We start from the raw sequence: 56754 nt of genomic DNA on the forward strand, positions 1-56754 counted from the left end.
CGAGACGGTCACGGTCGCCGCGATCGAAGCCGGAGTGCCCAACCTGGCCAAGGCGAGAGAGTTGATCGACCGGTTTCATGCCATGATCCGCAGTCGAGAAGTCGGGGATCTTTCGTCCTGGATTCACGATGCCGAGGGAAGTTTGTTGGCGTCCTTCGCTCGCGGCATCAGTAAGGATGCATCCGCAGTGCAGGGTGCGATTACCGAACCGTGGTCGAACGGCCAGACGGAAGGCCAGGTGAACAAGCTCAAGCTCGTGAAGCGGCAAATGTACGGGCGCGCCAAGCTTGATCTTCTTGAGGCCCGCTTGCTCGGCGCCGCCTGATCGTCATCGAAAGTGCGTCAGACCCAAAATTGCACGCCGAATGACATTTTACTCTACAGCCAAAATCGACATCGCATTTCGAAGCGATTTTTATATAATCTATTCACTATATTCGATTTGAACGAAGCCCCGGTGTGTAGGGCGGTGAGAAAGTAGGCCACGGAGCGGCGGCGCTGATGCTGCGGCGGCCGGAGTAAAATCCGGCCAGTGGTTAGGCTGATTTCCTTTTGGGGAACGGCCGGGAATGTTCGCTGTGGAAGTTTACGCCGCCGTTCGGCATTTCGTGCTTATCGAGCGCAACAGCCAGCGAGAAGCGGCCCGGGTGTTTGGGCTGAGCCGCGAGACGGTCTCGAAGATGTGCCGGTTCTCGTTACCGCCGGGCTACACGCGGGTGAAGCCGGTTGCCAGGCCGAAGCTGGGAGCGTTGCTGCCGGTGATCGATTGGATCCTGGAAGCGGACGGCACGGCGCCGGTCAAGCAGCAGCACACGGCCAAGCGGATTTTCGAGCGTCTGCGCGACGAACACGGCTATGGCGGCGGCCTGACGGTGGTGAAGGACTATGTCCGGATTGCCCGGGGGCGCCTGCGCGAGACCTTCGTTCCGCTGGCGCATTCACCAGGTCATGCCCAGGTGGACTTCGGCGAGGCGATCGGCGTGATCGGCGGGGTCCGGCAGAAGATCCACTTCTTCTGCATGGACGTGCCGCAGTCGGACGCGCCGTTCGTGAAGGCCTATCCGCGGGAGACGACGGAAGCCTTCCTGGACGGTCACGTGTCGGCGTTCGACTTCTTCGGCAAGGTGCCGCTGTCGATCTTGTACGACAACACCACGATCGCGGTGGCCAGGATCTGCGGCGACGGCCGCCGTGAGCGCACCCGGGCCTTCACGGAACTCCAGAGCCACTACCTTTTTGCCGATCGTTTCGGCCGCCCTGGAAAGGGGAATGACAAAGGGAAAGTCGAGGGGCTGGTGAAGTATGCCCGGTCGAACTTCATGACGCCGATCCCGCAGGCGGCGAGCTTCGACGATCTCAACGCCATGCTGGCGGAGCGCTGCCGGCAGCGGCAGGGCGAAGTCGCCGGACGCCATAGCGAGACGATCGGCGAGCGGCTCGTCGCCGATCTGGAGGCCTTCAAGGACTTGCCGGCGACACCGCTCGAGCCGTGCGAGAAGCGAGCGGCCCGGGTCTCGTCCACCGCCCTGGTCCGCTACCGCTGCAACGACTACTCGGTGCCGACATCGTTCGGCTTCCGGGATGTTCTGGTGAAGGGCTTTGTCGACGAGGTGGTGATCCTGTGTGCCGGCGAAGAGATCGCCCGACACCGCCGCTCCTATGCCACCGGCACCTTTGTCTTCGACCCGCTGCATTATCTGATGCTGCTCGAGATGAAGCCGAACGCCCTCGACCAGGCGGCGCCGTTGCAGGGCTGGGATCTGCCCGAGACGTTCCAGCATCTGCGCCATCTTCTGGAGGCCCGTATGGGCAATCGCGGCAAGCGGGAGTTCATCCAGGTGCTGCGGCTGATGGAGGCGATGCCGATGGGGATCGTGGCGGCCGCGGTCACCGAGGCGATCCGGCTCGGCGCGATCGGGTTCGACGCGGTCAAGCTGATCGCTCTGTCGCGGATCGAACGACGGCCCCTGCGGCTTGACCTCTCTCGATATCCGCATCTGCCGAAGATGGATGTGAGGACAACGGCGGCGGCTGACTATGCCGTTCTGGTCCCCGGGAAGGCAGCATGAGCGGCAAGTCAGGGACCGATACGATGCCGACGGGAACCACGAGCGGCACGCCGCAGGTCCTGCTCGCGCACCATCTCAAGCAGTTGAAGCTGCCGACGGTTCTGCGGGAGTATGACAAGGTCGCCCGCGAATGCGCCCGCGAGGGTGTCGACCATCCCCGCTACCTGCTTCGCCTGATCGAATTGGAGCTGATCGATCGGGAGCGCCGCACGATCGAGCGACGGATCAAGGCGGCCCGGTTCCCGGCGGTCAAAAGCCTCGACACGTTCGACTTCACCGCGATTGCGAGCCTCAACAAGATGCTGGTGCTCGAGCTGGCGCGGTGCGAGTTCATCCTGCGCCGGGAGAACGTCATCGCCCTCGGCAACTCCGGCACCGGCAAGAGCCATGTGGCCCTGGCTCTTGGACTGGCCGCCTGCCAGAAGGGGCTCACCGTCACGTTCACCACCGCGGCGGCCCTCGTTCACCAGCTCATGGAAGCCCGCGACGAGCGCCGTCTTCTGAAGCAGCAACGCGATCTTCAGGCGGTGCAACTCCTCATCGTCGACGAGCTTGGCTACGTGCCGCTCTCACCGACGGGCGCCGAGCTTCTGTTCGAGGTGTTCTCGCAGCGCTACGAGCGCGGCTCCACCATCGTCACCTCGAACCTGCCGTTCGAGGACTGGACGAGCGTCCTGGGGTCGGAGCGGCTCACCGGCGCGTTGCTCGATCGCCTGACGCACCATGTCCATATCCTGACGATGAATGGCGACAGCTACCGCCTCAAGCAGTCCGCCGGGCAACGACGGGCTGCCGCGGCAAGGGCGGAGCAAAACCAGGCCACCGCCGAGACCGTGGATCCCGATACCGGCGAGATCACTGACCCCTGATCCTTAGGATAGACCGCGCGACATAGGAAAAGGCCCGATCGGGCCCTTTCCTATGTCGCGCCCCTGTCGGCCAGGTGGCCTGCTTTTACTCCGTCCCGCTGGCCTGGTTTTGCTCCGACGTTGACACCCCGGTCAGATCAAATGCGATCGTAAACTCCGCTCCAGGACGAGCGAGTTTCACCCGGCAGATCGTGGCCCCATGCCTGATCCGCCGTGGAGAAGCCTCGAATACAGCGGTCAGGAACCATCGGCAAAAGCCGCAAACAATGAGAGCGTTTGTTCGAGGCCCCTGCCCCGCGACCAATCCACAGCGTCGAAAACCAGCCGGCACCCTCGCCGTTCGCGTTCGCCTAGGAGGAGCACTTCCTAAGAGCGACGTCTTTTCGCGAGGTAGGGTTTACCCCGCCCGACCCGTCAACGTCGTTCTCAGTGGCCTTTACGTGGCTCGTATGGAGAGCGATGGCCACTTCTTGGGCCTCCGGCCACTCTACGAGGTCAACCAGAGTCTGGTGGAGCCATGGGAGATACGGCATCAGCCGAGCGACCGGATGACGGCGTCGCGCTGGTCGACGGCGCGGCGGAGGCGGGCGATCTCGGCGCGGAGTTCGGCGGCTTCGTCTTGCGCGTCGAGGGCCATCGTGACCGCAGCCTTGGCGAGCGTGGACATCTGACCGGCATCATGGCGCGCCGACGACAGGGCGTGGTCCCACGCGCCATGGGCAGCCTCTTCTTCACGGGCGATGCGGCCGGCGCGGATCGCGTCGATCAAGCCGAAGATTGTCTGATGCATTACGACTGCAGCGATGGCTCCGGTGGCGAGAGCGCCGCCCTGGACTGCGTGAGGATTCGTGAATGCCATGGGGATCGCCTCCGGTTTGAGAACGGCAACTTGGAGGGCTCGGGAATCGACGTCAACGACTGCATTCCGGCATGACCGGCGAAGGGCTCACCGGATTCGAATAAGTCGAGACAACGGGAATTAGCTGCCGAAAGGAACCGGTCGGACATTTGCTATAGTGGCAGTTCACTCGTATGCGCATCGCCGCGAGCCTCGTCGTCCATTTCGCTGACTGCCCGCGCCGCCCTCGCGTCGTCGAGCACCGCCTGCTGCCGCTCCAGCGTCGGGCGGATCTCGTTGAGCGTCACTGGCGTGTAATTCCAAACATCGACGCCGACGTCGACCGAACGCCCGATGCCCGGCAGGCTGCCGTGCGAATGTCCGTAGAGATGAATGGCACCGTGATGGAGGCTGGGCCAGGTGCGAAGGGCGTAGTGGTCGAGCACCACGGGCATCTTCTCCTCCGGGTGCCGGAGCATCAGGCGGTCACGCGGCGGAGACGCCCAAGGGAGCGTGCGCACCTTCTCCCGGTCATGGTTGCCGATGATGAGGTGCTTGCGGCCGTTCAGACGGTCGAAGATCTCGCGGCCGCGTCCCGCCGTTGCGCCCATGGTGAAGTCACCGAGGTGGTAGACGATGTCGGATTTCCGCACGCGGTCATTCCAGCGGCGGATGAGACCCTCGTCCATGTCCTCGACATCGTAGAACGGGCGATCGCACATCGCGATGATGCCGCGATGGCCGAAGTGGGTGTCGGCGGTGAAGAAGATCTCAGCCATGGCTCGCATCCTCCATCGCTTGATGGGTCGCTTCGAGGAGCATTCGCAGATGCGGAGTTGCGTCGCCGATCACCGAGGAGGTGACCTCCGCGTCGCGAGCCCGGACTCGCAAAAGGTTCAGGTCTCGGAATGCAACCTTGAACGCCTCCGCGTCGGCAAACGCCCTGGGCCAATACGGGGTGATGAGCGCTTGGCTGGCGCAGACTAGAGCGCTCGCTAGAGCATGTCGCGCCCGGTAGCCCTCATAACTGTCGCGGGCGAGGTCGACCATCGCCCGGCTCTCCCGGTCGAGCAGCCGCAGCGCCATCGAGAGGTGTCGGGCGGCGGACCGCAATTGCGTCTTGAACGGGTTGGGCGGGATGTCTCTCGTCATGGCGGTCGCTCTATCTGTCGGGGCGTGCGTCGGCGCGGCCCGGAAGGGACCGTTAGGCAGTACGGCGACGTATGAGCTGCGAGCGAGAGATCATGAGAGCCTTGTGCGGCGTCGGGAGGGTTGGCGTCAAGCCGGCCGGCGGGCAAACAAACCGGCGCGGTGGCCGGGGCTGGTGTCGTCGACGGGGTGGGGTGGATCAGGCGGCCTGCGCCGACAGCCGCAGGACCTCGGCCCGGTCGCCCGCCGCGACCTCGGTGTCGAGGTACGCCATGGCGGCAGCCGCGCCACGCTCGGCAAGCCGGATCCTGTAGATGACCGACTGGAAGGACTTCCTGTCTTCGAAGTCGAGCGCGGCGATGGTTTCGGCGGCGGAACGGTACGTCATGGTCTCTCCCTCGCTTCTCAAGCTGCGCGCCGGATTCTGCGGACGTCGTAGCGGAGCTCGCCCACTTTCTCCTCGAGCGTCTCGAGGTGCGCCTCCAATGCGAGCATGTATGCGGCGACGGCCGGGGTGCAGCCGAGGCCGTTTGCCCTTCGGACGGCGATGTCATGCGTATGGTCGGTCATTGTCTCTCTCCCTCGTTGCGGACCCGGTCCCCCGCGTGCCCCAAGAGAAGCGTTGGGCGCCGGCGGGATGGCGTCAGATTCGAGGGGGATCGGCGGCAGAGATCAGGCTGCCTCTCCCGGCGACGCGTACCCACGGCCATAGCGATCGAGGAAGACGTTCGGCTGCTGCATCGCGCGGCACCAGCAACGCCACAGGAAGCCCCCTGCGTCCTCGCCGTGCTGGCCGAAGCGGAGTTCCTCCCGGAAGCGGCGTCGATGGGCGGCCGAAAGGCGACGTCGAGAGCACGGTTGATGGCGGCCTCCGCCGCCGGGCCGTCGTCCGGTCGCGGCCATTCGTGGATCGGGCCAAAGCCGATCTCAAGCAGGGCGTAGAGGTGGTCGGAGTTGGGGTCGTCGATGGTGTCCTCCTGGTGTTGGTGGACCAGCACGGGGCGCCGAGGCGCGGGCGCGAAACCGCCGGCGGAGGGCGGGATGGCGACCTCGAATCTTGCGGGATGGGCCGTCACGGTGAACGCGGCCGCCGAGGTCTACCAGTTCGGCCCCCTCTGCGAGGGGAATCGTGGGCCCCACCCCACCGGGCGCCGACCGGCAGGGGCGCTAACCCGTAGGCCTTCACTCCCCGGGTGGCGACACTTCGGCGGAGCGAAATCACGGCGGGCACCGCGACGCGCGGGGTGCCTGATCGCAACAGGCGTGACCTGACCGGTCACGCGCCTCGACCCACAAAAGGGGAAGCAGATGAACAAGACCTTCGCGAGGGCGCTGGGCATTGGACGACTGTCCGTGGTCCGCTTGAAGATCGTGGCAGTGAACCCGAAGCGGCAGCAGGCCCCGCAACTTGGAATCAGGCCCAGCGGGGGCTCGTAAACTATTTTGGCTGTGACCTGTACGTGACCTGAGAAGCCATCGCGCTGACCGCAAGGTCACACCTGCGGCCCCCAAGTGCCTGCTATATCAAGAAAATTTGGTGGGTGATGTAGGGTTCGAACCTACGACCCGCTGATTAAGAGTCAGCTGCTCTACCAACTGAGCTAATCACCCACGACGCCGGTGGCGTTCGGTAGCGGCTACATAAGCGGAAGCGCGGTGGCTGTCCACCCGTCGGCGGGCATTTTTTGCAGTGCGATGACGGTTATTTTCGTGGAGCGCGCGGCAAGTGGCCCGGACCGGGCGTCAGGTGCCGCGCAGGATGGGTTTCGACGCCGGTCAGGACCAGGCGAAGAGGCGCGTCAGGGCGGCTGGCAGCGCTTCCGGCGTGATCTTGCGGATGCCGCCGGCCGGGGCCGGGGCCGGCTGCGATTCGGGCTGCCTGGCCGTCGTCTGCGGCGGCAGCGGGCGCTGGTCCCCCGCCTCCGGGCCGGGCTCGATATCGAGGAAGCGGATGCCGGCGAACATGGCGCGGCGATAGACCAGGCGCGCCGGGCGCTCGTCGCGCTCCTCGCCGATCCGGATCTGGAATTCCTTGGGCAGATGCGCCGCGTCGTCGATGGTCAGCAGGGCGCCGGTCGCCGAGATGTTGCGCACGATGCAGTCGAAGGTGGAAAAGCCGCCGTTGAAGATGACCTTGGCGCGCTTGAGCGTGCGCGTGCGGGGCGCGACGCGGCGTTCCGAATCGTCCGGTTCATGTTCGGGAAGCGCAGCCATATCGGCCTCCATGCCAGGACAGTCGGTCCGGTTGTCGCAGGAACTCCTTTGCAATTCCTGAACCAAACCCGGTGAAATTCAAGCGAAATGCAAAGCGCCGGCGGGACAGGTCCCGCCGGCGCTCAAACTGTTGCAGGCTCGGTTGAAGCGAAGCGCCTAGTTGCGGTCCTTGTCGACCAGCGCGTTCGACTTGATCCACGGCATCATGCCGCGCAGCTTCTCGCCGACTTCCTCGATCTGGTGCTTGTCGTTGAGACGGCGGATGCCCTTGAAGCGTGCGCCACCGGCCCGGTACTCCTGCATCCAGTCCGAGGTGAACTTGCCGGTCTGGATGTCGGCCAGAACCCGCTTCATCTCGGCCTTGGTCTCGGCGGTGATGATGCGCGGGCCGGAGACATACTCGCCCCACTCGGCGGTGTTGGAGATCGAGTAGTTCATGTTGGCGATGCCGCCCTCATAGATGAGGTCGACGATCAGCTTCACTTCGTGCAGGCACTCGAAATAGGCCATTTCCGGCGCGTAGCCGGCTTCCACCAGCGTCTCGAAGCCGGCGCGGATCAGCTCGACCAGACCGCCGCACAGGACGACCTGCTCGCCGAACAGGTCGGTCTCGCACTCTTCCTTGAAGTTGGTCTCGATGATGCCCGAGCGACCGCCGCCGACGCCGCAGGCGTAGGACAGCGCCAGGTCGAGGGCGTTGCCCGACGGGTCCTGGTGGACGGCGACGAGGCACGGCACGCCGCCGCCCTTCTGGTATTCGCCGCGCACGGTGTGGCCCGGGCCCTTCGGCGCGATCATGACGACGTCGACGGTCGCCTTCGGCTCGATCAGGCCGAAATGCACGTTGAGTCCGTGGGCGAAGGCGATCGCCGCGCCGTCGCGGATGTTCGGGGCGATCTCGTCGCGGTAGATGTCGGCCTGGAGCTCGTCCGGGGTGGCCATCATCATCAGGTCGGCCCAGCCGGCCGCCTCGGAGACGGTCATGACCTTGAAGCCGTCGGCCTCGGCCTTCTTGGCGGTCGCCGAACCGGCGCGCAGGGCAACGGCGACGTCGTTGGCGCCGGAATCCTTCAGGTTCAGCGCATGGGCGCGGCCCTGGCTGCCATAGCCGATGATCGCGACCTTGCGGGACTTGATGAGGTTGAGATCGGCATCCCGATCGTAATAGACGCGCATGCTGTATCCTCCTTTGGATGCTTTGCTTGTTGTCGTGAATTCAGGCCGTGACCGGCCTCTCCTCGTCCACTCCGTAAAGAGCGAAGAACTGTGTGGTGGCGCGCTCCGCGTCGCGGGCGACGGCCGCCTTGTCGAGCGTCAGCCGGTCGCCGAGCAGCAGCCGGATCTGCACGTCGCGCACGACGAGACCGAAGAAGCTGCGGAAGGCGTCGTCAGCATCCTCGAAGCGCACCAGCCCGGCATTGCGACCGGCCTCCAGCGCCGGCTTCAGCCGCCGGGCCATGGCGAACGGCCCGTTATGCAGGACGATGGCGCCGAGATCGGCCGTCTTCGAGCCGGCCTCGGCAATAGCCAGCCGGTTGAGCGCCACCGAGGTCGGACCGCTGAGGACGGTCAGCCAGTCGCGGGCGAACTGGGTCAGATGCGCCGCGAGGCGCTCGCGCGATGCCGCCTCCGCTCCCACCGGCACGCCGCGGACCTTCGCGGCCTGCCACTGCACCGTCGCGGTCAACAGCCCGTCGCGGTCGCCGAACCATTTGTACAGGGTTTCCTTGGAGCAGCTCGCGGCACGCGCCACGGCAGTCATGGTCAGCGGCCGGCGCGCCTCGACGAGCAGGCGCAGCGCCGCGTCCAGCACATCGCACTGGCGCTCCGTCATGCTCTCCACGGCGATGGTTTCGGTTGCCGACACACTGCCTCCAGGGGCGGCTCGCGAGAGCCGTACCGTACGTTACGGTACGGCTTCTAGGAGGTGTCGGTGGCGGACGCAAGCGGAAATCCGCAGAGCCCGCCCTTTCCCATTCGAGTGCCCGGTATTCGCTGGGGATTCAGCCCTGGCCGCAGGCGGCCCGGAACCGCCGCACCGAGGTCTCCATGCCGTATTCCAGCGCATCGGCGGTCAGGCCGTGGCCGATCGAGACCTCGGCCAGCTCCGGAATGCGCGCGACCAGCGCCGGCAGATTCGCCACGGTCAGGTCGTGCCCGGCATTGACGCCCAGCCCCGCGGCGAGCGCCGCATCGGCCGTCGCGCCGAGCCGCTCGATCTCGGCCTTCGCCGCGTCCGGGTCGGCATGTGTGCCGCCATAGGGGCCGGTATAGAGCTCGATCCGGTCGCAGCCCGTGGCCGCCGCAGCCGCCATCGCCGCCGGATCGGCATCGGCAAACAGCGAGACCCGCGCGCCGCCGGCCTGCAGCCGCGCGACGATGGGCGTCAGGAACGCCCCCTCGCCGGCAAAATCCCAGCCATGGTCCGAGGTCGGCTGCGAGGGATCGTCGGGCACCAAGGTCACCTGCTCGGGGCTGACGGTCTCGGCCAAAGCGAGGAAGTCCTCGGTCGGATAGCCCTCGATGTTGAATTCGGCCGCCGGAAACTCGTTGTCGATCAGGGCGCGCAGCTCCGGCAGGTCGGAGAACCGGATGTGCCGCTGGTCCGGCCGCGGATGCACGGTCAGGCCATGGGCCCCGGCCCGCAGCGCGATCCGGCCGAAATCGACCACGTTCGGCCATGGCAGGTCGCGGCGATTGCGCAGCATGGCGACGGCATTGAGATTGACGGAGAGAGCGGTCGACATGCGGGCCTCGCGGAAACGTTTCGGCGCCCCGTAAGTGTGCGATCCCCGGCGACCGGTCAACGGCCGGGCGAGAAAACCTCCCGATCCGGGCGCACGCGCCGAATGCGTGTTGAAAGCCCCTGCCCGACCGCTAGTCTGTTGAACACGTTACCAATGCCCGGGGGCTCCCCCCGGGACGCGTTGCGAGGGAGAGACAGCATGCGTGGTTCGAACTTCATACCCATCGTCGTCGCCGGGGTCGTCGGCATTGCGATCGGCTGGGCCGTCGGCCCCGACTATGACGACCTGCAGGAGGATCTGGGCAACCAGATGCAGGGCGTCGCCGGCCGGATGCAGGCCGAGATCCAGAAACTGCAGACCAGCGTTTCGGAGCTGAGCCAGCAGGCGGCGGCCCCCGCCGACGACGCGGTGGCGCAGACGCAGCAGGCCATCGCCGATCTGGGCGCCCGTCTCGACCAGATGGGCGGCGACTTCCAGAGCCGCACCGAGGCGCTCGGCCAGTCGCTGCAGAGCGGCGCCGGCGAGGCCCGCGATGCGGCCGCCGCCAAGCTCGACGAGCTCGCCGCTGCGATCGAGGGGCTGAAGGGCGACATCGCCGCCGCACCGGCTGCCGCGCCGCAGGGCGAAGCGGATGCCGCAGGCGGCGACCCGGCGGCACTGGCGAGCCAGGTCGGCAACACCGGCGCGATCCTGCTGCCGGGCCAGTCGGCGATCTTCGGCGGCAATCCGGTGCAGCTGGTGTCGATCTCCGCCGACAGCGGCAGCGCGACGCTGGCGGTCGCCGGCGGCGATCCGCAGGACGTGATGTCGGGCAGCGCGATCGACGCTGGCAATGGCTGCCAGGTGACGCTGGCCGGCGTGGCCGCCGGCGCGGCCTATCTCGGATCGCAGGAATGCGCCGGGGCGGCAGCGCCGGCTGGCGGTGACCAGAGTGCCGCCGCCGCACCGGCCGCGCCCGAGCCGCAGCAGGCGGAAGCGGCGCCCGCACAGGAGGCGCAGCCGGCAACGGCCGAAGCCGCGCCTGACGCGGCAACGCAGGAGGCCCAGCCGGCCGCAGCAGAGACGGCGCCCGATGCGGCAGCGCAGGACGCCCCTGCCGAGACCGCGGCTGCGGCGGAACAGCCCGAGGCCACCGAAACGGCGCAACCCGCTGCTGCTGCCGCGCCCGCCGAACAGCCGGCCGCGGCACGTGCCACCAGCCAGACCGTGCCGGTCGGCGGGACGGCGAGCTTCGGCGAGACCAGGATCTTCGTCTCCGCCATCGCCGAGGACAGCGCGACGCTCTTCGCCGTCGGCGGTGGCGGCCGCGAGACGGTCGCCGTCGGCTCGGCTCTCGATGCCGGCAATGGCTGCAGCGTGACGGTCGAGGCGATCGAGAGCGGTCAGGTGACCCTCGCCAGCGACGGCTGCACCGGCGACGCTGCCGCGACCAGCGAAGACAGCGCCGCACCGGCGGCCGATGACGCCGCCGCGGCACCCCAGGAGACGCCGGCAGAACAGCCGGATGCGGCGGCAAGCGCCGCGCCGGCCGAGGGCGACGCGGCAGCCGCGCCGGCCGAACCGGCCAGCGAAAGCGATGCGGCCGCCGGTGGCGGCGGGATCACGGTCGGCCAGACGGCGACCTTCGGCGAGACGAAGGTTTTCGTCTCCGGCCTCGGCGACAATGGCGCGACGCTCTACGTCGTCGGCGTCGGGCGCCAGCAGGTCGAGGCCGGCGGCTCCGCCGATCTCGGCGACGGCTGCGCGGTCACGGTCGACCGGATCGAGGATCGCACCGTATATCTGACGGCGAATGGCTGCTGACAGCCGAGCAAAGCGTCGATGATCGGAAAGGGCGGGACCGCGAGGCTCCCGCCCTTTTTCATGCCCCGGACTGACCCAACGGAATACCGCGCATCACCGGATTGAAAATCCTGTCGATATTACGCGGCAACGCGGCTAGACTGCCCCGGCGACGGCGCATGTCTGCCCGGTCGCTTACGGCACGGCATCGGATCACAGCTGTTTCGGCAGGATCGGGAGTTTCGCCATGGTCAGGATCGACAGACTTTACGTCATCATCGGCATCGTGTGGCTGCTTGCAGGCGCGGCCTTCGGCACATGGCTCGGCGCGACCGGCCACCACAATTTCTCCAATTCCCACGCCCATATCGGGCTTCTGGGCTTCGTCGCCTCGGTCCTCTTCGGCCTGGTGCACAAGGTCTGGCCCGAACTGCGCACCCGCCGCCTCGCCTTGCCGCAACTGGCGGTCTACGAGATCGGCACAGCGTTCCTGATCCTCGGCAAGATCATGGTCGACGCGACCGGCGAGGAAAACCTGTTCCTGTTCGTCGGCTCGATCACCGTCATCCTCGGGGCGTTGATGTTCCTCTGGCTGTTCGTCAAAGGCTCGGAGGCGAGCGACGCGCCGACCCTCTCGCCGGCCGAATAGGCCGCGCTTCTCGGCCGGCAGGACCCGGCGGGGCTACTTGACGATGGTCAGCCGCTCGGCCGCGCGGGTGATGGCGGTGTAGAGCCAGCGCTCGCGCGTTTCCTTGAAGGCCCAGCTCTCGTCGAACAGCATGACGTTGTTCCACTGCGAGCCCTGCGCCTTGTGCACGGTCAGCGCGTAGCCATAGTCGAAATCGTCGAAACGCTTCTTGGTCGGCCAGGGAATGTCGGCGTCGGGATCCTCGAAGGCGGCTTTCAGCAGCCGGATCTTCGCGGCGCCCTGGTCGATGTCGTCGTCGTCCGGTTTCACGATCAGATTGACGCCCGGCTTGGTGGTTTCCCGCGAGGCCGTCATCACCTGCCAGAGCGAGCCGTTAAGCAGCCCCTTGGCCGGGTCGTTGCGCAGGCAGACCAGCTTGTCGCCCGACATCGGCAGCGGGCCCTCGAAGCCCTTCAGTTCGCGCAGCCGCGCATTGTAGCGCCGGCGGGTGCGGTTGGTGCCAACCAGCACCTGGTCGGCGGCCAGCACCTCGTCGGTTTCCACCTCGCGCTTGCCGATGATGCGGGCCGCGCCCCAGTCGCCATGCATCAGCTCCTTGCCTTCGCGCACATGCAGGGCCAGGTCGATGATCGGGTTGTCGCGCGCCTGGCGGTGGATTTCGGTCAGGAGGAAATCCGGCTCGGCCTCGGTGAAGAAGCCGCCGCCCGACACCGGCGGCAGCTGCCCCGGATCGCCCAGCACCAGGATCGGCGTGCCGAAGGACATCAGGTCGCGGCCCAGCGCCTCGTCCACCATCGAGCACTCGTCGACGATGATCAGCTTAGCCTTGGCGACCGGGCTCTGCCGGTTCAGGGAGAAGGTCGGCGAGACCCGCGACAGGCCGCTGGTCTCGTCGGAGATCGTCTCCTCGCCGCGCGGGCGGTAGATGAGCGAATGCAGCGTGCGGGCGCTCTTGGCGCCCTTCGAGCGCAGCACCTGCGCCGCCTTGCCGGTGAAGGCGGCGAACTGCACCGCCCCGTCGATGCCCTCGGCGAAATGCCGCGCCAGCGTCGTCTTGCCGGTTCCGGCATAGCCGAACAGCCGGAAGATCGGTGTCTCGCCGTCCGCCAGCCAGTCGGCCACGGCCTTCAGCGCATCGTCCTGCTGTGGTGAGAGCTTCAAGCCGATCTCCGGTTGCCAGCCGGGCACGCGGCCCGATTCCCATTGCGGACAGCCTTATAGGTCCCGGCGCGGTTTTTCACCCTCGTCGCCGATGCGCCGTGCGCTTGCCCACCGTCGGTGGCAAACGCACCACGAACGCCGCTGCAGGGCGGCGCGGCGCGGGTCCTCGGTTCAGGAGCCGGCGATGGCCGCACCCGGCGACGCCGCCTTGCCGGCGCCGAGGATCGCGGTGATCGCCTTGGCCAGTTCGTATTCGCCGAAGGGCTTGGACAGCTTGGGCAGGCTGTTGTCGCCGCCGGGCGGCAGCTCCGCATAGCCGGTCGCCAGGATGATCGGCAACCCGGGCCATTCGCCCCGGATCGCCTCGGCAAGCTGGCTGCCTGTCATCCGCGGCATGGCGTGATCGGTGATCACCAGCTCGATATCCGCCTCGCTCCGCAGGATGTCGAGCGCCTCCATGCCCGACGTCGCCTCGAAGACGCGGTGGCCCATGTCCTCCAGCATCGCGACGGTGTTCATCAGCACCAGCCCGTCATCGTCCACGGCGAGGATGGCGAGCGGCCGGTCCTCGGCCGGTGCAGCCGGCGCTTCGGGCGCACGTGCCGGCGCCGGCGCCGGCGCGAGCGCGGCCGTGGCGACCGGCAGCCACAGTTCGACGCGGGTCCCCTCGCCCTTGCGGCTGTGGATCTGCAGGCCGCCCCCCGACTGGCTGACCAGCCCGTGCACCATGGACAGGCCGAGGCCGGTGCCCTTGCCGACGCCCTTGGTGGTGAAGAACGGCTCGGCGGCGCGCTTCGCCGTCTCGGGATCCATGCCTTCGCCCGTATCGATCACCGCAAGCCGGACATAGCGTCCGGCCGCGAGCCCGCCCGGCCTTGCCGTGTCGATAGCCGCCTCGTCGGCCTCGATGACGACGACGCCGCTGCCGTCCATCGCGTCGCGGGCATTGACCATCAGATTGAGAAGCGCCGTCTCGAGCTGGTTGGGATCGATATGGGCGGGTGCGAGCCCGGCGGGAAAGCGCGTCTCGATGCGGACTTCGGGACCGATCGAGCGCTCCAGGAAAGCCGTGATGCCGGCGACGAGTTCGGCGAGATCGACGGTGCGCGGCGCCAGATCCTGCCGACGCGCGAAGGCCAGCATGCGCTGGGTCAGCGACGCGCCGCGGCGGGCCCCTTCCAGCGCATTGTCGATCAGCGACTGGACGGCCGGCGGGTCGATGCCGACCCGCTTGCGGGCCATTTCCAGGCTGCCGATCACCGCGGTCAGCAGATTGTTGAAGTCATGGGCGATGCCGCCGGTGAGCTGGCCGATCGCCTCCATCTTCTGCGACTGGGCCAGCGCCTCATTGGCCTTGGCCAGTGCCTCCTGCGCTTCCTTGCGCTCGGTGACGTCGCGGGTGATCTTGGCAAAGCCGATCACCCTGCCCGCCTCGTCGTCGACCCGGTCGACCACCACGCTGGCCCAGAACCGACTGCCATCCTTGCGGATGCGCCAGCCCTCGGTCTCGAAGCGGCCATCCCTGAGCGCAGTGGCCAGACCGCGCTGCGGCTCGCCCCGCTCGCGGTCTTCGGGCGAGAAGAAGCGGGAGAAATGCTGGCCGACGATCTCGTCGCGGCTGTAGCCCTTGATCCGCTCGGCGCCGAAATTCCAGTTGGTCACCCGGCCCTCGGGATCGAGCATGTAGATGGCGTAGTCGCTGACCCCGTTGACCAGGAGCCGGAACTGCTTTTCGCTGCGCTGCAGATCCTCCTGCGCCTGCTTGCGCTCGGTCAGGTCGCGGGTGATCTTGGCGTAGCCGATGAGGGTGCCGTCGGCGTGCCGGATCGGGTCGAGCACCACATGCGCCCAGAACTGGCCGCCGTCCTTGCGCACGCGCCAGCCTTCGGTCTCGAAGCGCCCTTCCACGGCGGCGATGCGCAGGGCCCGCTGCGGCAGCCCGGCATCGCGATCCGCCGGCACGAAGAAGCGAGAGAAATGCGAGCCGAGAATCTCGTCCGCCGTATAGCCCTTGAAGCGCTGCGCGCCCGCGTTCCAGCTGGTGATGATGCCGTCCGGATCGAGCATGTAGATGGCATAGTCGGTGATCGCGTCGACGAGCAGCCGGTAGCGGCCTTCGTCACTGGCCGACGCGGTCGCCCGCTCCGTTCGCTCCATCCCCGTATCCCTCACGCATCTGTCCATCACAGACATAGCAGCGGAACGCCCCGCGCCAAGATGGCGCAGGGAGCCCGCGGAACCTGCGCGAAGAACCTACATGCCGTCCTTGCCGCGCGACAGGGCGGCGACGCCCGTGCGGCAGACCTCGACAAGGCCCAGCGGCTGCATGATGGCCACGAACTTGTCGAGCTTCGACGGCCGGCCAGTCAGTTCGAAGACGAAATGCTCGATCGAGGAATCGATCACCTTGGCGCGGAAGACGTCGGCAAGGCGCAGGGCCTCGACGCGCTTGTCGCCCTGCCCCGCCACCTTCAGGATCGCCAGCTCGCGCTCGATCGGATCGTTGTCGCCATTGGCGCCGCCGATGCGGGTCAGGTCGACGACCCGGTGCACCGGCACGATGCGGTCGAGCTGGCTCTTCAGCTGCTCGATCACATGGGGCGCGCCGCGGGTGACCACCGTGATCCGCGACAGGTGCTTCTCGTGCTCGGTTTCCGAAACGGTCAGGCTCTCGATATTGTAGCCGCGCCCCGAGAACAGGCCGATGACCCGGGCCAGAACGCCCGGCTCGTTGTCCACCAGGACGGCGAGCGTGCGGGTCTCGTTCGCCTCCTTCTCCGGCGTGATGAAATAGGCCGATGCGGGCGGCTGGACGGGTTGGTTCATGTCGGAAACTCAGCAGGTTCTTGGCGTTGCGGCACCATAGAGCCGCGACGCCGAAAGGCCAAGGCGGCTTTCGCGGCAGCGCGCGGACGGTCCGCTTGTGCGACGCAGGATGGACGTGCGTCATCGGAAGCGCATCTTCACCTGCCATGAAGGCGCCGGACGCGGTGGCAACCAAGAGGGAGAGACGGACATGAAGACGATCATGCTTCTGGGCACCACGGCTGCGCTGGCGCTGCCGGCATTCGGTGCGGCGACCGCGCAGGAGCCGGACCGGGCCCAGTGCGTGCCTGCGCTCACCGATGGCGGCTTCGCCCTGACAATTCGGGTCGAGGGCGAGGACGGCCTCTTCCGCCTGACCTGCCGCGACGGTTCGCTCGTCGCCGTTCCCGCCGATGCGATGGTCGGACAGGCCCTTGCGCCGACAGCGGACGCGGCATCCGAGACAGCGGCCAGGGAGATCGACGCCAGCGGCGAAGCGGCGCAATCCGAACTCGGCGCAAGCGAGGAACTGGCCGAACCGCCCACCGAACTGTCCGCAGCGCCCGATGGCGACGTGGGCGACAAGATGGCGAGCGACGGAACGGCGGTGCCGAAAGCTCCCGACGTGGAGACGGCCACGAAGGACGCAGGGACAATCATCGAGGACAGCGTTGCGGCCGCGCAAGGTTCGTCCGGCGAAACGCCGGCCGCCCCGGAGGCGGACAGCCAGGCGTCCGGGACGGAAGCCGACGATGAGGATACCCGCGCTCCCGGCACCGCATCGGCTGCGATCAACGAGCTGATCGGCGACACCGGCAACGCCGGTGCCCTGGGTGAAACCTCGGCCGATCCGGCGCAGCCGGACGACCAGGCCGACAGCGCCGATGCTCCGGAGGCGGATGCGGCCGAACAGACGGATTCGCACGACAGCGCCGATGCGGACCCGCAGGATGATGCGATGGCCGACGTCCTCGAAGAGGACAGCACGGCCGACGCCAAGGCCGATACCGTTGATGCCATGTCCGAGGACGAGGCGGAGGCCGAAATCGGCGACGATGGCGATATGGCCGACACCGCGTTGGATGGGATCGATGACGATGTCGAAGACGCGGCAGAGGTCGACGCCGACGACGCGGCGATGTCCAGCGACATGGCTTCAGACAGCGCCGAGTATGATGCTGAGGATGTGGCCGACATCATCGCCGACAGTGCCGACGGTGCCGCGGCCGAACTGGAGGCGGATGCCGCCGATCTCTCGGAGGCCGAGTCGGCCGAAGAGATGGATTCGCAGGACAGCGTCGCTGACACAGTCGATGCGGACCCGCAGGATGATGCGATGGCCGACGCCATGTCCCAAGACGATTCGGAGGCCGAGGCAGGCGACGCGGCGATGTCCGGCGACATGGCGGCCGACAGCCTCGCGGATGACGCCGAGGAAGAGGATGCGGTCGACATCATTGCCGACAGCGCCGACGACGCCGCGAGCGAACTGGACATCGACGCCCTCGACTCGCCGCCGGAAGAGCTGACCGACACCGCCCGCAACGCCGCCGGCGTGGCGGGCACGATGCCGCAATCCTCGGTCACCGAGGCGCCGCAGGATGCCGAACCGACCGGACCGGCCACCATGGCCGCGGAGGACGGCATGGCGGAGATGGACAAGCCGGCGGTCGCGCCCGAGGACGCGGCACCTGACGGCGAGGTCGCGAGCCCCGGCGAGGCGAAGCAGGCCGATCGGCTCGCCGCCACCGAAGACCCGGCAATGGACGAGGCGGACGATGCTGCGGCGCCGCAGACATCCGAACCCGACATGATCGCGGTGCCGCTGGCGGTCATCGGCAGCGCCGAACTGGCCCTGCCCGGCGCGCAGTTCCGCTCCGTGGCGATCCGCGACGACGGCGACCAGCAGGTCTACGCCCTGCGGGGCGAGATGCGCAGCGGCCGCGACGTGGCGGTGACCGTCGCCGAGGACGGCGCCGTCGTGAAGATCGACCGCGAAATCCTGCAGGAGGACGTGCCGGAGCGGATCCTGCGGATCGCCGAGGCGCTGATGCCGGACGCAGAGATCCTGCGCGTGACCCTGTCGAACCGCGACAACTACAAGAGCTTCTTTGTCTTCAGCGGGCTCGACGCGCGCGGCGACGGCTTCGAGCTGGAAATCCGCTCGGACGGCCGCAGCGTCGCCTTCGACCGCCCGTCATAAGCCTGAAACGACGAAGGGCGGCGTTGCCGCCGCCCTTCGCCAATCTGCACTGAGACTGCCAGCCCGGTCAGACCAGGGCACGGCCCTTGGCGTCGATGGCGCTGCCGACCGCCTCGTCGCTCGCCTCGTCCGGCAGCAGGATCTCGTTATGGGCCTTGCCCGACGGGATCATCGGGAAGCAATTGGCGAGGTTCGCCACCCGGCAGTCGAACAGGACCGGCTTGTCGACGGCGAGCATCTCCTCGATGGCGGCGTCGAGATCGCCCGGCTTCTGGCAGCGGATGCCATGGCCGCCATAGGCTTCGGCCAGCTTGACGAAGTCCGGCAGCGCCTCGGTGTAGGAGTTCGACAGCCGGTTGCCGTGCAGGAGCTGCTGCCACTGCCGGACCATGCCCATATACTGGTTGTTCAGGATGAAGATCTTGACGTTGGCGCCGTGCTGCACCGCCGTCGACATCTCCTGCATGTTCATCAGCACCGACGCATCGCCGGCGATGCAGACCGACAGCGCGTCCGGATGGGCGATCTGCGCGCCGATCGCCGCCGGCAGGCCATAGCCCATCGTGCCGAGACCGCCCGAGGTCAGCCACCGGTTCGGCGCCTCGAAGCCGTAGAACTGCGCCGCCCACATCTGGTGCTGGCCGACCTCGGTGGAGACGTAGGTCTCGCGATCCTTGGTGTGCGCATAGAGCCGCTGGATGGCGTATTGCGGCATGATGACGTCGTCATTCGGCCGGTACGCCAGGCTGTCGCGGGCCCGCCACGTGCCGATCTCGTCCCACCAACCGGCGAGCGAGGCCGGGTCGATCGCCGTGCCGCGCTCCTTCCAGATGCCGACCATGTCGCGCAGGACATGGGTGACATCGCCGATGATCGGCAGGTCGACGCGCACGTTCTTGTTGATCGACGAGGGGTCGATGTCGATGTGGATCTTCTTGGAGTGCGGCGAGAAGGCGTCGAGCCGACCGGTGATCCGGTCGTCGAAGCGCGCGCCGACGCACAGCATGACGTCGCAGCCATGCATGGCCAGATTGGCCTCGTAGGTGCCGTGCATGCCCAGCATGCCCAGCCAGCTCTCGCCGGAGGCCGGATAGGCGCCAAGCCCCATCAGCGTCGAGGTGATCGGCGCACCGGTCAGCGCGACCAGCTCGCGCAGGAGCTGCGCGGCCTCGGGGCCGGAATTGATGACGCCGCCGCCCGAATAGATGATCGGCCGTTTGGCGCCCGCCAGCATCGCCACCGCCGCCTCGATGCGGTCGCGGTCGCCGACCAGCTTCGGCCGGTAGCTCTCGTGCTGGGTCTGCGGCGCCGGCGGCGTGTAGAGGCCGGTGGCGAACTGCACGTCCTTGGGAATGTCGACGACGACCGGCCCCGGGCGACCGGTGGTCGCCACGTGGAAGGCCTCGTGCAGGACGCGTGCCAGATCGTTGACGTCCTTCACCAGCCAGTTGTGCTTGGTGCAGGGCCGCGTGATGCCGACCGTATCGCATTCCTGGAAGGCGTCGGAGCCGATCAGCGTCGTCGGCACCTGGCCGGTGATGCAGACCAGCGGGATCGAATCCATCAGGGCGTCCTGCAGCGCGGTCACCGCATTGGTCGCGCCGGGGCCCGAGGTCACCAGCATGACGCCCGGCTTGCCGGTTGCGCGGGCATAGCCCTCCGCGGCGTGGCCGGCCCCCTGCTCGTGCCGCACCAGGACATGGCGGACCGCTTCCTGCTGGAAGATCTCGTCATAGATCGGGAGAACCGCGCCGCCCGGATAGCCGAAGATGTCGGCGACGCCATGATCCTTCAGCGCCTGCACGACCATCGCCGCGCCTGTCATTTCCCGTGTGTCCGATGTCGCGTTCATGGCTCGTCTTCCGTCTCGTGCCTGCCGGGTTGGTCTGGCGCCGCTCCCGGTCCGGATGCTGTGTCGGAACTCGGCGCAATAAAAAAGGGCCGCTGGGGCCCTTTGAGTTGCGCACACGTGGCTCTCGCCGGGCGGTCCCTAGACCGCCTCGCGTGTGCGCCGTCCTACTACGAGAATGTTGATCTTTGTCATGGGGCGGAAGCTAAGCCCGTCCAGCGCGTCCGTCAACGACTTATCTTGCGGCCGTGCCCGGCGGCGGTCCTGCCGCCGGGCCACTCGAGGTCAGCCGACCTTCTCGATGTGGATGCGGCGATAGAGTGCCTCGACGCAGGCATAGGCGCCGAAGGCGATCAGCCCGAGCCCGGTCAGCGACAAGAGCACCCAGCCATAGCTCCAGTCCGACATCGCCTGCAGCGCCGCTTCCAGCCCCGGCGTATCGCCCTCGCCATAGGAGACGGCACCGGTAAACAACAGCCCGGCCAGAACGAAGAAGGTGACGCCCCGGGCGATCAGGCCGAAGCGGCAGATCGGCCGCAGCCAGGCGCGCTTGCCGGCGGGAATGGTCATGTATTTCTCGAAGCCAGCGACGACGCCCTTGTAGATGTGAGCGGCACCGGCGACCGCCATGCCCAGCGACACGATATAGGTGATCCAGACGCCGTAGCCGGCATCGTAGGCCGCCGCGACGACACCGCCACCGCCTCCGTCCGACCGCATGCCGGCAAGGACCGTCGCCGCATAGAACGCGGTACCGCCATAGGCGAAGGCGCTGATCAGCAGGCCGAAACGCGCGAACACGCCCCTGGCGTCGAGACCGTGCTCGTCGACGTCAAAGAACATCTGAATCAGCCGCCAGATGGTGAAACAGGTCAGCGCCGCGATGAGCGCGACGAGGGCGACCGTCCCGAAGGCGGAGCCGGCGACCGTGTCGACCGCGTCCTTGGTCCCCATGGCCCGGCCGGTGGCGTAGGCGGCGCGAAACGCGAAGTAGCCGACGATGAGATACACCAGCCCGCGAGCGGCGTAGCCGGCCCGCGCTGCCTTGCGGAGCCAGTCGTGATGCTGGTGGGGAATATCCAGGGTGGTCAATGTCGCTCCTCGCCTTGTGAAGAGCCTATACGCGGCGGCTCAGGCGTTGGTTCCGAGGAGCACCCCGGCGGCCGACCCGGCACTGACCCGGTTCCGTCCCGCCTGCTTGGCCTTGTAGAGATTGACGTCGGCCCGCTTGAAGATCGCCGCGCAGCCGTCGCCCGGCTCCGAAGAGGCCAGTCCCACCGATACCGTGGTGCGCAGCCTGACGTCTCCGACCCGGATGGTGAGCCCCGAAATCGCCTGCCGTATCCGCTCGGCGAAGGAGACAAGGCCGGGCGCCGACATGTTCGTCACGATGATCGCGAACTCCTCGCCGCCGAGGCGGGCGACCACGTCGCGGTGGCGCGCGAAATCCGTCAGGCAGCCGGCGACCGCCTTCAGCACCTCGTCCCCCACATCGTGGCCGTAGGTGTCGTTGACCGCCTTGAACTTGTCGAGGTCGAACAGCAGCAGCCCAACCGGGCGACCGACGCGGTCGAAGGCGACGACATATTCCTCGAACATCCGGTCGAAACAGCGCCGGTTGCGCAGGCCGGTGAGCGGATCGGTTAGCGCCGCCTGCTCCAGATGCTGGGAGCGCTGCTCGAGCGTGCCGGCAAGCGAGCGCAGCTTGCCCTGCTCGCGAAGCTGCGCGCGGATGGTCGGCAGGATCAGGAACAGGCCGGTGCCCAGCGCCACGACGAGGCTGGCGATGGTCGCCGCAAACAGGCTGCTCATGATCGGCGGCTCGCTGTCGCCGACCCGGGCGAGGATTGCCACGGTGACCGCATGTGCTTTGACGGTACAGGCGACCGCAACGACGATCGCAGCCAGATAAAGCCCGACCGAAAGCTCTGCCTTGGTGACCTTCATCGACCGCCCGACTTCCCGATTCTTCCCCATGGGAACTGATACGACGAGAAGCTGTCCGATCGCTTAATGCGATTGCTCAAATCGTCTCGATCGCGGCGATGTCGGGGGACGCAAGCCGCTGCCAGCTCGCATCGAACTGGTTCCGGAACCAGGTCTCCTGGCGCTTGGCATATTGGCGGGTGCGGGTTGCGGCACGGGCGACCGCGGCATCTTGCGCCATCGTTCCGTCGAGCACCGCCGACAGTTCGGCGACGCCGATGGCCTTGGCCGCCGATCCCTCCATCGCGCCGGGGATGGTACGGAACGCCGCGACCTCCTCCAGCGCGCCTGCCGCCATCATCTGCGCGAAGCGCTCCGCGATGGTCTGGCGCAGCACGCTGCGCTCCGGTGCCGTCACGAGCTTCACGCAGGCGGACGGGTCCAGAAGGCCGGGCCGCCGGCCGGTCTGGAGGGCCGACAGCGGCTGCCCAGCCGCTTCGCCCACCTCGAGCGCCCGCACGATCCGCTGCCCGTCGGCCGGGTCGATCCGTTGCGCGGCAATGGGATCGGAGTGGGTCAGCAGGCCGTGAAGGGCCGGAGCGCCTTCCTCCGCCAGCCGGTTGCGCCAGCGTTCGCGGATCTCCGGCGGCACTTCGGGCAGATCGTCGAGAAGACCGAGCAGCGCCTTGAAGTAGAGGCCGGTGCCGCCGCACAGGATCGGCAGCCTGCCGGCCGCGCGGATCTCCTCCAGCACCGGCGCGACGTCGCGAATCCAGGCGCCGACGGAATAGATCCGGTCGGGCGCGACATGCCCGTAGAGCCGGTGCGGCACGCGGGCGAGCGCATCGGCGTCCGGGCGCGCGGTCAGGATGCTGAGGCCATCATAGACCTGCATGGAATCGGCGTTGACCACGACGCCGTCGTGGCGCTCGGCCAGTTCCACCGCGAGGCCCGACTTGCCGCTGGCGGTCGGCCCGGCTATCAGGATCGCCTGTTTTCCCGCCATTTCGGACTGTCGCTTCATGCTCGTCGCCACGCTCATTGCCGCACCGAAGGGTGCCGGTCTGCCCGCTTCCGGCCTCGCCGCGATCGCCGAAGCGATCGGCACGACGCCGGACCGGGCCGCGTGGCTGGCCCCCGGTTATGCCGCCGATCTTCGCTTCGATACGCCGGTGGCCCCGACCTGGCGGCAGGATCTCGCCGCGATCGCGGCCGATGGCGGGTTCGACTGCGTGGTGCAGCAGCACGACCAGCGGCGCAAGCGGATTTTGATCGCCGACATGGATTCCACCATGATCGATCAGGAGTGCATCGACGAACTCGCCGACGCCATCGGCATCAAGGACCGAGTCGCCGGCATCACCGCCCGCGCGATGAATGGCGAGATCGCCTTTGAGCCGGCCCTGAAGGAACGCGTCGCGCTGCTGGAGAAGCTGCCGACCGCCGCGGTTGCCGAGGTCATCGCCGAGCGCATCACGCTGGCCTCCGGCGGTGCTGAACTCGTCGCCACCATGCGCGCCAACGGCGCCTTCACCGCCCTCGTCTCGGGCGGCTTCACCGTCTTCACCGGACCGATCGCGGAGAAGCTGGGCTTCCACGAGAACCGCGCCAACACCCTGCTGCATGAGGGCGACGCCTTCACCGGGCGCGTTGCGGAACCGATCCTCGGCTCCGCCGCCAAGGTCGCCGCGCTGGAGGATTTCGCAGCTCAGCTCGGTGTCGGCGTCGCCGATGCGATTGCCGTGGGTGACGGCGCCAACGATTTGCCGATGATCGAGCGGGCCGGCACCGGCGTCGCGTTGCACGCCAAGCCGACCGTCGCCGCCCGTGCGCCTCACCGGGTCGACCATGGCGATCTGACCGCGCTGCTGTTCATCCAGGGCTACCGGGCCGACGAGATCGTGCGGCCCGGCTGATCGCCCTTCGGACTATTCGATCGGCACGACGACGAAGCGCAGATCGCCATTGCTGGCGGCCAGCAGCAGCAGCGCGTTGCGGCGGCCCTCGTCCTTGAGCTTGGCGATCTTGTCGGCCACCTCGCGCGCGGTCGCGACCTCTTCCTGGGCCACTTCGCGGATCAGCGTTCCGGCCTCGATGCCCTTCTCGGCGGCATTCGAGTTGGGTGCGACGGCGGTGACGACCACGCCCTTGGCGTCCTCGCCCAACGCATATTGCTCGCGCAGCGTCGGATCGATCTCGGTGAGCGTCATGCCCAGCGTTTCTACCGGTCCGGCATCCGTATCGCCGGTCTCGGCCGCGTCCGGGTCGCTCGTCGGCGCTGCGTCCTCGGATTCGGCCATCAGCTTCTCGCCATCCTCCAGCCGGCCCAGTGTCACCTCGACACTGGTCCGCTCGGCGGGCTTGTCGGTGGCGGTCTTGCGCAGAACCTCGACCGCGACGGCCTTGCCGACCGGCGTTTCCGCGACGATGCGCGGCAGGTCGCGCGAACTCTCCACCGCCGTGCCGTCGAAGGAGACGATGACGTCGCCGACCTTCAGGAGGCCGTTGTCGGACGGGCCACCCTCGACGATGCCCATGACCACGGCGCCCCGCGCTTCGCCGATCCCGAGGCCTTCGGCGATGTCGTCGGTCACCGCCTGCAGGCGAATGCCCAGCCAGCCACGCCGCGTCTCGCCGAATTCGCGCAGCTGGTCGATGACGTTGACGGCCAGGTTTGCCGGCACCGAAAAGCCGATGCCGATCGAGCCGCCGGTCGGCGAGATGATCGCCGTGTTGATGCCGACGACGTCGCCATTCAGGTCGAACAGCGGGCCGCCGGAATTGCCGCGATTGATCGCTGCGTCGGTCTGGATGAAATTGTCGTAGGGGCCGGCATTGATGTTGCGGCCGCGGGCCGAGACGATGCCGATCGACACCGAGCCGCCCAGGCCGAACGGGTTGCCGATGGCCATCACCCAGTCGCCGATCCGCAAAGCTTCCGAATCGCCGAATTTCACCGACACCAGCGGCTCTGCCGGCTCCACCTTCAGCACCGCCAGGTCGGTCTTCGGATCGGTGCCGATCAGTTCGGCGTCGAGCTGGGTGCCGTCGGCGAAATTGACGGTGATCGTGTCGGCGTCGGCGATGACGTGATTGTTGGTGACGACGACGCCCGAGGGGTCGACGACGAAGCCCGAGCCCAGCGACTGCACCCGTCGGTTGCCCAGACCGTCCCGGTCCTGCAGGAGGTCGTCGAAGAAATCCTGCAGCGGCGAGCCTTCCGGCGCCTCGAGCGGGGGAACGCCCCGGCCGGCAACATCGACCGACTGGGAGGTCGAGATGTTGACGACGGCGTCGAGCAGCCCCTCGGCGAGATCGGCGACAGAGGCCGGCCCCCGCGCCGCGCCGGCGCCTGGCGCCGTGGTGGCGGGAGCCGGACGGGCTTCCTGCGTCGGGCCATTGTCCACCGGCGGGACCGGCAGCGCCGGAACGGCCGTGTCCGGTGCATCGGCTTGGGTCTCGCCGGTCTCCGGCGCCTCTGTCTGCGCCTGAGCCTCCGTTTGCGCGTGCGCGGCCAGCGGATGCAGGAGTGCCATCGCGGCGACGGCCATTGCCGCCGACGCCTGGCCGGCGGAGCGGCGCATCGTTCCGGTCGTCCGAAGTCTCATGTCAAATCCTCTCGCATCGGCGCGGGACGCGGCTGCCGCGCGACGGCATGGTCCCGTGCGGCACGGCGCACCGCTGATCAAACGCGGCGCCCGTACTCGGGTGAGCGAGACGGGACCGGAAAACCGCGTCCGAATCAAGAAGGTTTCTTGTCGCCGACGCAATGGTGATGAGGAGGGAGCCGGGAGGAGGCCGCCAATCGCGACGCTGCCGGAGGGATGGCAACTCTAGTGTGCGCGGCGGGACACCCGTCCTGCGGGCCGGGCCTAGTGGCGCACCAGCCAGACGATGCCGACACCGGCAATGGCGGCGGCCAGGCCGCCGATCCGCAGCGAGCGGTCCGGCAGCATGGCCGCCGTACGGGCCATGCGCCGGACCCCGTCGGGAAACAGGCAGTAGACGACGCCCTCGATCACCAGAACGAGACCGAGGGCGGCGACGAAATCGCTCACTGGGCGATGGAACCGGTCTGCTCGGCGTTGCCGGACAGATCGCCGGCTGTCGCTGCCGGATTGGTGGCGGTATCGGCGCCAGCATCCGCGGCCGGGGTCGCTTCAGCCGGCGACGCGGTCCCGGCACTGGCGGCCTCTGCCTCCGGAGCCGGGGTGGCCTGCGACGTCGGCGTGCCCGGCGTCATGCCGTCCAGCGGCAGCGCGGTGATCTCGTCACCGCCGTCACCACTGAAATAACGGAAGAATTCCGTATCAGGCGACAGCACCATCGTCGTGCCCGAGTTTTCCAGCGACTCCCGGTAGGCCTGCATCGACCGGTAGAAGTCGAAGAACTCCGGATTGCCGCCATAGGCCTCGGCGAAGATACCGCTTCGTGCGGCCTCGCCCTCGCCTCGCAGGATCTCCGACTCGCGACGCGCCTCGGCCACCGTCTCGACCACGCCGCGATCGGCGGCGGCGCGGATCTCGCGGGCAGCGACCTGACCGCGGGCCCGCAGGCGCTCGGCCTCGGCCAGGCGCTCGGCCTGCATGCGCTCGTAGGTCTGCTGCGAGACCTCCTGCGTCAGGTCCGTGCGCCGGATCCGCACGTCGGTCAACTCGATGCCGAGCGAGGCCGCATCCGGGCGCAACTGGTCACGCACCTGCCGCATCATGTCGGCGCGCTCGGCCGACAGTGCCGCCTCGAAACCGCGCAGACCGTAGACCCGGCGCAGCGCAGCATCGAGACGGGTGCGCAGCCGCTGCTCGGCCGCCGGGATCGAACCCGAGACCGCCTGCAGGAAGCGGGCTGCGTCCGAGATGTTGTACACGAGGAAGGCATCGACCTCGTAGAACTTGCCGCCCGAGACCTGGACGCGGATGTCGTCCAGATCGAAGCGCAGCAGCCGGTCCGGCAGCTTGCGGACCTGATCGGCGCCGACGAAGGACGCCGGCCACTTGAAGTAGAGGCCCGGCTCGTCGACGACGCGCTGGATCTCGCCGAAGCGCAGGACGATCGCCTGCTCCTTCTCGTTGACGATGAAGATCGAGTTCCACACCACAAGGGCGACGATGGCGACCGCAATGGCGATCCCGTAGAAGCGGTTGCTCATCAGTTCGCTCCCTGCTGGACCGTTGCGTTACCGGTGGTCGTATTGCGCTGGGCCTGCGGCTGGGCGCCGGCCGTTCCGGGACGCTGCAGCTCGTTGAGCGGCAGATAGGGAACGACCCCCTGCCCGCCTGCGGCACCCGGCTCGATGATCATCTTGGTCGATCCCTTCAGGACGCCCTCCATGGTCTCGAGGAAGAGACGCTTGCGGGTGATCTCCGGCGCCTTCTCGAACTCGGCGAGGATCGAGCTGAAGCGCTGTGCCTCACCCTCGGCTTCCTGGACGACACGGTTCTTGTAACCGGCGGCATCCTCGCGGATCTGCGCCGCCTCGCCTCGGGCCTGGCCGAGCTGCTGGTTGCGATAGCGGTTCGCCTCCTCGATGAAGCGATCCTCGTCCTGCTCGGCGCGCTGCACCTCGTCGAAGGCGTCGGCGACCTGGCTCGGCGGGGCCGCGTCCTCGATCGAGATGCCGTTGACGCGCAGGCCGGCCTGATACTCGTTCATCGTGTCCTGGGTGATCTGGCGGACCTCCTCGGCGATGCCGGCGCGGTCGTCGCGGAAGACGTCCTGCACCGGACGGCGGCCGACGACTTCGCGCATGGCGCTTTCGGACACCTGCTGCAGCATCGCGATCGGATCGTCGACCTGGAACAGATAGTTCTGCGGATCGTCGACCTGGTAGAGGACGGCGAACTGGACATCGACGATGTTCTGGTCGCCGGACAGCATCAGGCCGGAATTGTCACCGCTCTGGCTGCTGCCGAGGGTGATCTGGTTCTCGACGACCGGCACGGTCTCGACGGTCTCGAACGGCCAGAAGGCGACGTGCAGACCCGGGTCTGACAGTTCCTGGCGCGGCTTGCCGAACAAGAGCTCGACGCCGATCTCGTCCGGCTGGACGGTATAGACGGCCTTGAACAGCCACAGCACCGCGAGACCCGCGACGAACAGGATGCCCCAACCGGCGATCCCGGCCGGAGAGCCCGGACCGCTGCCACCGCCACCACCACCAGGGATGGCGCGCCGCAGCCGGTCCTGGCCGCGCCGCAGGATGTCTTCCAGATCCGGCGAACCGCCGTTCCCACCGGGGCGCGGAGACTGCGGACGCTGGCCCCAGGGGCCGCCGTTGCCGCCGCCGCTGCCGCCGCCTTTCCAGCCGCCATTGCCAGTCTGATTGCTCCAGGGCATCGCTGTCCTTCCAAATTTCAGGGATTTCTGCGGGCGTCGAGCCTCCCGCTTTTCACGCGCAGATCCGTACGACCCTTATAAGAACTGCCAAATCGGCTTTCAACGCGAGTGTGACCAATTTGCCCAGGGGTGTTCGCAAATGGTGAACAATGCGGCAGTTCTGTCCCGCCCAAGGTGGCTCCGGCCGCTATCGGTCGCGCCGGACATAGACGATGAAGCGGCTGTCGGCGCTGTCCTTCGGCCCCCGCTCGCAGGGCTCGTCCGATTCGACCGCCCAGATCGCCGGATCGATCGGCGGAAACACCGTGTCGCCGCTCACATCCACCGCGATCCGGGTCACGTACAGCCTGTCGAGCCGGTCGAGAAACAGACGGTAGATCTCGGCGCCCCCGGCGACGACGATCTCGTCCGCCCCGCGGGCGGCGGCCGCGTCGCGGGCGCGGTCCAGCGCCGCAGCCGGCGTGCCGGCCAGAATTGCGCCCTCATAAGGCACTTGCTCCGCCCGGCTGAGGACGATGCTGTCGCGCCCGTCGAGCACCCGGCCGATCGAATCGAGCGTCTTGCGCCCCATGATCATCGGCTTGCCCATGGTCAGGCGACGGTAGCGCTTGAGGTCGCTCGGCATGCGCCATGGCATTGCGCCGGCATCGCCGATGACGCCGTTCTCGGCCATGGCCACCACCGCGACGAGCGCCGGATTATTCACCGCCATGCCGTCGCCCTCGCCTCTTCGCGCCGTGCCGCGCCCTCGCCGCGCATCAGACTGCCACCTTGGCCTTGATATGCGGGTGCGCCTCGTAGCCTTCCAGCGCGATGTCGTCGAAGCCGAAGGCGAAGAGATCGTCGATCGCCGGATTCAGCGTCAGCGTCGGCAGCGGCAGCGGCGTGCGGGTGAGCTGCAGCTGCGCCTGTTCAACGTGGTTGCTGTATAGATGCGCGTCGCCGAGCGTATGGACGAAGTCGCCCGGCTTCAGGCCGGTCGCCTGCGCGACCATCGCCGTCAAGAGCGCATAGGAGGCGATGTTGAACGGCACGCCCAGGAAGATGTCGGCCGAGCGTTGATAGAGCTGGCACGACAGGCGTCCGTCGGCGACGTAGAACTGGAACAGGCAATGGCAGGGCGGCAGCGCCATCTCGTCGACCAGCGCCGGGTTCCAGGCCGACACCACCAGCCGGCGCGATTGCGGCGTGCGGCGGATCGCCTCCACCACCTTGGCGATCTGGTCGATATGGCCGCCGTCATAGTCGGGCCAGGAGCGCCACTGCGCGCCATAGACCGGACCGAGATCGCCGTTCTCGTCGGCCCATTCGTCCCAGATCCGCACGCCATTGGTCTTCAGATAGGCGATGTTGGTGTCGCCCTTCAGGAACCACAGCAATTCGTGGACGACCGACTTCCAGTGCAGCTTCTTCGTCGTCAGCATCGGGAAGCCGTCGGCGAGGTCGAACCGCATCTGGTGGCCGAAGACCGAGCGGGTGCCGGTCCCCGTGCGGTCGGGCCGATCGGAACCGGTCTCCATGACTCTCGTCAGAAGATCCAGATACTGGCGCATGTCACATACCCTTCCGGGGCCGCAGCCAGCCGGTCGTTCGCTTGTTGGATGAGCCGCGCGGAGCGCCCGCGCCGGCTGGACTAGAGGTCGGCGAGCTTTCCGAGCCGGTCCGCGGCGAGATAATAGACCACCAGGCGGCTCTTCATGCGGTCGCCCTTCATCTGCTCGAGGACGCCGTCGATGGCCTCCCGCGCAGCTTCGGCCGAGACCGAACAGGCCTTCTGCACCCAGGCCGCCGCGCGCTCAACTTCCTTGGGGTCGCCGGCTGATACGGCCGCCGTATCGCGCTTGCTGAGCACGAGCCGAAGGCGCTGCTCGAGCCGCTTGACGCGCTCCTCGTCGGCGTCCGGCTGATATTCCTTGACCTTGGCGAGATAGTCCATGCGGGGCTCCTCGATGGCATGGCGGAATGCCTGCCCGCAGACTTTGTCCGATTCCCTGCGGTTTCGGAAGCGTCATGGGCTTTTCATGGCGGAATCCCCTGCCTATATTGCGCGTGCCGGCTTCGTGCCGGCTATGGCGATAAACGGCCGATGAAATAAACCTTTCGGACCCGGGGGCGGTACCCGGCGCCTCCACCTGAACCCATCCTCTCGCGGCGATCCCGCGGCGATGGGTTCAGGCGGGGGCGAAATAGGATCGACGAGGGTGTAAAGATCGGACTTTTGCTCGGCATGGTTCCGCCGTTATCGGGCCTATTTGTAGTTGCAAACGACAACTATGCGGAAGCACGTCTCGCAGCGTAAGCTGCGCGATCGCTTCAATTCAAGCCCTGGAGGTTCGCACTTCTAGGCGGGGTCCGGAGGCACCTGGCAACAGAAGCCTCCACTTTTACGAGATGGTCCGGGCGGCGCCCGCCACCATCATCAGGCATGCAGGATCGGGACACCGCAATGGGCCAGGATCATATCCGTTACGATGTTCTCGCACAGGACGCCCTGCGTGGCGTCATTCGCAAGGTGATAGGCGAGGTCGTGAAGACCGGCCTTCCCGGCGACCATCATTTCTTCATCACATTCCTGACGACGGCCCCCGGCGTGCGGATTTCCTCGCGGCTGCGCGAGAAATATCCCGAGCTGATGACCATCGTCATCCAGCACCAGTACTGGGACCTGCAGGTCACCGACACCTCCTTCGAGGTCGGCCTGTCCTTCTCCGACATTCCCGAGCGCCTGCTGATCCCCTTCGCGGCGATCCGCGGCTTCTACGATCCGGCGGTGAATTTCGAGCTGGAATTCGACGTACGCGGCATGGATGCGGCCAACGAGCAGTCCGAGGGCGCCGATGACGGCGACGCGGACGAGATGGGGACGGCCTCCCCGCCGGCACAGATCCTGACGCCGACAAAGCTGCAGGCCAAGGAAAAGGTCGCGGCCGCCCCGGCCTCGGACGACGCATCCGAGCCCGAGGAAAAGAAGGACGCCGAAGTCGTGTCCCTCGACGCGTTCCGCAAGAAACCCTGACATCTGCCGGCGCCGCCGGAACCCGCCCATGGCCGACATCGTCAATCTCCGCACCGCCCGCAAGCGCAAGGCGCGCGCAGCGGATGCGCGGGTGGCCGACGACAATCGGCTGCGCCACGGCACGCCGAAGGCCGTCCGGCAGGCGGCCGAGGCCGAACGGACCGACGCGGCCCGCAAGCTGGATGGGCTGAAACGCGAGCGCCGGGATGACCCGGACGCCGGCATGGACGATCCCTCCGGCGATCCTGCATGATCGTCAAACGCTCGGTCGCCATCAGCGGCCACGCCACCTCGATCAGCGTCGAGGACCGCTTCTGGGACGAGTTGCGGCGCATTGCCGGCCGCCGCGACCTGCCGATCGCCGCGATGATCGCCGAGATCGATGCTGCCCGCGATCCGGCCACCAATCTGTCATCCGCCATCCGTCTCTTCGTGCTGGACGACGCCCTCGCCCATCGCGCAAGCGACTGAGCCACGCGTCGATCGAAGCAACCTCCGGCTACTCGTGATACTGCGCGCCCGACGCCCGTCGCGGGGGCCGCTCTGGCTGCGATGAAACCTAGAATTCCAGGGGATTGGCAACGCCGGGCAGCGACGGGAACCGGCTGCTGTCTCCCGGTGGCGCTTCCGGGATCGGGCGGCTGAAATTGACGCCGGGCGGCAGCGTGGAGTCCGGTTCCGTGGGCTCCTCGGGTGCGGCCTGCGGTACCGCTCGCTGCTGGCGGGCCTGCGCGGCAGCGCGTCCGCGCTGTTCCTCCGCCGCCTGCTGCTGTCGTTGCGCATCCTGGCGGCGCTGTTCCGCGGCCGCCGCCGCGTCGCGCCGACGCGCCTCGGCAGCTTCCGCTTCCGCCGCCGCTGCTTGCGCGGCTTCCGCCTCCTCGGCGGCCTTCGCCGCGGCCTCGGCATCCCGGCGGGCCCTTTCGGCCTCTTCTTCGGCAGCCCGGCGCTCTGCCGCGATGCGGGCGGCTTCCGCCTCGCGCCAGCGATAGAACCGCGTCTCGCGCCGCAGCCGCAGCGTTTCCTGCAGGTTTTCCTGCATCGCCTCGACCCGCGCCTGCTCGCGCTCCAGCGCCCGCACCGAGAGGTAATTGGCCAGCGGCGTGACATTGGCGGTCAGGCGTGGCGCGGCCAGCGAACCGGCCACGTCGTAGCTGACGCTCGGGTCCGCCCCCTCCACCCAGTCGTCGCCGGACGCTGCCTCCAGCCGCAATTCCCCGTCCACGGTCGCCTCGCCGAGATCGACGCTGCCATTCATGGTCAGCGTCGCGCCGTCGTCCCGCGCCGTCACCGGCGAGAACCGCACCCGGCCCGCGGTCACGGCGAAATCCGAGGCTGCTTCGGCGATCGCGAAACCGGCCCCGCCGCTGACCATCGCAAGGGCCGCCTGCGTATCGGTGTCGGGGCTGAACCCCTCCTGATCGGCGACGGCGAGCAGTGGCGACAGGAAGGCCTGGGGAACGCCCGGCATGACCAGATCGCGCGCCTCCACGCGGCCCGCGCCGGTGAGGCCCGAGACAAGGGCGGCATAGGACTGGCCGGTGCCTTCCAGCCGGATCGCGGCATCCATGCGCGGATCGGCCTCGAAGGCCGCAAGCGCCGGCCAGACGCTGTCGAGCGCGAAGCCTTCGGTGGCGACATCGAGGGTGACGCGGCCGAGCCCGTCGGCATTGCGCAGGGCGAGCGTTCCCGCCAGCGTGCCACCCGGCAGGGTCAGGCTCGCATCTAAGAACGCCGCCTCCCCGGCCCCGCCCGACATCGTCGCGGAGAAATCCGTGAAATTGTGGTCGCCGGCAAGGACATTGTCGGCCGTCATCCGCAGCGAGAACGGCAGCGAGGGCATCAGGCTGTCGCGGAAGGCCTCGGTCGGCCACTCGTCGCCGCCGAGCCCCTCGGTCATCGGCCGGCCAAAGACGAGATGGGCGATCCAGGGCAGCGACAGGCGGTCGAGATCGACATGGCCCGTCACCGCCTCGTCGACGGCCTTGTCGAGACTGGCCGCGATGCGGGTGCCGGCGACCTCGCCGGAGAGATCGTTGAGGCTCCAGTGGCCGCCGTCATAGACGAGGGCGCCATTGAGCTGCAGCGGCACCGCGTCCAGCGACTGGCCGAGATCGATCGCCCCGGTCAACAGCCACGGCGCCGCGTCCTCGCTGCGCAGATAGGCCGAGATCTCGGCCCCGGAAATGCCCTCTGGCGTGACCTCCAGCAGACCGTCGAGGCTGACCTCGCTGCCCGGCGCCCGCAGCGTCGCGGTGGTCACGACCGGCCCGGTTTCGGCCGCCGATAAGGAGAGTTCCGCCTCCAGCGGCGCCGGCGCGCCGATGTCGATGGCCGGAATGCCGAGCTGCGACAGGAGCACCGTCGGGGCGTCGTTCTCGAGCCGCAGATCGAGGCCGAACCGGCCGCTTTCCGTGCGCGCATAGAGGCCGTTCTCGATGGACGAGGACAGGTCGATCTTGCTGCCGGCAGCGGTGCCGTCGAGCCGCACGAACAGCGTCGGCTTCTTGCCGGTCTCGCCCTCCAGCGTCTCGACCTCGCCCGACAGGGCCAGCGGCGCCAGATGCGCGGCCTGGCTGTCCAGCGTCTTCAGCAGCGGCACGTCGGGGAAGCGTTTCAGGAGGAAATCGAAGAACCGCTTCGGCGCATCCGACTGCAGCGACACCGCCAGACGGCCCTGCGCCTCGCCGGCAAGGTCCGACAATTCGCCCGAGGCGTTGATCGTCGCGCCCGACAGCCCCTCGACCGCGAAGGTGGCGATGGCCAGCGTATCGCCGTCGAAGCTGACATCGGCATCGATCCGGTCGGCCGATGCGTCGCGCAGATTCACCGGCCCGGCGGTCAGCGCCACGTCGAAACGGTCGGCATTGGCCAGCGAATCGGCATTGCCGGTGAAGAGCTGCGACAACGCCATGAAGGCGTCGAGATCGACAGCCTTGCCGTCGAGATCGGCGGTGATCCGTGTGTGGTCGGCCGCGCGCGCGCGTTCCAGCGAGCCGGTGATCCGGTCGCCGCCGACATCGATCTCCATCTCCGAGAAGGCCTGCCGCTCGGCGCTCAGCTCGGCCTTGGCGGACAGTCCGGCCCGGCCCAGCCGGCGGATGGCCGGGTCGATCTCGCCGGTCAGCCAGTCGGCAAAGCCCGAGGGCTGGTTGGAGGCGAGCAGCAGATCGCCGGTAAAGCCGAAGCTCTCGTCCAGATCGACGAGGCCGGTGGCTTCCAGCCGGGTCCGCCCGGGAAGCTGTGCGATCAGCCGCGACAGCGACCAGCCGGTCTCGGTCGGGCTCGCCGCCAGTGTCGCATCGCGGATCATCGTGTCGCCGGCCATGATGACCGGCAGCGAGATTTCCACCGTGCCCGGGATCGTCGGCCGCGGGATCTCGGCAAGGACCGCGCGCATCGCCTCGACCCGTTCGGCAAGCCCGAGAACCTGCGAGGCGTCGCCATTCTCCTCGGCGGCGATCCGGTCCACGTCGATCTGCTCGCCTTCAAGATTGAGATGGAATTTCGGGATGCCAGCGAAATCGAACCGGCCTTCACCGGTCAGGAGATAGGGACGTGTCGCCTCGCCGGCCTGAACGCGGATGTCGCTGACCTCCGCCGCCGTCGGCGACAGGACGATCGCGCCGACCGCCTTCACCGGCATCACGGCGGGCCGCTCAGGCGCGGCTTCCCCGGCCGCCTCGGGCGCTGCCGGCGCGAACGGATCGCGCGCCGCGAGTTCTTCCGCCGTGGCCGAGGCCGGCGGCAGCGGACGGGTCACCGCGATGGCCCCCGCGAAGCCCGGACGGCCGTCCTTCAGGCTGGCGTTGCCGTCCAGCGTCAGCGAGGTCGCCAGCGTCTCGTTCGCCGTCTCGATGCGCACCGGCAGGTCGCCGCCCTCCTGCAGCGTGCCGATGCCGACCGAAAAGGCGATGACCTCGCCGCCGACCACGATGCTGCCGCGCCCGTCCACCGGACCGGCCAGCGAGCCTGCCGAGAGGGTGGCGTTGAGGTCTTCCAGCCGGTGGGTCCGACCGGTCAGACCGTTCTCGACCGTCACTGTGCCGTTCTCGACCGCGACATTCTCCAGCACCACCGTCGCGCCGCGCGGGATCGCCGGCCGCTCGACGACCCAGTCGATCGTGCCGTCCGCCAGCACCGGCACCCGGATGTCCGGCGTGTCGACGGTCATCGAGTAGATGCGGATCTCGCCGGACAGATACGGCGCCAGCTCGGCGTCCATGCGGAAGCGCGCGATGGTCAGGAGCGCCTCGCCGTCGTCGCCGAGCACCGTCACGTCGCCGAAGGTCACCGACGGGAACGGCAACAGCCGCGCCTCGGCCTCGCCCTCCACCACCACCTTGCGGCCGAGAATCTGCGAGGCCTGACGCTCGAAATCCGTGCGATAGGCGGTCCAGTCGATGAAATACGGTGCGAACAACGCGCCGAGCAGCGCGAGAACGAGAAGTCCGCCGAGGAAGACGAAGGCTCTGACCAGTACGGGCTCCTTTTCCTGCTGTTCGTGAAGATGCCCGGTCGACAGGCCCGACAATGGCCGCCGCCGCTTGTCCGACGCTGATCCTAGAGGACGCGGGGGCGGCGCGAAACCGGCGCGGCGCCCGGCGACCGGTCGTCGAACCGATGCGCGCGGCGCAGCGCGCCCTCGCCCGCCCCGGGGCTATCCGTCTGAGATTACGGGAGGATCTTTCCGGGGTTCAAGATATCGAGCGGGTCGAGCGCGTTCTTGATGGTCTTCATCACGTCGACTGCGCCGCCCAGTTCCTTGCGCAGATAGGACCGCTTGCCCTGGCCGATGCCATGCTCGCCCGTGCAGGTGCCGTCCATGGCGACTGCCCGCTCGGCGAGTCGCGCCATGAAGGCCTCGGCGGCATCGATCTCGGCCTGCGATTCCATGTCGAGCAGCAGCGTGACGTGGAAATTGCCGTCGCCGACATGGCCGACGATCGGCGCGACGAGGCCGGCCGCGTCGATGTCGGCCTGGGTTTCGGCAATGCAGTCGGCCAGCCGCGACACCGGCACGCAGACATCGGTCGCGATGCCCTTGGCGCCGGGCCGCAGCGCCAGCGCCGCCCAGTAGAACTGGTGGCGCGCCTTCCACAGCTGCGCCCGGTCCTCGGTGCGCGCCGCACTCTTCAGCGGCCCGCCGCCATGCTCGCCGGCGATCGCCTCGAACATCTCGGCCTGTTCGGCCACCGAGCCCTGCGAGCCGTGGAACTCGACGAACAGCGACGGCTGCGGCTGCAGATCGAGCTGCGAATAGGCGATTGCCGCCTGCATCGACTGGGCGTCGAGCAGCTCGATCCGGGCGACGGGAATGCCGATCTGGATGGTCTGGATCACGGCGTCGCAGGCACTGCGCACGTCCGGGAAGGGACAGACGCCCGACAGGATCGTCTCCGGAATGCCGTAGAGCTTCAGATTGAGCTGGGTGATGATGCCGAGCGTGCCCTCCGAGCCGACCAGCAGGCGGGTCAGGTCGTAGCCGGCGGAGGTCTTGCGGGCGCGGCGCGCGGTGCGGATCAGGCTGCCGTCGGCCATCACCGCGGTCAGGCCGATGACATTGTCGCGCATGGTGCCGTAGCGCACCGCATTGGTGCCGGAGGCGCGCGTCGCCGCCATGCCGCCGAGGCTGGCATTGGCGCCGGGATCGATGGGGAAGAACAGGCCGGTGTCGCGCAGATGCGCGTTCAGCGCCTCGCGGGTGACGCCCGGCTGGACGACGCAGTCGAGATCCTCGGGATGCACCGCCAGCACCTGGTCCATGCGCGACAGGTCGAGCGAGATGCCGCCCTGGGGCGCGTTGACGTGGCCCTCCAGCGACGAACCGGTTCCGAAGGCGACGATCGGCGTGCGGTATTCGGCGCAGACGCGCACGATCTCCTGCACCTCCTCCTCGCTTTCGGCGAAGGCGACCGCGTCGGGCATCTGGTTCGGAATGTAGGTGGTCGAATGGGCGTGCGCCCGCCGCACGTCCTCGCCGGTCACCAGCCTTTCGCCGAAGCGCTGCTTCAGCACCGCGACCGCCCCGGCGATCCCTTCGCGCCTTGCCGGCCGCTCGGCCAGAATATCCGCCAGCGCCATGTCTTTCTCCCTCTCCGTCCCTGCGCCGCCCCCCGGCAGCACCTGCGCGGCCCTTGCCGCATTCCGTTTCGCCGCGTGCTGCGGCACCATCAGCCGGTTTGACTTCCCGCGTCCCGCACGCTTTGCCTGACCCAGCGCCATCTTGCCAGGAGCCACCATGACGTCGCCGACCGCGTTGCCCTATCGTTCAGGATTGATGGCCGTCCGCCCGGAATGGATCGACTATAACGGGCATCTGAACCTTGCCTATTACCATGTCCTTTTCGACAAGGGGATCGACGGCCTGTTCGACTCGATCGGCCTCGGCGAGACCTATCGTGCCGAGCGCGGTTACACCACCTACACGGCGGAAGCCCATGTCTGCTACCTGCGCGAAGTGCCGCCGCAGGCCGAGGTCTACGTGACCTCGCAGATCGTCGGGCTCGACGAGAAACGGCTGCACATCTTCCAGGAACTGCACCACTGCGACGGCTGGGCCGCCGCGACGCTGGAAAGCCTGAGCCTGTCGATCGACCAGCGCGGCGACGCGCCGAAGGTGGCACCCTTCCCCGCCGAGACCTTCGCCCGCGTCTCGGTCGCCGCCGCCGCGCACGCCGAACTCGCCCGGCCCGAGCGCCTCGGCCGGTCGATCGGAATGCCGCGCCGCTGACGCGGAGCCTTCCGCGCAACGTCCTGAGGCCCCCAACAACACCTCGCCCGACCCGACCCAAACCGGCAGATCGTTAACCCGTGATGCTTATGATTGCCGCCGGACACAAGGCGGAGGGGCTGCGCCACGATGGACGTGACGGTAACGTTGAGCGCAGTGAATATCGTCGTTTTCGGCGGTCTTTCGGTGTTGTGCGCGGCGATCTATGCCGGGATGCGGACCGAGCCGGCGCTGGCCTGGCTGGCCGCCGCGCTGCTCATCGGCAGCGTCGAAGTCCTGGTCCTCAGCCAGTTGCAGAGTTCCAACGCCGAACTCGTTGCCATCACCCTGCTTTTGCCGGCCGCCTATCTGTGCGTCGGCCAGTCGATCCGGCTGACCACGCGCAGCGCGCAGCGGCACGGGGCGCTGATCGGCACGGTCGCAGGCCTCGCCGCCGGGTCGCTGGTGCTGCTGGCACTCGACGTGCCCTTCATCTACCAGACCCTGCCGCTGCAGACCGCCTGCGCGATGGCCATCCTCGACAGCGTCTGGCGCCTTGCCAAAGCTGATGAGCGGAGCTGGCTCGATACGGCGCTGGCCGTCGCGCTCTGCCTCGTGTCGGGCATCTTCCTCGTCCGCCTGCCGCTGTTTCCCATGCTCTTCGACGGTACGGCCAGCTACCACGCCGTGAAGACCTCCGGCCTCGAGACCACCCTCCTGACGCTGTCGGGTCTGGTCACGCCGCTCGTGGTCTTCCTGCTGCTCGCCCGCATCATCAGCGGCGTCATCACCGACTACCGACGCAGGTCGGAGCGTGACGCCATGACCGGGCTGCTCAATCGCCGCGGCTTCGACCAGTCGCTGAGCCGCACGCTGAAGCGTGGCGGCGCCGTGATCCTGTGCGACATCGACCATTTCAAGCAGGTCAACGACAGCTACGGCCACGCCGTGGGCGACACGATCATCCGGGCCTTCGGCGATCTGATCGGGCGCAGCGGCTACCGGGCCGGGCGCATCGGGGGCGAGGAATTCGCGCTGATCCTGCCGGATTGCAGCGCGCGGCAGGCGGCCCGGGTGGCCGAGACGCTGCGCCTGACGTTCTACCGCACCGAGCACGAGGCGCTGGCCGCCGGCCACCGGATCAGCGCCAGCTTCGGCATTGCCGGCTTTACCCCCACCGACACGATGGACGCCGTGCTGCTCGCGGCGGATCGCGCCCTCTACCGGGCCAAGGACAATGGCCGCAACCGCGTCGTTATCTCCGCCCCGTCCGAGACCGCAGCCGAACTGCGCCACGCGGCCTGATCGCAGCCGAGGCCCGCCTCGGCAGTTCGTCCATCGGATTCAGAGCGTCGCGTAACCGTCGGGTCCGACTCTCACTTTCCCGAACGCCCCATGCATATGAAAACGGCGCCCGGTGAGACCGGACGCCGTAATCTTGAGATCGAATGCGCTGCGAAGAGCCGGAACGCTACTGCTGCGGCTCCGGCGCCTGCTCGACCGAACCGCTCGGCTGGACGGCAGGTGCGATCTCGGTCTGTGCGGGCTGCGGCGCCGTGTCGGCCTCGGTCTCCGCGGGTGCGTCACCTGCCGGCTCGTCCGCGGCAGCAGGTGCTGCATCGTCGGCCGGAGCCGGCGCGGTCTCGGCGTCGGGGGTTGCCGGGGCCGTGCCGGCGTCGGTCGGCGCTGCCGGCGTGGCAGGATCCTCACCGGAAGCGGCGGGCGTCTCTGCGGGCGCTGCGGCGTCTTCGCCGGCCGCAGGCGCGGCCGCACCATCACCCGCTGCGGGCGCAGCGGCACTGCCGGCGATCTGATCGGTCCCGACCGGCTGGTCGGAGACGGTGCCGTCGGCCGCCGCGACGCGCCAGACCGTGTTGCCCGAATCGTCGGCCACGAGCAGCGCGCCCGTGCCGTCGATCCCGACACCGACCGGACGTCCCCGGGCCTGATCACCGTCGAGGAAACCGGTCACGACATCCTGTGCCATGCCGTCCGGCTTGCCATCGGTGAACGGGACATAGACCACCTTGTAGCCGTTGAAATTGCTGCGGTTCCAGCTTCCGTGCTCGCCGATGAAGGCACCATTGGCATAGGCTTCCGGCAGGGCGGAGTTGTTGGTGAAGGTCAGGCCGAGCGCCGCGACGTGGCTGGACAGCGCATAATCAGGAGCGATGGCTTTCTCGACCATGTCCGGGCGCGGGGGATAGACGCGCTCGTCCACATGGTCGCCGTAATAGCTGTAGGGCCAGCCATAGAAGGCGTCCTCCTTCACCGAGGTCATGTAGTCCGGCACGAGGTTGGGCCCGAGCTCGTCGCGCTCGTTGATGACCGCCCAGAGCTCACCCGTATCCGGCTGGAACGCCAGGCCGTTGGGGTTGCGCAGGCCGGAGGCGAAGACCTTGCTGGCCCCGGTCTCGCGGTCGATCTGCCAGATCGCGGCGCGGCCCTTCTCGGCTTCCATGCCGCGCTCGGCGGCGTTGGAGTTCGAGCCGACCGACGCATAGAGCATCGTGCCGTCGGGGCTCAGCGCCAGATCCTTGGTCCAGTGGTGGTTGATCGGCCCGCCCGGCAGCGGCGTCAGCACCGTGGGCTCGGCCGTTAGCTCGGTCTGGCCCAATTCGTAGGGATAGCTCAGCACCGCATCGGCGGCGGCGACATACAGCGTGTCGTCGACCCAGGCGACGCCGAAGGGCGAATGCAGGCCGGTCAGAAGATCCGTGCGCTCGTCCACCGTGCCGTCGCGATCGGTGTCGCGCAGCAGGGTGATGAGGTTGCTCTCCTTCTGCGGGCCGCTGCTGCCGTGGGACAGCGACATGATCCAGCCGCGGATCACGTCCTTCGGCCGCTCCACCGGCTTGCCCGACGGGCCGCGCGACTGCACCACCAGGACGTCGCCATTCGGCAGCGTGTGGACGGTGCGCGGATTGGCGAGATCGGTGGCGTAGGGGGTGATCGTCAGGCCTTCGGGAACGGTCGGGGTCTGCCCCTCCTCCCAGCCGACGACTTCGGCCACCTTCAGGTCGGGCAGCAGCGCGGTGCTCGGCTCCGGCAGGACCGGATCGGGTCCGATCTGGGACGACACGTCGAAATCGCCGCCCTCGTCGCTGCAGCCGGCAATCGCCAGCAGCACCATGGCACTGCCGCCGAGAATGGCGGTCCGGATGGATGGCTTGCGATTAATCATGGTTACGCACTCCGACGCCGTACTGAAAGACCATCGAACGGCCGAGCCAGGCCGTGACGAAGATGAGGATCACGTTCACGGCCGACAGGGCGAGACCGTAGGGAACGATCGCCGTCCAGCCGTCACCGGCATGGACGAGACTGTTGAGGAAGCCGAGCGCCAGCACGAAGACGGTCCCGATCGCATAGGCCCAGGCGGGCGGCTGGGCCCGAAGGCGCGGCTGGGCGATGAAGTCGACAAGGCCGGCCAGCAGCGCAAAACCACCGAAGATCAGACCGGCGAACAGCAGCCAGGACGAGAAATTGTGCCACATCAGATGACCGGTCTGCCAATAGGCGATGTCGGTCAGAAGGGTCAGGGTGAAACAGACGAACGGAAACGGGATCAGCATCGCGTGGATCGGCTGTCCGCCGACCGTCGCGGTCACTGGAGGGTGCGGGAAATCCATGGAGAGCATCTCGATCTGTCAGGTGGTAAACCACTGACAATACGAGTGGGCCCGTGCTTGGTTCCAAGACCCCGGTGCGAAGCCGGGTGGCGCAGGATTCCGGGCAGATCGACGGACGCCGAGAGCCTGCGCGGCAGGGGCTTCACGCGCCTCCGCAACCACCCGGCATCGGGACGCGTCGTCCCGTACCGGCACACCCCCGATCCGCCTCGATTACCCGTAGTGGTTGCGCACCACGGCGTTGGCCAGTTCCTCCCGGCTGATGACGCCGGCGATGTCCTCGGGCCGCGGCACGCCACGGGTCTCGCTGACGACGATGGCGTAGGAGCGGTTGCGCCGGTTCATCCGGGTGATCACCGTGTTCAGATTGTGGACCGTCGAGGCGAGGATGAACTCCGACGAGCCGATGTCGTCGAGGGTCTGGGTGGCGAAGCGATCGGCCCGGTAGGGAATCGTGCCGAAGCGCACAAAGCCGGTGATCCGGTTGCCATCGGTCAGGATCACCCGCGAGGTCTCGACGTCGATGCGTTTCAGGGCTTCCGAGACGGTCATCGCGCCCGGCAGGATCTCGAAGGTCTTCGACATCACCTCGGTGACCGGCTGCACCATGAACATGTTGGTGGTCCGGTCGGTCGGGATCGGCCGGCCGCGGTTGCGCAGCTTGATCGTGTAGATGTCGGCCAGGGTCAGCGAGCGCCGCACGCCGATGGCGATCGCCACGGCCAGCACCAGCGGCAGGATGATCTCGTAGTCGCGGGTCATCTCGAAGATCATCACGATCGCCGTCATCGCCGCGCTGGTGGCACCGCCGACCATGGCCCCCATGCCGATGATCGCGAAGGTTTTCATGGTCAGGCCGGCGCCCGGCAGGATCGCGTTGCCGATCAGCCCGACCGCGCCGCCCAGAGCCGCGCCCATGAACAGGCTCGGCGAGAAGATGCCGCCCGACGCCCCGGCCCCGAGGCTGAGACAGGTGGCCACGAGCTTGCCGGCGAACAGCATGATCAGCACCGCGACCGTTATGTCGGCGCCGCTGATGATGTCCTGGATGGTGGCGTAGCCCACCGAATATATGTGGTAGTGGCCGGTCCAGGAGAGGAACAGGTAGCCCATCACGCCGACGGCGGTCATGCCGATGACGTTCTGGACATAGGGATTGAGGTTCGACTGCTCGAAGACGTCCTCGGACTTGGCCAGCAGCTTGACGAAGGCCCAGGCGGCGACGCCCATCACCGCGCCGAGGATCGCCGCCAGCAACAGCTCGGCGCCGTTGACCGCGGCGCCCTCCGGCAGGCCGCCCAGTGGCACGATGAAGGCCGATTCGATCCCCATCGCCAGGCGGAAGACATAGGTCGAGGTCGCCGTCGCCACGACCACCGGCAGGAAGGTGCGGGCCGAAATCTCCGGCAGCAGCACTTCGGAGGCGAACAGCACCCCGCCGAGCGGCGTGTTGAAGGTTGCCGCGATGCCGGCGCCCGCACCGGCCGATAGCAGCGTGATCTTCTGGTGGCGTACGAGGCCCAGCGCCCGGCCGAAGGTCGAGCCGAAGGATGAGCCGATCTGGATGATCGGCCCCTCGCGACCGACCGAGGCACCGGTGCCGATGGAGATCGCCGAGGCCAGCGACTTCACCACCGCGACGACGCCGCGCACGTTCCCGTTCTGGTGGTAGATCGCATACATCACCTCCGGCACGCCGTGGCCCTTGGCCTCGGGCGCGAAGCTGCGCACCAGCCAGACGACGACGAGGCCGCCGATCACCGGCACCAGGATGATGCCCATGCCCCACGGGCTCGGCGCGCCATAGGCGTTCGGCTCGAGATGCAGGCTGAGCTCGCCGTAGAAGGCCAGATTGTAGATGAAAGCGATCAGGTACTTGAAGACGATCGCGCCGACGCCGGCGACGATGCCGACCACAAGCGCCAGCAGGAGCATGGCCGGCAGCGACACTTCCCGGTCCGGCGGCGCCTCCGCCTCCGGTGCGGGCGACGCAGCGGACGGGACGGACGGGCTATCGACGGACATGATCACGGGAACGCTGTTGGGATGGATCGGACAGGCTGTAAGTCGCCCTTCTATTCCACCCTCGCCCGGCGATTGAAAGGCTGCGAGCGAAAGATTCGCAGCTTCTCCACCAGGGCCGTGGCCTGCCCTCAGCCATGCCACGCCGCCAGACAGCCGGGCTGCGCGCCGGTGACGGGATCGCGCGGCGGCAGCGCCAGCGCCGCGATCTGTTTCTGCGCATCGGTCAGCTCGCGGTCGCCGGCGCGCAGGATGGTGCCGCTCTGGCCGGGCGGATAGGCGCCGACGACGGCGAAATCGGGCGTCGCCGACAGCCGCCGATGTCCGACGCCGGCGGGGATCACCACCACGTCGCCCGGCCGCATCCGCGTCGTGATCCCGCCCGGCCCGCCAAAGCCGATCTCCGCTTCGCCGCCGACGCAGCCGAGCACCTCGTGACCGTCGGCATGATAGTGCCAGTAGTCGAAGACCGTGTAGGTCCAGCAGCCCTGCCAGCCATGCTCCCGGAAGCGTTCGGTCATTACGGACGCGGTCGCGTCTTCCGCACCGACAGCCTCGCGCAACACAAGCAGTGGCAAGGAGCTGTTGGGAATATCGTCCCGCGCCGGGAACAGGTGGGTTTCGACTTCCATTTCGCCTCGCAAGGGTCGATAATTCCGCAAAGATCGGTCGCGCGTCCGGCGCCGCGCGATTGCGCTTGCTTGGCGGAAGCTAGGCGACATTCCTGCCCAGTCCACGAGATCCATGCCCCAGCATCGTCCCCCGCTTCCCGTTCTTGCCGCGCCCTTCGTTGTCGATACGGTACTCAAACGCGACGTCTTCGGCGAGATCGCCGCCGGTCACCTCGCCAATGCGCCCGACACCCCGGTAACGCGTCGCCGCGTCGGGAGCGCCGCGCGCTGGGTCCGCCGCTTCGCCTGGCATCTTGCCGGGCGCGAGATCCGCGCGCTGCAAACGCTGGGCCCCGTCGCCGGCACCCCGACCCTTCTCGGCGTCGATTCCGAGGCGCTCTACCGGTCCTGGATCGAGGGTACGCCGCTGCATGTCGCCCGCCCGATCGGCAACACCGCCTATTTCCGCGACGCCAAGCGGCTGCTGCGCTCGCTGCACCGGGCCGGCATCACCCACAACGATCTCGCCAAGCCGCAGAACTGGCTGATGACCCCGGACGGCAAGGCGGCGCTGATCGACATGCAGCTCGCCACCTTCTTTCCGCGCCGCACGCGCCTGTTCCGGCTCCTGGCCCGCGAGGATCTGCGCCATCTCCTCAAGCACAAGCGCAGCTTCTGCCGCGAGGCGCTGACGGCGTCCGAAAAGCGCATGCTCGCGACGAAGAGCCTGCCGGCGCGGGTCTGGATGGCGACCTTCAAGCCGGTCTACAACATGGTCACCCGGGGCATCTTCAACTGGTCGGATGGCGAGGGCACGCGCGACCGGATGGACACCGACGGGGTGGCGATCAAGGCGCGGGTCGCCGCCGATCCCGCCATCGCCGGCTTCGCCCTCGTGCCCTATCCCTATCCGCGCCAGCGCGGCGTCGGCCTCTATCTCTTCGCCGAACCGGCACCGGACACCGATGCGGCGGCGCTGGAGCAACGCCTCCGCGACGCGCCGCGTCCCCGTCCCGACCTCGTGCAGGTGGTCGCGACCCTGCCCCGCGACGCCATCGGCACCGTGCGCGAGGATCTCCTGCGGCTGGTGGCGATCAACCAGGTCGAACGCCTCGCCGCCGTCGCCGGCGACGACACCGCCCTCGCCATCACCCAACGCATCGCCGAAGACCGCCGCAACCTCACCGACCGCCGCTTCAAACGGTAGGGGGTGGTGTCCATGGAGGTGGCCGTGACGGCACGGTGAGCCTTCGTTTTGCGGGGCTTTCATTCGGCAACGTGGCGGCGGCGCGACGGGTTTGGCATGGGTCCTCGGGTCAAGCCCGAGGATGACGCCCGTGTTTGAAGGAAGCGATCATCCTGCAGCGCAGGCGGCTCGTGTCGTGCGGTTGCTCGGCTCGGTTTTGCGGGGGCTCATATTCGGCAACGCCGCGGCTGCGCGAACGGTTTGGCATGGGTCCTCGGGTCAAGCCCGAGGATGACGCCCTTGTTTGAGGCAAGCGATCATCCTGCAGCGAAGGCGGCTTGGGTCACGGTCGCTCGGGTCGCCCACCAGCGTCCGCGACTGGCTTCGACCTCCCTCCCCGCGTCATCCTCGGGCTTGACCCGAGGACCCATGCCTCAGCGCCGACACCGCCGCGACGGTGACAAGCCGGCACCTTCGCCATAACGGCAGCGCATTGCGGCATACCGCCACAACTTCATCAAGCGTCAGCCGGGGCTATCGATACACGTGGCGATTGCCATGAGATGCGCCGCCGTTTGACGGGGCTGCTGTTCGGCAACGCCGCGGCGGCGCGAAGGGCTTGGCATGGGTCCTCGGGTCAAGCCCGAGGATGACGCCCGTGTTTGAGGGGTTCGCCACCACCACGTCGGCGCGCCACAACGCCCCCCGCCCTCATCCCAGCCGTGCGGCAATCGCCTTCCCGGCCGCGACGCCCGAGGCCCAGGCCCATTGGAAATTGTAGCCGCCGAGCCAGCCGGTGACGTCGACGGCCTCGCCGATGGCGTAGAGGCCGGGGACGCGTCGGGCTTCCATGGTCTTGGACGACAGCTCCGCCGTATCGATGCCGCCGGCGGTCACCTCGGCCTTGGCATAGCCCTCGGTGCCGGTCGGGCGGAAGCGCAGGCGTGTCAGCGTCTCGGCGGCCAGATCCAGCTCGGCATCGGTGATGGCGCCCAGCGGCCGCGTCTCGCCGATGCGCTCGGCCAAGGCGTCGGCGAGGCGGTTGGGCAGCCTTTCGGCGAGCGCCGCCTTCATGTGGGCGCGCGGCATGCGCCGCTTCGCCGCCCGCAGCATCTCGGCGGCATCCTTGACCAGGGTCAGCTCGACGGTCTCCCCCGACGACCAGTAGGACGAGACCTGCAGGATCGCCGGGCCCGACAGGCCTTTGTGGGTGAACAGCGACGCCTCCTCGAAGGCGATGTCGCGCACCCGCGCGATGGTCGGGCAGGCCACGCCGGAAATCTCGCGAAACAGCATCTCGTCCTTGCCGAGCGTCAGCGGCACCAGCGCAGGGCGCGGGGTGACGAGTTTCAGGCCGAAGCGCTCGGCGATCTCGTAGGCCTTGCCGGTGGCGCCCATCTTCGGGATCGACGGCCCGCCCGTGGCGATGACCAGCGCCGGGGCGGATGCGCCGGCGACCCGGAAGCGGCCGTCGGCATGCGCGATCTCGCCCACCGGCGTCGACAGGCGGATCTCGACGGCGCCCAATCGGCATTCGGCCAGCAGCATGTCGACGATCTGCTTCGCCGATCCGTCGCAGAACAGCTGCCCGAGGGTCTTTTCATGCCAGGCAATGCCGTAGCGCTCGACCAGCGCGAGAAAGTCCCACTGGGTGTAGCGGCTGAGCGCCGACTTGGCGAAATGCGGATTCTCCGAGAGGTAGCAGTGCGGCTCGGTCTCGCGATTGGTGAAATTGCAGCGCCCGCCGCCGGAGATCAGGATCTTCTTTCCCGGCGCCTCGGCATGGTCGAGGACCAGGACGCGCGCCCCCACCTGCCCGGCGGTCGCCGCCGCCAGAAGCCCGGCGCCGCCGGCACCCAGAATGATCGCGTCGTATTCCATCGTCGCTCTTTGCGGTGAGATGCGGGAGCCTTGCCCGCCAACGGGTCCGGCCGTCAGGCGGGCGGCGGCCGGCCGATGCTCAGGTCGGCTCCACGAAGCCTTCGAGCACGCGCTTCTGGCCGGCCTTGTCGAAATCGACGGTCAGCTTGTTGCCCTCGACGCTGGCGACGGTGCCGTTGCCGAATTTCAGATGGAAGACCCGGTCGCCGGAGGCAAAGCGGCTGGCTTCGGTCGCCACCGACTTGGCCACCAGTTCGCCCTCGATATCGCGTGGACCGCCCTTGCGGGCCGCGGCATTGAGGCCGAAGCCGGTGCGCGGCGGCTGGTTGTGGCCCTTGCCGCCGTGCTGGCCGCTGCGGGCGCCGACGCCGCCCTCGTCATAGCTGATCTCGCGGGTGCGCCCGCCCGACCAGCCGTCGCCGCCCCGGCCGCGCCCGCCATTGCCGCCGGCAAAGCCGGCATTGGCCGCCTGGGCGCGGCGCCAGCCCGGCGTCGTATAGGCGCCTTCCTGAAAGGCCGCGGCGCCGTCCCAGCGGCTGGCGCCATAGCCGCCGAAGCCGCCGGCCCCGTAACCGCCATAGGAGGTGTTGGCTTCCATCACCTCGACATGCGCCTCGGGCAGTTCGTCGAGAAAGCGCGAGGGAATGGTCGACTGCCACATGCCGTGAATGCGGCGATTGGAGACGAACCAGATCTTCACCCGCTGCTTGCCGCGGGTGATACCGACATAGGCCAGCCGGCGCTCTTCCTCGAGGCCGGAGCGGCCGCCCTCGTCGAGGGCGCGCTGATGGGGAAACAGCCCCTCCTCCCAGCCGGGCAGAAAGACGGTTTCGAACTCCAGCCCCTTGGCCGCGTGCAGCGTCATGATCGAGACGGCGTCCATCTCGGCGTTCTGCTCGGTGTCCATGACCAGCGCCACATGCTCCAGGAAGGAGGGCAGCGTGTCATAGGCCTCCATGGAGCGGATGAGTTCCTTGAGGTTCTCCAGCCGGCCCGGCGCCTCGGCCGAGCGGTCGTTATGCCACATCTCGGTGTAGCCGGATTCCTCGAGGATCTGCTCGGCGAGGTCGGTGTGCTTGGCGGTGGACAATTGCTCGGCCCAGCGCACCAGATCGGTGACCACCCGGCGCAGCGCGTTGCGCGGTTTGGGCTTCAGCTCCTCGGTTTCCACCATCTCGACCGCCGCCGCGATCAGCGGCACGCCGCGGGCGCGGGCATAATCGTGCAGCAGCCGCATGGTGGCGTCGCCGAGCCCGCGCTTGGGCGTGTTGACGATCCGCTCGAAGGCCAGATCGTCGGCCGGCTGGCAGACGCAGCGGAAATAGGCGAGCGCGTCGCGCACCTCCATCCGCTCATAGAACCGCGGACCGCCGATCACCCGGTAGTTCAGCCCCATGGTGACGAAGCGGTCCTCGAACTCGCGCATCTGGAACGAGGCGCGCACCAGGATCGCCATGTCGTTGAGATTGTGGTCCTCGCGCCGCTGCAGGTCCTCGATCGCCTCGCCGATCGCTCGCGCCTCCTCCTCCGAATCCCAGCCGGCATTGACCTCGACCTTCTGGTGCTCGGGGTCGGAATAGTCGGTGAACAGCGTCTTGCCGAGCCGGTCCTCGTTATGGGCGATCAGATGCGAGGCCGCGCCGAGGATGTGGGCGGTGGAGCGATAATTGCGCTCCAGCCGGATCACCGTCGCGCCAGGAAAGTCCCGGTCGAAGCGCAGGATGTTGTCGACCTCGGCGCCGCGCCAGCCATAGATCGACTGGTCGTCGTCGCCGACGCAGCAGATGTTGACAGGCGGCCGCTCCGCCGCGCCCGCCTCGGCGGTGCCCGCCTGCGTCACGGCGCCGGCGCCCGCCGCCTGCCGAAGCGCGGGGCTGCGCCCGGTCTCGCCCCGCACCTGCGAACGCTGGGCCAGAAGCCGCAGCCAGAGATACTGGGCGACGTTGGTGTCCTGGTACTCGTCCACCAGGATGTAGCGGAAGCGGTCGTGATACTCGGCGAGGACGTCCGGGTTGTCCCGGAAGATGGCGATCGGATGCAGCAGGAGATCGCCGAAATCGCAGGCGTTGAGGGACTGCAGCCGCGCCTGGTAGGCGGCGTAGAGTTCCCGCCCCTTGCCGTTGGCGAAGGCCCGCGCGTCGCCCTCGGGAATGTCCTTCGGCGTCAGCGCCTTGTTCTTCCAGCCATCCAGCATGTTGGCGAAGGTGCGGGCCGGCCAGCGCTTGTCGTCGAGATTCTCGGCCTTGATGAGCTGCTTGATCAGCCGGATCTGGTCGTCCGTGTCCAGAATGGTGAAGTTCGACTTCAGCCCGGCCAGCTCGGCATGGCGGCGCAGGATCTTCACGCCGATCGAGTGGAAGGTGCCGAGCCACGGCATGCCCTCGACCTGTTCGCCGACCAGAAGGCCGATGCGCTGCTTCATCTCGCGCGCGGCCTTGTTGGTGAAGGTCACGGCGAGGATCTGGGACGGCCAGGCCCTGCCGGTGGCGAGGATATGGGCGATGCGCGTCGTCAGGACGCGCGTCTTGCCCGTGCCGGCGCCGGCCAGCACCAGCACCGGACCCTCGGTGGTCTCCACGGCGGCGCGCTGCTCTGCATTGAGGCCGGAGAGATAGTCCGGCGCCCCCGCATTGCGGGCCACCCCGCGGGCCGACAGTGCACGAGCGGCGATGCCGCCGGGACGGGCCGCCGGGACCCCGGTTGATTCGTCGAAATCAGTCATCCGCGCCAATGTAAGACTTCGCGCGCGGAACACTAGGGAAGCGGTCGCCGGAAGCCGGCATGGCGCGGCCGCGATGCGCGATTGCCGCCGCATTGCACCGCGGGCGCTACGGGTTAGTATGCCCTGCGAACGGTGATGGAGCAGGCGATCATGGACGACAGGACCCCGACGATCACCCAGGCGATGATCGATGCCTATGACGAATACACGCACCTGACGCTCGATCGCCGCGGCTTCATGCGCCGGCTGACGGCACTGGCCGGTTCGGCGACGGCCGCGGCCGCGATCGCCCCGCTGATGGCCGCATCCAGCGCCCGCGCCGCCATCGTCGCACCGGACGATCCGCGTCTGGCCGGCGTCTGGGCCACCTATCCCGGCGCCAGCGGCGAGATGAAGGCCTATGTGGCCCGGCCCGCCGATGCGACCGATGCCCTGCCCTGCGTGCTGGTGATCCACGAGAACCGCGGTCTCAACGCCCATATCCAGGACGTCGCCCGGCGGCTGGCGCTGGAAGGTTTCCTCGTCGTGGCGCCCGACTTCCTGTCGCCGGCCGGCGGCACGCCCCCGGACGAGGACAAGGCCCGCGAGATGATCGGCGCGCTGGACGCCGAGACCCGCATCGCCGACGCTGTGGCGTCCCGCAAATGGCTCGCCGGCCGCGAAGACGGCAATGGCCGCGTCGGGGCGGTCGGCTTCTGCTGGGGCGGCGGTCTCGTCAACGACCTCGCCGTCGCCGATCCGGACCTTGCCGCCGGTGTCGCCTATTACGGCCGCCAGCCGGATGCGGACAAGGTCGCCGACATCAAGGCGGCGATGCTCTTGCATTACGCCGGCCTCGACGAGCGCATCAATGCCGGCATCGACGCCTATCGCGACGCGCTGGAGGCCGCCGGCACCGAGCATCAGGTCCATGTCTATGCGGGCGTCAACCATGCCTTCAACAACGACACCTCGCAGGCCCGCTACGACGAGGTCGCCGCCGGGCTGGCCTGGGGCCGCACCGTCGACTTCCTGAAGACGCATCTGGGCAGCTAGGCCCACCGGGACAGCCCGGATGCGTGCCGCACACGCCGTCCTCTGCCTGGCCTTCGGCGAAACCATCGTCTGGGCCGGCTTCTACTATCTCTTCCCGGCGCTCCTCCTGCGCTGGGAAGCCGATGCCGGCTGGTCCAAGACCTGGCTCACGGCGGCCTTCGCGGCGGCCATCATCGTCTCGGCAATTGTCTCGCCGATGGCGGGGCGCCTGATCGACCGCGGCCACGGTCCGCTGGTGATGGGCGGCTCCGCTCTGGCGGGGGCGATCCTTCTGGCGCTGCTGCCCTTCGCCGACACGCTGCCCGGCTTCACGCTGCTCTGGCTCGGAATCGGCGCGGCGATGGGCGGCTGCCTCTACGAGCCCTGCTTCGCCTTGGTCACGCGGGCGCTTGGCGCCGATGCCCGCCCGGCGATCACCCGGGTCACGCTGGTGGCGGGTTTTGCCGGCACCCTGTCCTTTCCGCTCAATCACGTCATGGCCGAGACGGCCGGCTGGCAGGGCGCCGTCTGGCTGTTCGCCGCGCTCGTCGGATGCCTGGGCGTGCCGCTGATCGTCCTCGGCGCCCGGGCGCTCGAAGCCTCCGCCGGCCTTGCGAGCGAAGCCCACGGCCATGGCGGCCCCGGCGAGGCGACCGCCAGTCCGACCGTTGCCGCGCCGGCGTTGGCCACGACCGCGTCGTCCGCGCCGGCCCCCGCCCTTCTGCGCCGTCCGCTGTTCTGGTACCTCGCCGCCGGCTTCTCGCTGCTCGGCTTCAATCACGGCGTGGTGCTGAACCATCTCCTGCCGATCCTCGCCGACCGGGGCGTCAGCCTCGATCTCGCGGTCCTCGCAGCGGCGATGATCGGGCCGATGCAGGTCGCCGGGCGGCTGGCGCTGATGCTCGGCGGCGCCCGCCTGTCCAACGCATGGGTGACGACGCTGTCCTTCGCCTTCGTGATCACGGCAACGCTCTGCCTGATCGCGGCGGAGTTCGCGCCCCTTCTGGTGATCGCCTTCGTCGTCCTGCAGGGCAGCGGCTACGGCGTCCTCAGCATCATGCGGCCGGTGATGACGCGGGAGATCCTCGGCCAGGCCCGGTTCGGCGCGATCAGCGGCGCCATGGCCGTACCGTATCTGTGCGCCTACGCCCTGTCGCCCTTTGTCGGCTCGCTGCTCTGGGCGGCCGGCGGCTACGACGTCGCGCTGGCGGTGGTGGCGCTGCTCACCCTTGTCGGGCTGGCCTGCTACCGGGCGGCCCTGCGCCATGCGACCGCCCCAGCGATCCCGCCAAGACCGGCCCGCCAGCCATCGTGATCCGTCACCCCGGCAGCGCCCGGGCGCGCGGTCCGGCATCGGCCGCCGGCGAAGGCGGCAGGTAGACCAGCTCGGCCGACACGGCTTCGTCATCCTCCACCGTCCCGCGTCCGCAGGTCAGGAGCATGCGCGCGAGCTCGTCGGCGGGTTTCGGAGGCGAGAAGAAATAGCCCTGCATCTCGCGGCAGCCTTCGCGCAACAGGATATCGCGCTGGGCCGACGTCTCGACGCCCTCGGCAATCACCGACAGGTCCATGGCCCGGCTGAGGCCGATCACGGCGCGGATGATCGCCATGTTCTCGCGATCGTCGATGTGGCGGACGAAGGACTGGTCGATCTTGATCTTGTCGAAGGGGAACCGGCTGAGATAGCCGAGCGAGGAATAGCCGGTGCCGAAATCGTCCATGGAGATGCCGATGCCATGGTCGCGGAACCGCTTCAGCGTCGCCAGCACCGTGGCGCTGTCCTGCAGCAGCAGCGATTCCGTGACCTCGATCCGCAGCCGTTCGGGAGCGAGGCCGGCTCGCTCCAACGCCGCCTCCACGATATCGGCGAGGCCCGGATCGCGGAACTGCACCGGCGAAAGATTGACCGAGATGGCCAGGTCCGACGGCCATTCGGCGGCCTGCCGGCAGGCGGTTTCCAGCACCCAGACGCCGAGCGGCGCCATCAGCCCGCAATCCTCGGCGACCGGGATGAACTCGGCCGGCGACACCAGGCCGCGCTGCGGATGGTGCCAGCGCAACAAAGCCTCAAACCCGGTGACGACCTGGCGCTCGACATCCACGAAGGGCTGGTAGAACAGCGCGAATTCCTCGTTCTCGACGGCCAGCCGCAGGTCGAGTTCGAGCTGCCGCCGTGCCTCCAGCCCCGCATCCATGTCCGGCTCGAAGAAGCGGAAGGTGCCGCGCCCCTCGCTCTTGGCCCGATAGAGGGCCACGTCGGCATTCTTGATGATGGTGTCCGGGTCGATCGCCCGCCCGGCCTCGGCCATTTCCGCCGTGACGAAGATGCCGACGCTGACGCCGACGCAGATCGGCCGCTCGTCGATGGGAAACGGCTCGACGAAGGCATCGACGATGCGCTGCGCCAGGGCTGCGGCGCCGAGATGCGGATCGCCGGCGGACTGGATGATCGAGAATTCGTCGCCACCGACACGCGCCACGAGATCGCCCTGCCTGACGCAGGACAGCAGCCGGGCCGCGGCGGCGCGCAGCAGGGCGTCACCCGTCGGATGGCCGAGCGTGTCGTTGACCGCCTTGAAGCCGTCGAGGTCGAGGCAGAGCACGCTGGTGTTGGCGATGCCGGCAGCGGTCCGCGTCGCCGTCTCCAGCCGGTCGCGGAACTGCACCCGGTTGGGCAGTCCGGTGAGCGCGTCGTGCAGCGCCATGTGGGAGAGCTTCGCCTGGGCCCGATACTGGTCGGTCACGTCCTCGAACGTGTCGAGCCAGCCGCCGCCTTCGATCGCCTGCCGAGAGGTCGCGATCATCCGACCGTCGGGAAGTTCGTGGGTGAAGCTGCCGTCCGGACCGGGCGCCAGAAGATGCTGGATCTCCGGATCGAGCAGCACTTGCCGCGCCGACACGCCGATCTGCAGACCGCCGAACATCTCCGCGAACCGCCGGTTGAAGATCACCAGCCGCTCGTTGACGTCGAACAGGCAGAGGCCCTGCGTCATGTTGTTGAGCGCCGCCTCGAAGCGGCTGTTCTGGATGGCGATATGGCTGTCGTAGCTGTCGGCCTGCTCGGCCATCAGCTCGCGAATGCGGCCGATATGCTCGCCGATACTGCGCTGCATCGTCGCCAGGGCGCGCATCAGCTGGGCCGTCTCGTCGTGACCATGTGGCACGATCTCGTTGTCGAGCTTGCCGCGGGCGATCGATTCGGCCACCTGCACCGCCCGGTTCAGCGGCGGCACGATCATCCGCGCCAGCATCAGCGAGATCATGACGGCCAGCACAACGGCCGCCGCCATCGCGCCCTGGGTGCTGTGCATCGAGGCTTCGATCAGTTCGCCGACTTCCCGGCGAAAGCGGTAGCCGTCGCCGGCGAGGATCTCGACCGCCGTGTCGAATTCCCCGTCGAGGGCGGAAAACCGCGCCCGCAGCTGCGTGTTGTCCAGCGTGCTGAAATCCTGCTGCAGCAATTGCAGCCCGGTGCGGATTTCGCCGATCTTGCGACGGCCACCGGGCGACATCGCCCGTTCCGAGGCGACGTCGAGATCGGCCATGATGTCCGGCAGGAATGTCGACAGTGCGGTCTGCGCCGACAGGAACGCTTCGCCATCGCCCCGCACCTCGCCCGAACGCAGCTGCAGATCGTCCATCTCGATCTGCAGGAGCGAGTTCTGCGCCGAGCGCAGATAGCTCAGCGACAGAAGCGCCTCGTCGTAGATGCGGGTGGCGAGGTCACCGGCCCCACGCTGCGAGTGCTGCGCGAAGACGCCGAGACCGAGCGTGACGAGCGTCAGGCACAGGCAGCCGACAAGAAGTTTCAACCGGAGGGGCATGCGGTGTCGTAATCCCGGAGGGTTAGGAGGGGCGGAATCTGCCGGGTATCATTCGACCGAAACGGCGAGGCTCATGCGCGGATGAATGCCGCAGCGGACTTCGTAGTCGCCCCGTCGCGGAAAGGTGACGTCGATCACCTCGCCGGGCGCCTGTTCGTCGGAATCGAAGCTGAAGCCGTCGGTCTCGACATAGATCTGGTGCAGGAACTCGTCGCGATTGGTGAAGCGCAACGTGTCGCCCTCTTCGATCGCCACCGCCTTGCGGTCGAACATGCGGTCGATCTGGTCGATGATGATCATATGCCCTGCCGCCATGGCGACGACGATCGGCAGGGTGAAGCCGCACAGGGCGGCGCAAGTGACGAGACGGAGCATCCGGGACGTCCTTTCCGTGTCGGGGCTAGTGGCTGTCCGTCGCCGCCGCGCCGGCGGTCAGCCGTCGGCTATAGGACATGCGGTAGCTGCGGGTGCGCGTGATCAGCATCGGGTCGTCGGAGGGCGCAATGCCGCCGACGAGGCTAAGCGGCGTGAAGACGAGCTCTCGCTGCCGCGCGACCGAATCGGCAGCCAGCGTCGTCAGGGACAGGACGCCGAGCTCCACCTGTTCGCGGTCCTCGGGCCAGGGAAAGGCCGCGCGGGTGATCGGATCGCCCTCGCCGGCGAGCTGGACCAGCAGGCGGAATTGCACCGGCCCGTCCTCCAGCCGCTCGGCCATGTCCTGCGACAGATAGTCTGGGTCCTTTGCCGCCGCTTCGGCCGCGCTCAGATGCGCGACGCCCGCGACCGGCACCAGCCGATACTTGCCGAAGCGCGATTCGCCGGCCGCATTGGTGAAGGAGAAGGCGTTGACGCCGTAGAAGGCCTCGGTGGCGAAGCTGACCGGTGCCGGCTTCGGCGCGTCGATGAAGCGTTTGGCGGCCGGATGCGCGGCCAGGTGATCGGCAAAATCCTGCGGATCGGACGAGCCGAGCGCCTGGACGAAGCGGCGGAACTCCTCCGGCGTCTGGGCGGCGAAGCCGTCGAAGGAATGGGCGACGATGTCCGTCGAGCCGCCTTCCGGCAGCAGGAACTTGATCGCCATGCCCTTGGGGTTGGCGTCGCCGGTATTGTCGCCGACATGGGGCACGCCCGCGAAATTCGAGAAGCGGACCGTCACGTCCACATCGCCCCCGGTGAGATGTTCGGCGCGGGTCAGCGATGCGGCGTTCTTGGACGGGCGGAACGTCCCGTCGAGGAGAATGCCCTTGGAATGGGCCGTTCGGTAGCCCTTGTGCGGCCCGCCGAAAACCTTGTCGAGCCCGGCGACGATGTCCCGGGCGAGCTGGGTCTGGCTGCTGCCGGCCGGCTTGTCCTCGGCAAGCGCGGGTGCGGCGCCGAACCATGCCGTCGAAACTGCAAGAACGGCTGCCGCGCGCCGAATCAGGGCGCCGGCGCGCCTGTCGTCAGGTCTGGTCATTGCGGGAATCCTGCCAGTTGCTCACGCGGCAACCTGACACGTGCCTGCTTAACCCATTGCTACATTGCGGATAATTCCGGGCAG

The 56754-nt window shown here is 68.1% G+C and carries 49 protein-coding genes, 1 tRNA gene and 1 other RNA gene; 16 read left to right on the forward strand and 35 right to left on the reverse strand.

Annotation, left to right across the window (positions count from 1 at the left end):
• The 3 genes from H536_RS0100005 to istB all read left to right on the forward strand — a co-directional run.
• On the forward strand, positions 1-325 hold a 325-nt coding region (locus H536_RS0100005), incomplete at its 5' end, for a transposase (RefSeq protein ID WP_024348511.1).
• 244 nt (positions 326-569) lie between these two features.
• Positions 570-2069 carry an IS21 family transposase gene (gene istA, locus H536_RS0100010; protein ID WP_009209117.1) on the forward strand — a complete coding sequence of 500 codons (1500 nt, stop codon included), beginning with the start codon at positions 570-572 and terminating at the stop codon, positions 2067-2069.
• Positions 2066-2938 (forward strand): IS21-like element helper ATPase IstB, encoded by an 873-nt coding sequence (gene istB, locus H536_RS0100015; RefSeq protein ID WP_009209116.1) that lies wholly within the window; start codon positions 2066-2068, stop codon positions 2936-2938. The genes istA and istB overlap by 4 nt, the downstream gene beginning before the upstream one ends.
• A 532-nt stretch (positions 2939-3470) precedes the next feature.
• On the opposite strand, the gene H536_RS24740 is transcribed toward istB, so the two are convergent.
• The 10 genes from H536_RS24740 to H536_RS0100075 all read right to left on the reverse strand — a co-directional run bounded on the left by H536_RS24740 (position 3471) and on the right by H536_RS0100075 (position 9886).
• Positions 3471-3797, reverse strand: a complete 327-nt coding sequence (locus H536_RS24740; protein ID WP_156421800.1) for a hypothetical protein — start codon at positions 3795-3797, stop codon at positions 3471-3473.
• A 152-nt stretch (positions 3798-3949) separates the two neighbouring features.
• Complete coding sequence (locus H536_RS0100025) at positions 3950-4555, reverse strand: metallophosphoesterase (protein WP_024348514.1); 606 nt, start codon at positions 4553-4555, stop codon at positions 3950-3952.
• Positions 4548-4928: a hypothetical protein gene (locus H536_RS0100030; RefSeq protein WP_024348515.1), complete on the reverse strand. Its 381-nt coding sequence runs from the start codon at positions 4926-4928 to the stop codon at positions 4548-4550. The genes H536_RS0100025 and H536_RS0100030 overlap by 8 nt, the downstream gene beginning before the upstream one ends.
• 196 nt (positions 4929-5124) lie before the next feature.
• Positions 5125-5313 (reverse strand): hypothetical protein, encoded by a 189-nt coding sequence (locus H536_RS0100035; RefSeq protein WP_024348516.1) that lies wholly within the window; start codon positions 5311-5313, stop codon positions 5125-5127.
• Positions 5314-5330: 17 nt separating this feature from the next.
• The gene (locus H536_RS24150; RefSeq protein WP_154653360.1) at positions 5331-5495 is read right to left on the reverse strand and encodes a hypothetical protein; all 165 of its coding nucleotides are present in this window, start codon (positions 5493-5495) and stop codon (positions 5331-5333) included.
• A gap of 965 nt (positions 5496-6460) precedes the next feature.
• A tRNA-Lys gene (locus H536_RS0100055) sits at positions 6461-6536 on the reverse strand.
• A 165-nt stretch (positions 6537-6701) separates the two neighbouring features.
• A complete protein-coding gene (locus tag H536_RS23015; protein WP_155898330.1) occupies positions 6702-7139 on the reverse strand; it encodes a PilZ domain-containing protein in 438 nt (145 codons plus the stop codon).
• 156 nt (positions 7140-7295) lie between these two features.
• The gene (ilvC, locus tag H536_RS0100065) at positions 7296-8315 is read right to left on the reverse strand and encodes a ketol-acid reductoisomerase (protein ID WP_009209110.1); all 1020 of its coding nucleotides are present in this window, start codon (positions 8313-8315) and stop codon (positions 7296-7298) included.
• Between the two features lie 40 nt (positions 8316-8355).
• Positions 8356-8973, reverse strand: a complete 618-nt coding sequence (locus tag H536_RS0100070) for a TetR/AcrR family transcriptional regulator C-terminal domain-containing protein (protein ID WP_050767679.1) — start codon at positions 8971-8973, stop codon at positions 8356-8358.
• A 169-nt stretch (positions 8974-9142) separates the two neighbouring features.
• A complete protein-coding gene (locus H536_RS0100075; RefSeq protein ID WP_024348519.1) occupies positions 9143-9886 on the reverse strand; it encodes a pyridoxine 5'-phosphate synthase in 744 nt (247 codons plus the stop codon).
• A 198-nt stretch (positions 9887-10084) separates the two neighbouring features.
• Here H536_RS0100075 and H536_RS0100080 point away from each other — a divergent pair, with 198 nt between their 5' ends.
• Both H536_RS0100080 and H536_RS0100085 read left to right on the forward strand, forming a co-directional pair.
• A complete protein-coding gene (locus H536_RS0100080) occupies positions 10085-11689 on the forward strand; it encodes a hypothetical protein (protein ID WP_024348520.1) in 1605 nt (534 codons plus the stop codon).
• Between the two features lie 226 nt (positions 11690-11915).
• Positions 11916-12317, forward strand: a complete 402-nt coding sequence (locus tag H536_RS0100085) for a hypothetical protein (protein ID WP_024348521.1) — start codon at positions 11916-11918, stop codon at positions 12315-12317.
• Positions 12318-12350: 33 nt separating this feature from the next.
• Here the strand turns inward: H536_RS0100085 and H536_RS0100090 are convergent, their stop codons facing one another.
• The 3 genes from H536_RS0100090 to ilvN all read right to left on the reverse strand — a co-directional run bounded on the left by H536_RS0100090 (position 12351) and on the right by ilvN (position 16304).
• Entirely contained in the window at positions 12351-13478 is a 1128-nt protein-coding gene (locus H536_RS0100090; protein ID WP_024348522.1) for an ATP-dependent DNA helicase, read from the reverse strand.
• A 171-nt stretch (positions 13479-13649) separates the two neighbouring features.
• Positions 13650-15635, reverse strand: a complete 1986-nt coding sequence (locus tag H536_RS0100095) for a hybrid sensor histidine kinase/response regulator (RefSeq protein WP_024348523.1) — start codon at positions 15633-15635, stop codon at positions 13650-13652.
• 96 nt (positions 15636-15731) lie between these two features.
• Complete coding sequence (gene ilvN, locus H536_RS0100100; protein WP_009209104.1) at positions 15732-16304, reverse strand: acetolactate synthase small subunit; 573 nt, start codon at positions 16302-16304, stop codon at positions 15732-15734.
• Between the two features lie 190 nt (positions 16305-16494).
• Here ilvN and H536_RS0100105 point away from each other — a divergent pair, with 190 nt between their 5' ends.
• A complete protein-coding gene (locus H536_RS0100105; RefSeq protein WP_035694385.1) occupies positions 16495-18486 on the forward strand; it encodes a midas domain-containing protein in 1992 nt (663 codons plus the stop codon).
• Positions 18487-18553: 67 nt separating this feature from the next.
• Here the strand turns inward: H536_RS0100105 and H536_RS0100110 are convergent, their stop codons facing one another.
• The 4 genes from H536_RS0100110 to miaA form a co-directional block, all read right to left on the reverse strand.
• Positions 18554-20338, reverse strand: a complete 1785-nt coding sequence (locus H536_RS0100110) for an acetolactate synthase 3 large subunit (RefSeq protein WP_081651759.1) — start codon at positions 20336-20338, stop codon at positions 18554-18556.
• Between the two features lie 282 nt (positions 20339-20620).
• Positions 20621-21427 carry a DUF1206 domain-containing protein gene (locus H536_RS0100115; RefSeq protein WP_024348526.1) on the reverse strand — a complete coding sequence of 269 codons (807 nt, stop codon included), beginning with the start codon at positions 21425-21427 and terminating at the stop codon, positions 20621-20623.
• Positions 21428-21466: 39 nt separating this feature from the next.
• Positions 21467-22282, reverse strand: a complete 816-nt coding sequence (locus H536_RS0100120; protein WP_024348527.1) for a GGDEF domain-containing protein — start codon at positions 22280-22282, stop codon at positions 21467-21469.
• Between the two features lie 76 nt (positions 22283-22358).
• Positions 22359-23285 carry a tRNA (adenosine(37)-N6)-dimethylallyltransferase MiaA gene (gene miaA / locus H536_RS0100125; RefSeq protein ID WP_024348528.1) on the reverse strand — a complete coding sequence of 309 codons (927 nt, stop codon included), beginning with the start codon at positions 23283-23285 and terminating at the stop codon, positions 22359-22361.
• Here miaA and serB point away from each other — a divergent pair.
• Entirely contained in the window at positions 23284-24177 is an 894-nt protein-coding gene (serB, locus tag H536_RS0100130; RefSeq protein ID WP_024348529.1) for a phosphoserine phosphatase SerB, read from the forward strand. The genes miaA and serB overlap by 2 nt on opposite strands.
• A 12-nt stretch (positions 24178-24189) precedes the next feature.
• Here serB and H536_RS0100135 read toward each other — a convergent pair whose 3' ends face one another.
• From H536_RS0100135 to H536_RS0100165, 7 genes are all read right to left on the reverse strand, one after another.
• On the reverse strand, positions 24190-25869 hold the full coding sequence (locus tag H536_RS0100135; protein ID WP_244495456.1) for a Do family serine endopeptidase: 1680 nt from the start codon (positions 25867-25869) through the stop codon (positions 24190-24192).
• Positions 25870-26133: 264 nt separating this feature from the next.
• Complete coding sequence (locus H536_RS0100140; protein WP_024348531.1) at positions 26134-26319, reverse strand: DUF2065 domain-containing protein; 186 nt, start codon at positions 26317-26319, stop codon at positions 26134-26136.
• Positions 26316-27410 carry a protease modulator HflC gene (gene hflC, locus H536_RS0100145; protein WP_024348532.1) on the reverse strand — a complete coding sequence of 365 codons (1095 nt, stop codon included), beginning with the start codon at positions 27408-27410 and terminating at the stop codon, positions 26316-26318. The genes H536_RS0100140 and hflC overlap by 4 nt, the downstream gene beginning before the upstream one ends.
• The gene (gene hflK, locus H536_RS0100150; protein ID WP_024348533.1) at positions 27410-28597 is read right to left on the reverse strand and encodes an FtsH protease activity modulator HflK; all 1188 of its coding nucleotides are present in this window, start codon (positions 28595-28597) and stop codon (positions 27410-27412) included. The genes hflC and hflK overlap by 1 nt, the downstream gene beginning before the upstream one ends.
• Before the next feature lie 187 nt (positions 28598-28784).
• Positions 28785-29309, reverse strand: coding sequence for a dihydrofolate reductase (locus H536_RS0100155; protein ID WP_029702455.1), 525 nt, complete (start codon positions 29307-29309; stop codon positions 28785-28787).
• 46 nt (positions 29310-29355) lie between these two features.
• Positions 29356-30150 (reverse strand): thymidylate synthase, encoded by a 795-nt coding sequence (locus H536_RS0100160; RefSeq protein ID WP_024348535.1) that lies wholly within the window; start codon positions 30148-30150, stop codon positions 29356-29358.
• Positions 30151-30230: 80 nt separating this feature from the next.
• Entirely contained in the window at positions 30231-30533 is a 303-nt protein-coding gene (locus H536_RS0100165) for a DUF2853 family protein (RefSeq protein WP_024348536.1), read from the reverse strand.
• 76 nt (positions 30534-30609) lie between these two features.
• Here H536_RS0100165 and ssrA point away from each other — a divergent pair.
• The 4 genes from ssrA to H536_RS0100180 all read left to right on the forward strand — a co-directional run bounded on the left by ssrA (position 30610) and on the right by H536_RS0100180 (position 32084).
• Positions 30610-30980, forward strand: a transfer-messenger RNA (tmRNA) gene (gene ssrA / locus H536_RS23520).
• A 63-nt stretch (positions 30981-31043) separates the two neighbouring features.
• Entirely contained in the window at positions 31044-31613 is a 570-nt protein-coding gene (locus tag H536_RS0100170) for an SspB family protein (protein WP_024348537.1), read from the forward strand.
• Positions 31614-31641: 28 nt separating this feature from the next.
• Complete coding sequence (locus tag H536_RS0100175) at positions 31642-31866, forward strand: DUF4169 family protein (RefSeq protein WP_024348538.1); 225 nt, start codon at positions 31642-31644, stop codon at positions 31864-31866.
• Complete coding sequence (locus H536_RS0100180; RefSeq protein WP_024348539.1) at positions 31863-32084, forward strand: ribbon-helix-helix domain-containing protein; 222 nt, start codon at positions 31863-31865, stop codon at positions 32082-32084. Before H536_RS0100175 ends, H536_RS0100180 begins: the two co-directional genes overlap by 4 nt.
• 88 nt (positions 32085-32172) lie before the next feature.
• Here the strand turns inward: H536_RS0100180 and H536_RS22215 are convergent, their stop codons facing one another.
• Complete coding sequence (locus H536_RS22215) at positions 32173-36144, reverse strand: AsmA family protein (protein ID WP_024348540.1); 3972 nt, start codon at positions 36142-36144, stop codon at positions 32173-32175.
• Between the two features lie 140 nt (positions 36145-36284).
• On the reverse strand, positions 36285-37694 hold the full coding sequence (locus tag H536_RS0100190) for an FAD-binding oxidoreductase (RefSeq protein WP_024348541.1): 1410 nt from the start codon (positions 37692-37694) through the stop codon (positions 36285-36287).
• A 157-nt stretch (positions 37695-37851) separates the two neighbouring features.
• Here H536_RS0100190 and H536_RS0100195 point away from each other — a divergent pair, with 157 nt between their 5' ends.
• Together H536_RS0100195 and H536_RS23020 are read left to right on the forward strand one after the other, a co-directional pair.
• Positions 37852-38343, forward strand: a complete 492-nt coding sequence (locus H536_RS0100195) for a thioesterase family protein (RefSeq protein WP_024348542.1) — start codon at positions 37852-37854, stop codon at positions 38341-38343.
• Positions 38344-38499: 156 nt separating this feature from the next.
• Entirely contained in the window at positions 38500-39627 is a 1128-nt protein-coding gene (locus H536_RS23020) for a GGDEF domain-containing protein (RefSeq protein ID WP_024348543.1), read from the forward strand.
• A 166-nt stretch (positions 39628-39793) separates the two neighbouring features.
• On the opposite strand, the gene H536_RS0100205 is transcribed toward H536_RS23020, so the two are convergent.
• The 4 genes from H536_RS0100205 to H536_RS0100220 all read right to left on the reverse strand — a co-directional run bounded on the left by H536_RS0100205 (position 39794) and on the right by H536_RS0100220 (position 44722).
• On the reverse strand, positions 39794-41506 hold the full coding sequence (locus tag H536_RS0100205) for a PQQ-dependent sugar dehydrogenase (RefSeq protein WP_024348544.1): 1713 nt from the start codon (positions 41504-41506) through the stop codon (positions 39794-39796).
• Positions 41499-41963 carry a DUF2231 domain-containing protein gene (locus tag H536_RS0100210; RefSeq protein ID WP_009209083.1) on the reverse strand — a complete coding sequence of 155 codons (465 nt, stop codon included), beginning with the start codon at positions 41961-41963 and terminating at the stop codon, positions 41499-41501. The genes H536_RS0100205 and H536_RS0100210 overlap by 8 nt, the downstream gene beginning before the upstream one ends.
• Before the next feature lie 204 nt (positions 41964-42167).
• Complete coding sequence (locus tag H536_RS0100215) at positions 42168-43979, reverse strand: chloride channel protein (protein WP_024348546.1); 1812 nt, start codon at positions 43977-43979, stop codon at positions 42168-42170.
• A gap of 128 nt (positions 43980-44107) precedes the next feature.
• The gene (locus H536_RS0100220) at positions 44108-44722 is read right to left on the reverse strand and encodes a cupin domain-containing protein (protein ID WP_244495455.1); all 615 of its coding nucleotides are present in this window, start codon (positions 44720-44722) and stop codon (positions 44108-44110) included.
• Between H536_RS0100220 and H536_RS0100225 the strand changes: the two genes are divergently transcribed.
• Positions 44721-45794 (forward strand): hypothetical protein, encoded by a 1074-nt coding sequence (locus tag H536_RS0100225; protein WP_024348548.1) that lies wholly within the window; start codon positions 44721-44723, stop codon positions 45792-45794. The genes H536_RS0100220 and H536_RS0100225 overlap by 2 nt on opposite strands.
• A 690-nt stretch (positions 45795-46484) precedes the next feature.
• On the opposite strand, the gene H536_RS0100230 is transcribed toward H536_RS0100225, so the two are convergent.
• On the reverse strand, positions 46485-47654 hold the full coding sequence (locus tag H536_RS0100230) for a BaiN/RdsA family NAD(P)/FAD-dependent oxidoreductase (RefSeq protein ID WP_024348549.1): 1170 nt from the start codon (positions 47652-47654) through the stop codon (positions 46485-46487).
• A 79-nt stretch (positions 47655-47733) separates the two neighbouring features.
• Positions 47734-50376, reverse strand: a complete 2643-nt coding sequence (locus H536_RS0100235; RefSeq protein WP_024348550.1) for an ATP-dependent helicase — start codon at positions 50374-50376, stop codon at positions 47734-47736.
• 150 nt (positions 50377-50526) lie between these two features.
• On the opposite strand from H536_RS0100235, the gene H536_RS0100240 reads away from it, so the two are divergent.
• Both H536_RS0100240 and H536_RS0100245 read left to right on the forward strand, forming a co-directional pair.
• Positions 50527-51411 (forward strand): dienelactone hydrolase family protein, encoded by an 885-nt coding sequence (locus H536_RS0100240; RefSeq protein WP_035694458.1) that lies wholly within the window; start codon positions 50527-50529, stop codon positions 51409-51411.
• Between the two features lie 19 nt (positions 51412-51430).
• Positions 51431-52705 (forward strand): MFS transporter, encoded by a 1275-nt coding sequence (locus tag H536_RS0100245; RefSeq protein WP_024348552.1) that lies wholly within the window; start codon positions 51431-51433, stop codon positions 52703-52705.
• Positions 52706-52709: 4 nt separating this feature from the next.
• Here H536_RS0100245 and H536_RS22225 read toward each other — a convergent pair whose 3' ends face one another.
• The 3 genes from H536_RS22225 to H536_RS0100260 are packed head-to-tail and all read right to left on the reverse strand — an operon-like array spanning position 52710 to position 56670.
• Entirely contained in the window at positions 52710-55202 is a 2493-nt protein-coding gene (locus H536_RS22225) for a putative bifunctional diguanylate cyclase/phosphodiesterase (protein ID WP_051141471.1), read from the reverse strand.
• 60 nt (positions 55203-55262) lie between these two features.
• Positions 55263-55589 (reverse strand): plastocyanin/azurin family copper-binding protein, encoded by a 327-nt coding sequence (locus tag H536_RS0100255; RefSeq protein WP_024348554.1) that lies wholly within the window; start codon positions 55587-55589, stop codon positions 55263-55265.
• A 25-nt stretch (positions 55590-55614) separates the two neighbouring features.
• Positions 55615-56670 (reverse strand): catalase family peroxidase, encoded by a 1056-nt coding sequence (locus H536_RS0100260; RefSeq protein WP_051141472.1) that lies wholly within the window; start codon positions 56668-56670, stop codon positions 55615-55617.
• Positions 56671-56754: the final 84 nt, after the last annotated feature.

The sequence above is a fragment of the Aurantimonas coralicida DSM 14790 genome (assembly GCF_000421645.1).
Classification (GTDB): domain Bacteria; phylum Pseudomonadota; class Alphaproteobacteria; order Rhizobiales; family Rhizobiaceae; genus Aurantimonas; species Aurantimonas coralicida.

What these genes read in the sequence shown, in the direction of transcription:
- istA (WP_009209117.1), top strand. Translation starts at nt 570, where the DNA reads ATGTTCGCTGTGGAAGTTTACGCCGCCGTTCGGCATTTCGTGCTTATC.
- istB (WP_009209116.1), top strand. Translation starts at nt 2,066, where the DNA reads ATGAGCGGCAAGTCAGGGACCGATACGATGCCGACGGGAACCACGAGC.
- H536_RS24740 (WP_156421800.1), bottom strand. Translation starts at nt 3,797, where the DNA reads ATGGCATTCACGAATCCTCACGCAGTCCAGGGCGGCGCTCTCGCCACC.
- H536_RS0100025 (WP_024348514.1), bottom strand. Translation starts at nt 4,555, where the DNA reads ATGGCTGAGATCTTCTTCACCGCCGACACCCACTTCGGCCATCGCGGC.
- H536_RS0100030 (WP_024348515.1), bottom strand. Translation starts at nt 4,928, where the DNA reads ATGACGAGAGACATCCCGCCCAACCCGTTCAAGACGCAATTGCGGTCC.
- H536_RS0100035 (WP_024348516.1), bottom strand. Translation starts at nt 5,313, where the DNA reads ATGACGTACCGTTCCGCCGCCGAAACCATCGCCGCGCTCGACTTCGAA.
- H536_RS24150 (WP_154653360.1), bottom strand. Translation starts at nt 5,495, where the DNA reads ATGACCGACCATACGCATGACATCGCCGTCCGAAGGGCAAACGGCCTC.
- H536_RS23015 (WP_155898330.1), bottom strand. Translation starts at nt 7,139, where the DNA reads ATGGCTGCGCTTCCCGAACATGAACCGGACGATTCGGAACGCCGCGTC.
- ilvC (WP_009209110.1), bottom strand. Translation starts at nt 8,315, where the DNA reads ATGCGCGTCTATTACGATCGGGATGCCGATCTCAACCTCATCAAGTCC.
- H536_RS0100070 (WP_050767679.1), bottom strand. Translation starts at nt 8,973, where the DNA reads ATGACGGAGCGCCAGTGCGATGTGCTGGACGCGGCGCTGCGCCTGCTC.
- H536_RS0100075 (WP_024348519.1), bottom strand. Translation starts at nt 9,886, where the DNA reads ATGTCGACCGCTCTCTCCGTCAATCTCAATGCCGTCGCCATGCTGCGC.
- H536_RS0100080 (WP_024348520.1), top strand. Translation starts at nt 10,085, where the DNA reads ATGCGTGGTTCGAACTTCATACCCATCGTCGTCGCCGGGGTCGTCGGC.
- H536_RS0100085 (WP_024348521.1), top strand. Translation starts at nt 11,916, where the DNA reads ATGGTCAGGATCGACAGACTTTACGTCATCATCGGCATCGTGTGGCTG.
- H536_RS0100095 (WP_024348523.1), bottom strand. Translation starts at nt 15,635, where the DNA reads ATGGAGCGAACGGAGCGGGCGACCGCGTCGGCCAGTGACGAAGGCCGC.
- ilvN (WP_009209104.1), bottom strand. Translation starts at nt 16,304, where the DNA reads ATGAACCAACCCGTCCAGCCGCCCGCATCGGCCTATTTCATCACGCCG.
- H536_RS0100105 (WP_035694385.1), top strand. Translation starts at nt 16,495, where the DNA reads ATGAAGACGATCATGCTTCTGGGCACCACGGCTGCGCTGGCGCTGCCG.
- H536_RS0100110 (WP_081651759.1), bottom strand. Translation starts at nt 20,338, where the DNA reads ATGAACGCGACATCGGACACACGGGAAATGACAGGCGCGGCGATGGTC.
- H536_RS0100120 (WP_024348527.1), bottom strand. Translation starts at nt 22,282, where the DNA reads ATGAAGGTCACCAAGGCAGAGCTTTCGGTCGGGCTTTATCTGGCTGCG.
- serB (WP_024348529.1), top strand. Translation starts at nt 23,284, where the DNA reads ATGCTCGTCGCCACGCTCATTGCCGCACCGAAGGGTGCCGGTCTGCCC.
- miaA (WP_024348528.1), bottom strand. Translation starts at nt 23,285, where the DNA reads ATGAAGCGACAGTCCGAAATGGCGGGAAAACAGGCGATCCTGATAGCC.
- H536_RS0100135 (WP_244495456.1), bottom strand. Translation starts at nt 25,869, where the DNA reads ATGAGACTTCGGACGACCGGAACGATGCGCCGCTCCGCCGGCCAGGCG.
- hflC (WP_024348532.1), bottom strand. Translation starts at nt 27,410, where the DNA reads ATGAGCAACCGCTTCTACGGGATCGCCATTGCGGTCGCCATCGTCGCC.
- hflK (WP_024348533.1), bottom strand. Translation starts at nt 28,597, where the DNA reads ATGCCCTGGAGCAATCAGACTGGCAATGGCGGCTGGAAAGGCGGCGGC.
- H536_RS0100155 (WP_029702455.1), bottom strand. Translation starts at nt 29,309, where the DNA reads ATGGCGGTGAATAATCCGGCGCTCGTCGCGGTGGTGGCCATGGCCGAG.
- H536_RS0100160 (WP_024348535.1), bottom strand. Translation starts at nt 30,150, where the DNA reads ATGCGCCAGTATCTGGATCTTCTGACGAGAGTCATGGAGACCGGTTCC.
- H536_RS0100165 (WP_024348536.1), bottom strand. Translation starts at nt 30,533, where the DNA reads ATGGACTATCTCGCCAAGGTCAAGGAATATCAGCCGGACGCCGACGAG.
- H536_RS0100170 (WP_024348537.1), top strand. Translation starts at nt 31,044, where the DNA reads ATGGGCCAGGATCATATCCGTTACGATGTTCTCGCACAGGACGCCCTG.
- H536_RS0100175 (WP_024348538.1), top strand. Translation starts at nt 31,642, where the DNA reads ATGGCCGACATCGTCAATCTCCGCACCGCCCGCAAGCGCAAGGCGCGC.
- H536_RS0100180 (WP_024348539.1), top strand. Translation starts at nt 31,863, where the DNA reads ATGATCGTCAAACGCTCGGTCGCCATCAGCGGCCACGCCACCTCGATC.
- H536_RS0100190 (WP_024348541.1), bottom strand. Translation starts at nt 37,694, where the DNA reads ATGGCGCTGGCGGATATTCTGGCCGAGCGGCCGGCAAGGCGCGAAGGG.
- H536_RS0100195 (WP_024348542.1), top strand. Translation starts at nt 37,852, where the DNA reads ATGACGTCGCCGACCGCGTTGCCCTATCGTTCAGGATTGATGGCCGTC.
- H536_RS0100205 (WP_024348544.1), bottom strand. Translation starts at nt 41,506, where the DNA reads ATGATTAATCGCAAGCCATCCATCCGGACCGCCATTCTCGGCGGCAGT.
- H536_RS0100210 (WP_009209083.1), bottom strand. Translation starts at nt 41,963, where the DNA reads ATGCTCTCCATGGATTTCCCGCACCCTCCAGTGACCGCGACGGTCGGC.
- H536_RS0100215 (WP_024348546.1), bottom strand. Translation starts at nt 43,979, where the DNA reads ATGTCCGTCGATAGCCCGTCCGTCCCGTCCGCTGCGTCGCCCGCACCG.
- H536_RS0100225 (WP_024348548.1), top strand. Translation starts at nt 44,721, where the DNA reads ATGCCCCAGCATCGTCCCCCGCTTCCCGTTCTTGCCGCGCCCTTCGTT.
- H536_RS0100220 (WP_244495455.1), bottom strand. Translation starts at nt 44,722, where the DNA reads ATGGATCTCGTGGACTGGGCAGGAATGTCGCCTAGCTTCCGCCAAGCA.
- H536_RS0100230 (WP_024348549.1), bottom strand. Translation starts at nt 47,654, where the DNA reads ATGGAATACGACGCGATCATTCTGGGTGCCGGCGGCGCCGGGCTTCTG.
- H536_RS0100235 (WP_024348550.1), bottom strand. Translation starts at nt 50,376, where the DNA reads ATGACTGATTTCGACGAATCAACCGGGGTCCCGGCGGCCCGTCCCGGC.
- H536_RS0100240 (WP_035694458.1), top strand. Translation starts at nt 50,527, where the DNA reads ATGGACGACAGGACCCCGACGATCACCCAGGCGATGATCGATGCCTAT.
- H536_RS0100245 (WP_024348552.1), top strand. Translation starts at nt 51,431, where the DNA reads ATGCGTGCCGCACACGCCGTCCTCTGCCTGGCCTTCGGCGAAACCATC.
- H536_RS0100255 (WP_024348554.1), bottom strand. Translation starts at nt 55,589, where the DNA reads ATGCTCCGTCTCGTCACTTGCGCCGCCCTGTGCGGCTTCACCCTGCCG.
- H536_RS0100260 (WP_051141472.1), bottom strand. Translation starts at nt 56,670, where the DNA reads ATGACCAGACCTGACGACAGGCGCGCCGGCGCCCTGATTCGGCGCGCG.